This window comes from Saccharothrix tamanrassetensis (genome assembly GCF_014203665.1).
Classification (GTDB): domain Bacteria; phylum Actinomycetota; class Actinomycetes; order Mycobacteriales; family Pseudonocardiaceae; genus Actinosynnema; species Actinosynnema tamanrassetense.
Genome location: NZ_JACHJN010000001.1, coordinates 630,446 through 687,770 on the forward strand (window position 1 = coordinate 630,446; position 57,325 = coordinate 687,770).

51 protein-coding genes and 1 pseudogene (2 of these 52 cut by a window edge) are annotated in these 57,325 nt (G+C 72.7%); 36 read left to right on the forward strand and 16 right to left on the reverse strand.

Translation table 11 applies throughout. The features are described from left to right. On the forward strand, window positions 1-696 hold the end of the coding sequence (locus tag FHS29_RS02510; RefSeq protein ID WP_184687767.1) for a long-chain-fatty-acid--CoA ligase. The gene continues 1,032 nt to the left of window position 1, outside the view; only the last 696 of its 1,728 coding nucleotides appear in the window; its start codon lies beyond the left edge, outside the window; the stop codon is at window positions 694-696. Here FHS29_RS02510 and FHS29_RS38425 read toward each other — a convergent pair. Beyond that, entirely contained in the window at window positions 633-1,208 is a 576-nt protein-coding gene (locus tag FHS29_RS38425; RefSeq protein WP_184687769.1) for a transposase, read from the reverse strand. The genes FHS29_RS02510 and FHS29_RS38425 overlap by 64 nt on opposite strands. Before the next feature lie 107 nt (window positions 1,209-1,315). On the opposite strand from FHS29_RS38425, the gene FHS29_RS02520 reads away from it, so the two are divergent. Continuing rightward, a complete protein-coding gene (locus FHS29_RS02520; RefSeq protein ID WP_184687770.1) occupies window positions 1,316-3,055 on the forward strand; it encodes an alpha-keto acid decarboxylase family protein in 1,740 nt (579 codons plus the stop codon). Window positions 3,056-3,124: 69 nt separating this feature from the next. On the opposite strand, the gene FHS29_RS02525 is transcribed toward FHS29_RS02520, so the two are convergent. Then, the gene (locus tag FHS29_RS02525; RefSeq protein WP_221455268.1) at window positions 3,125-4,501 is read right to left on the reverse strand and encodes an NsdA family TPR-like regulatory protein; all 1,377 of its coding nucleotides are present in this window, start codon (window positions 4,499-4,501) and stop codon (window positions 3,125-3,127) included. A gap of 1,136 nt (window positions 4,502-5,637) precedes the next feature. Between FHS29_RS02525 and FHS29_RS02530 the strand changes: the two genes are divergently transcribed. Together FHS29_RS02530 and FHS29_RS02535 are read left to right on the forward strand one after the other, a co-directional pair. Beyond that, window positions 5,638-6,564: an alpha/beta hydrolase gene (locus FHS29_RS02530; protein ID WP_184687772.1), complete on the forward strand. Its 927-nt coding sequence runs from the start codon at window positions 5,638-5,640 to the stop codon at window positions 6,562-6,564. Next, entirely contained in the window at window positions 6,561-8,222 is a 1,662-nt protein-coding gene (locus tag FHS29_RS02535; protein ID WP_184687774.1) for an FAD-binding dehydrogenase, read from the forward strand. Before FHS29_RS02530 ends, FHS29_RS02535 begins: the two co-directional genes overlap by 4 nt. A gap of 127 nt (window positions 8,223-8,349) precedes the next feature. Here the strand turns inward: FHS29_RS02535 and FHS29_RS02540 are convergent, their stop codons facing one another. Next, window positions 8,350-9,090: a polysaccharide deacetylase family protein gene (locus FHS29_RS02540; RefSeq protein ID WP_184687776.1), complete on the reverse strand. Its 741-nt coding sequence runs from the start codon at window positions 9,088-9,090 to the stop codon at window positions 8,350-8,352. A 534-nt stretch (window positions 9,091-9,624) separates the two neighbouring features. Between FHS29_RS02540 and FHS29_RS02545 the strand changes: the two genes are divergently transcribed. Genes FHS29_RS02545 through FHS29_RS02560 form a run of 4 tightly spaced genes read left to right on the forward strand, consistent with a single transcriptional unit; the run spans window position 9,625 to window position 14,741 of the window. Continuing rightward, complete coding sequence (locus FHS29_RS02545; RefSeq protein ID WP_184687778.1) at window positions 9,625-11,169, forward strand: S8 family serine peptidase; 1,545 nt, start codon at window positions 9,625-9,627, stop codon at window positions 11,167-11,169. Then, window positions 11,150-11,761: an RNA polymerase sigma factor gene (locus FHS29_RS02550; RefSeq protein ID WP_184687780.1), complete on the forward strand. Its 612-nt coding sequence runs from the start codon at window positions 11,150-11,152 to the stop codon at window positions 11,759-11,761. The genes FHS29_RS02545 and FHS29_RS02550 overlap by 20 nt, the downstream gene beginning before the upstream one ends. Beyond that, on the forward strand, window positions 11,758-12,240 hold the full coding sequence (locus FHS29_RS02555) for a hypothetical protein (protein WP_184687782.1): 483 nt from the start codon (window positions 11,758-11,760) through the stop codon (window positions 12,238-12,240). Before FHS29_RS02550 ends, FHS29_RS02555 begins: the two co-directional genes overlap by 4 nt. Window positions 12,241-12,245: 5 nt before the next feature. Next, the gene (locus FHS29_RS02560; RefSeq protein ID WP_312864714.1) at window positions 12,246-14,741 is read left to right on the forward strand and encodes a CHAT domain-containing protein; all 2,496 of its coding nucleotides are present in this window, start codon (window positions 12,246-12,248) and stop codon (window positions 14,739-14,741) included. A gap of 248 nt (window positions 14,742-14,989) precedes the next feature. Here the strand turns inward: FHS29_RS02560 and FHS29_RS02565 are convergent, their stop codons facing one another. After that, window positions 14,990-15,406: a DUF3995 domain-containing protein gene (locus FHS29_RS02565; protein WP_184687784.1), complete on the reverse strand. Its 417-nt coding sequence runs from the start codon at window positions 15,404-15,406 to the stop codon at window positions 14,990-14,992. Between the two features lie 73 nt (window positions 15,407-15,479). After that, window positions 15,480-15,938, reverse strand: a complete 459-nt coding sequence (locus tag FHS29_RS02570; protein ID WP_312864715.1) for a MarR family winged helix-turn-helix transcriptional regulator — start codon at window positions 15,936-15,938, stop codon at window positions 15,480-15,482. Window positions 15,939-16,032: 94 nt separating this feature from the next. On the opposite strand from FHS29_RS02570, the gene FHS29_RS02575 reads away from it, so the two are divergent. Then, a complete protein-coding gene (locus tag FHS29_RS02575; RefSeq protein WP_184688606.1) occupies window positions 16,033-17,067 on the forward strand; it encodes an LLM class flavin-dependent oxidoreductase in 1,035 nt (344 codons plus the stop codon). A gap of 164 nt (window positions 17,068-17,231) precedes the next feature. Here the strand turns inward: FHS29_RS02575 and FHS29_RS02580 are convergent, their stop codons facing one another. Further along, window positions 17,232-18,077 (reverse strand): NAD(P)-dependent oxidoreductase, encoded by an 846-nt coding sequence (locus FHS29_RS02580; RefSeq protein ID WP_184687788.1) that lies wholly within the window; start codon window positions 18,075-18,077, stop codon window positions 17,232-17,234. 168 nt (window positions 18,078-18,245) lie between these two features. Between FHS29_RS02580 and FHS29_RS02585 the strand changes: the two genes are divergently transcribed. After that, window positions 18,246-19,196: a hypothetical protein gene (locus tag FHS29_RS02585; RefSeq protein WP_184687790.1), complete on the forward strand. Its 951-nt coding sequence runs from the start codon at window positions 18,246-18,248 to the stop codon at window positions 19,194-19,196. Here the strand turns inward: FHS29_RS02585 and FHS29_RS02590 are convergent. Together FHS29_RS02590 and FHS29_RS02595 are read right to left on the reverse strand one after the other, a co-directional pair. Next, a complete protein-coding gene (locus FHS29_RS02590; protein ID WP_184687792.1) occupies window positions 19,147-20,037 on the reverse strand; it encodes a bile acid:sodium symporter family protein in 891 nt (296 codons plus the stop codon). The genes FHS29_RS02585 and FHS29_RS02590 overlap by 50 nt on opposite strands. Window positions 20,038-20,191: 154 nt before the next feature. Beyond that, window positions 20,192-20,833: an NAD(P)-dependent oxidoreductase gene (locus tag FHS29_RS02595; protein ID WP_184687794.1), complete on the reverse strand. Its 642-nt coding sequence runs from the start codon at window positions 20,831-20,833 to the stop codon at window positions 20,192-20,194. A gap of 105 nt (window positions 20,834-20,938) precedes the next feature. Between FHS29_RS02595 and FHS29_RS36225 the strand changes: the two genes are divergently transcribed. After that, window positions 20,939-22,270: a helix-turn-helix domain-containing protein gene (locus FHS29_RS36225; RefSeq protein WP_221455270.1), complete on the forward strand. Its 1,332-nt coding sequence runs from the start codon at window positions 20,939-20,941 to the stop codon at window positions 22,268-22,270. A gap of 20 nt (window positions 22,271-22,290) precedes the next feature. Here FHS29_RS36225 and FHS29_RS36555 read toward each other — a convergent pair. The 4 genes and pseudogenes from FHS29_RS36555 to FHS29_RS02620 all read right to left on the reverse strand — a co-directional run. Then, window positions 22,291-22,392, reverse strand: a pseudogene (locus FHS29_RS36555) (TetR/AcrR family transcriptional regulator); the annotation flags it as partial. Between the two features lie 4 nt (window positions 22,393-22,396). Beyond that, entirely contained in the window at window positions 22,397-23,905 is a 1,509-nt protein-coding gene (locus FHS29_RS02610) for a serine/threonine-protein kinase (protein ID WP_184687798.1), read from the reverse strand. 26 nt (window positions 23,906-23,931) lie between these two features. Then, window positions 23,932-25,044, reverse strand: coding sequence for an FAD-dependent oxidoreductase (locus FHS29_RS02615; RefSeq protein WP_184687799.1), 1,113 nt, complete (start codon window positions 25,042-25,044; stop codon window positions 23,932-23,934). Between the two features lie 69 nt (window positions 25,045-25,113). Beyond that, window positions 25,114-26,220 (reverse strand): histone deacetylase-like amidohydrolase, encoded by a 1,107-nt coding sequence (locus FHS29_RS02620; RefSeq protein ID WP_184687801.1) that lies wholly within the window; start codon window positions 26,218-26,220, stop codon window positions 25,114-25,116. Between the two features lie 143 nt (window positions 26,221-26,363). Here FHS29_RS02620 and FHS29_RS02625 point away from each other — a divergent pair, with 143 nt between their 5' ends. The 16 genes from FHS29_RS02625 to FHS29_RS02700 all read left to right on the forward strand — a co-directional run bounded on the left by FHS29_RS02625 (window position 26,364) and on the right by FHS29_RS02700 (window position 43,744). Further along, entirely contained in the window at window positions 26,364-28,268 is a 1,905-nt protein-coding gene (locus FHS29_RS02625; protein WP_184687803.1) for a primary-amine oxidase, read from the forward strand. A gap of 375 nt (window positions 28,269-28,643) precedes the next feature. Then, window positions 28,644-29,372: an ABC transporter ATP-binding protein gene (locus FHS29_RS02630; protein ID WP_184687805.1), complete on the forward strand. Its 729-nt coding sequence runs from the start codon at window positions 28,644-28,646 to the stop codon at window positions 29,370-29,372. Then, on the forward strand, window positions 29,369-31,105 hold the full coding sequence (locus FHS29_RS02635) for a branched-chain amino acid ABC transporter ATP-binding protein/permease (protein WP_184687807.1): 1,737 nt from the start codon (window positions 29,369-29,371) through the stop codon (window positions 31,103-31,105). Before FHS29_RS02630 ends, FHS29_RS02635 begins: the two co-directional genes overlap by 4 nt. 31 nt (window positions 31,106-31,136) lie before the next feature. After that, window positions 31,137-32,303, forward strand: coding sequence for an ABC transporter substrate-binding protein (locus tag FHS29_RS02640; RefSeq protein WP_184687809.1), 1,167 nt, complete (start codon window positions 31,137-31,139; stop codon window positions 32,301-32,303). Between the two features lie 13 nt (window positions 32,304-32,316). Next, entirely contained in the window at window positions 32,317-33,183 is an 867-nt protein-coding gene (locus FHS29_RS02645; RefSeq protein WP_184687811.1) for a branched-chain amino acid ABC transporter permease, read from the forward strand. A 25-nt stretch (window positions 33,184-33,208) separates the two neighbouring features. Continuing rightward, a complete protein-coding gene (locus FHS29_RS02650) occupies window positions 33,209-33,517 on the forward strand; it encodes a hypothetical protein (RefSeq protein WP_184687813.1) in 309 nt (102 codons plus the stop codon). Further along, window positions 33,518-34,630, forward strand: a complete 1,113-nt coding sequence (locus FHS29_RS02655; RefSeq protein WP_184687815.1) for a zinc-binding dehydrogenase — start codon at window positions 33,518-33,520, stop codon at window positions 34,628-34,630. 8 nt (window positions 34,631-34,638) lie between these two features. After that, window positions 34,639-35,604, forward strand: coding sequence for a methyltransferase (locus tag FHS29_RS02660; RefSeq protein WP_184687817.1), 966 nt, complete (start codon window positions 34,639-34,641; stop codon window positions 35,602-35,604). Further along, a complete protein-coding gene (locus tag FHS29_RS02665) occupies window positions 35,604-36,332 on the forward strand; it encodes an SDR family NAD(P)-dependent oxidoreductase (RefSeq protein ID WP_184687819.1) in 729 nt (242 codons plus the stop codon). Before FHS29_RS02660 ends, FHS29_RS02665 begins: the two co-directional genes overlap by 1 nt. A gap of 1 nt (window position 36,333) precedes the next feature. Continuing rightward, complete coding sequence (locus tag FHS29_RS02670) at window positions 36,334-38,487, forward strand: N,N-dimethylformamidase beta subunit family domain-containing protein (RefSeq protein ID WP_184687820.1); 2,154 nt, start codon at window positions 36,334-36,336, stop codon at window positions 38,485-38,487. Beyond that, the gene (lipP1, locus tag FHS29_RS02675) at window positions 38,471-39,418 is read left to right on the forward strand and encodes a LipP1 family hormone-sensitive lipase (protein ID WP_184687822.1); all 948 of its coding nucleotides are present in this window, start codon (window positions 38,471-38,473) and stop codon (window positions 39,416-39,418) included. Before FHS29_RS02670 ends, lipP1 begins: the two co-directional genes overlap by 17 nt. A gap of 95 nt (window positions 39,419-39,513) precedes the next feature. Then, complete coding sequence (locus tag FHS29_RS02680) at window positions 39,514-39,711, forward strand: hypothetical protein (protein ID WP_184687823.1); 198 nt, start codon at window positions 39,514-39,516, stop codon at window positions 39,709-39,711. A 142-nt stretch (window positions 39,712-39,853) separates the two neighbouring features. Beyond that, entirely contained in the window at window positions 39,854-40,882 is a 1,029-nt protein-coding gene (locus FHS29_RS02685) for a LuxR C-terminal-related transcriptional regulator (protein ID WP_184687825.1), read from the forward strand. Window positions 40,883-41,059: 177 nt separating this feature from the next. Next, entirely contained in the window at window positions 41,060-42,196 is a 1,137-nt protein-coding gene (locus FHS29_RS02690; protein WP_184687827.1) for a sensor histidine kinase, read from the forward strand. Next, window positions 42,193-42,870, forward strand: coding sequence for a response regulator (locus tag FHS29_RS02695; RefSeq protein WP_184687829.1), 678 nt, complete (start codon window positions 42,193-42,195; stop codon window positions 42,868-42,870). Before FHS29_RS02690 ends, FHS29_RS02695 begins: the two co-directional genes overlap by 4 nt. Before the next feature lie 187 nt (window positions 42,871-43,057). Next, the gene (locus FHS29_RS02700; RefSeq protein WP_312864716.1) at window positions 43,058-43,744 is read left to right on the forward strand and encodes a DUF2306 domain-containing protein; all 687 of its coding nucleotides are present in this window, start codon (window positions 43,058-43,060) and stop codon (window positions 43,742-43,744) included. Window positions 43,745-43,900: 156 nt separating this feature from the next. On the opposite strand, the gene FHS29_RS02705 is transcribed toward FHS29_RS02700, so the two are convergent. Both FHS29_RS02705 and FHS29_RS02710 read right to left on the reverse strand, forming a co-directional pair. Next, entirely contained in the window at window positions 43,901-45,325 is a 1,425-nt protein-coding gene (locus FHS29_RS02705; RefSeq protein WP_184687832.1) for an aldehyde dehydrogenase family protein, read from the reverse strand. Window positions 45,326-45,412: 87 nt separating this feature from the next. Beyond that, the gene (locus FHS29_RS02710) at window positions 45,413-46,378 is read right to left on the reverse strand and encodes an AraC-like ligand-binding domain-containing protein (protein WP_184687834.1); all 966 of its coding nucleotides are present in this window, start codon (window positions 46,376-46,378) and stop codon (window positions 45,413-45,415) included. A gap of 261 nt (window positions 46,379-46,639) precedes the next feature. Here FHS29_RS02710 and hpaD point away from each other — a divergent pair, with 261 nt between their 5' ends. The 9 genes from hpaD (at window position 46,640) to FHS29_RS02755 (ending at window position 54,673) form a co-directional block, all read left to right on the forward strand. Then, a complete protein-coding gene (hpaD, locus tag FHS29_RS02715; protein ID WP_184687835.1) occupies window positions 46,640-47,503 on the forward strand; it encodes a 3,4-dihydroxyphenylacetate 2,3-dioxygenase in 864 nt (287 codons plus the stop codon). Beyond that, on the forward strand, window positions 47,500-48,897 hold the full coding sequence (locus FHS29_RS02720; RefSeq protein ID WP_184687837.1) for a fumarylacetoacetate hydrolase family protein: 1,398 nt from the start codon (window positions 47,500-47,502) through the stop codon (window positions 48,895-48,897). The genes hpaD and FHS29_RS02720 overlap by 4 nt, the downstream gene beginning before the upstream one ends. Beyond that, window positions 48,894-49,565: a GntR family transcriptional regulator gene (locus FHS29_RS02725; RefSeq protein ID WP_312864717.1), complete on the forward strand. Its 672-nt coding sequence runs from the start codon at window positions 48,894-48,896 to the stop codon at window positions 49,563-49,565. The genes FHS29_RS02720 and FHS29_RS02725 overlap by 4 nt, the downstream gene beginning before the upstream one ends. Further along, a complete protein-coding gene (gene dapA / locus FHS29_RS02730) occupies window positions 49,562-50,494 on the forward strand; it encodes a 4-hydroxy-tetrahydrodipicolinate synthase (RefSeq protein WP_184687840.1) in 933 nt (310 codons plus the stop codon). Before FHS29_RS02725 ends, dapA begins: the two co-directional genes overlap by 4 nt. Continuing rightward, window positions 50,491-51,993, forward strand: coding sequence for a 5-carboxymethyl-2-hydroxymuconate semialdehyde dehydrogenase (gene hpaE / locus FHS29_RS02735; RefSeq protein WP_184687842.1), 1,503 nt, complete (start codon window positions 50,491-50,493; stop codon window positions 51,991-51,993). The genes dapA and hpaE overlap by 4 nt, the downstream gene beginning before the upstream one ends. Window positions 51,994-52,068: 75 nt before the next feature. After that, window positions 52,069-52,731 (forward strand): SDR family NAD(P)-dependent oxidoreductase, encoded by a 663-nt coding sequence (locus FHS29_RS02740; protein ID WP_184687844.1) that lies wholly within the window; start codon window positions 52,069-52,071, stop codon window positions 52,729-52,731. Next, window positions 52,698-53,492: an SDR family NAD(P)-dependent oxidoreductase gene (locus FHS29_RS02745; protein ID WP_184687845.1), complete on the forward strand. Its 795-nt coding sequence runs from the start codon at window positions 52,698-52,700 to the stop codon at window positions 53,490-53,492. The genes FHS29_RS02740 and FHS29_RS02745 overlap by 34 nt, the downstream gene beginning before the upstream one ends. Before the next feature lie 11 nt (window positions 53,493-53,503). Continuing rightward, window positions 53,504-54,277, forward strand: a complete 774-nt coding sequence (locus FHS29_RS02750; RefSeq protein WP_184687847.1) for a molybdenum cofactor biosynthesis F family protein — start codon at window positions 53,504-53,506, stop codon at window positions 54,275-54,277. 9 nt (window positions 54,278-54,286) lie between these two features. Then, window positions 54,287-54,673: a nuclear transport factor 2 family protein gene (locus FHS29_RS02755; protein ID WP_184687849.1), complete on the forward strand. Its 387-nt coding sequence runs from the start codon at window positions 54,287-54,289 to the stop codon at window positions 54,671-54,673. Between the two features lie 90 nt (window positions 54,674-54,763). Here FHS29_RS02755 and FHS29_RS02760 read toward each other — a convergent pair whose 3' ends face one another. Both FHS29_RS02760 and FHS29_RS02765 read right to left on the reverse strand, forming a co-directional pair. Next, window positions 54,764-55,981: an SGNH/GDSL hydrolase family protein gene (locus FHS29_RS02760; protein ID WP_184687850.1), complete on the reverse strand. Its 1,218-nt coding sequence runs from the start codon at window positions 55,979-55,981 to the stop codon at window positions 54,764-54,766. A gap of 302 nt (window positions 55,982-56,283) precedes the next feature. Beyond that, a protein-coding gene (locus tag FHS29_RS02765) for a M20/M25/M40 family metallo-hydrolase (RefSeq protein ID WP_184687852.1) crosses the window boundary here: on the reverse strand, window positions 56,284-57,325 show its 3' portion. Its footprint extends 323 nt past the window's final position; 1,042 of the gene's 1,365 nt are visible here — the last part of the coding sequence; its start codon lies off the right edge, out of view — the gene reads right to left on this strand; it ends in the stop codon at window positions 56,284-56,286.

The window sequence follows — 57,325 nt, forward strand, 5'->3', positions numbered from 1 at the left end:
GTGACCACGGCGCTGCCTCCTCGGGGGGTGGACGCCGAGCAGGAGTGGGCCCACCGCGTCAGCCAGGGCCAGTTCCCGGTGTCGGTCAGGTTCCGCGTCGTGGGGCCGGACGGGGCCGTCGTGCCGAACGACGGGGTGAGCACCGGTGAGCTCCAGCTCCGGGGGCCCTGCGTGACCGCCGCCTACCACGGCGGTGTCGACGCTCCTCCGCACCGGCCGGCGGAGCACTTCACCGCCGACGGCTGGCTGAGGACCGGCGACATCGGCAACGTCTCCCCGGACGGCTTCCTGACGCTCACCGACCGGGCGAAGGACGTCATCAAGTCCGGCGGCGAGTTCATCTCCAGCGTGGCGCTGGAGAACGCCCTGACCGAGCACCCGGCCGTGGTCGAGGCGGCCGTGGTCGCCGTGTCCGACGACCACTGGGGCGAGCGGCCCCTGGCCGCGGTGTCGCTGCGGGCCGGCAGCCGGGTCGACTTCGAGGACCTGCGCGACTTCCTGCGCCTGCACCTCGCCTCGTGGATGGTGCCCGAGCGGTGGGCGGTCGTGGGCCGGGTGCCGAAGACGTCGGTGGGCAAGCACGACAAGCGGCGCATCCGGGACGAGTACGCGCGAGGTCTGCTCGACGTCGTTCACCTGGGCGGACGGCCAGGCGGCGGGGCCGCGGCCGGGCAGGCGGGGCCGGCCGGCGGGTGAGGTCGCGCAGGGCCCGCCGCGTCCGGGCCGTCGCGCCGGCTCGCGTTCCGGGAGCGGGCGGCATCGACGATCGCCACCGCCCACTCCCGGTCGTCGCCGAGGTCGGGGTTCTCCCGCAGCGCCCGCCGGAGCCGCTCCCACACCCCCGCCTCGGTCCAGGCCAGGAAGCGGCGGTGCGCCGTCGCCGGGGAGACGCCGAAGGCGGGCGGCAGGCGGCGCCAGGCGCAGCCGCCGGTCAGCACGAACACCACCGCGGTGAAGACGTCGCGGCCGTCGCGTGGGGCGGTGCCGCCGCCCTGTGGTCGTGGACCGAATCCGGGCAGCAGGGACGCAACGGTCCTCCACAGTGGATCGGGGACCAGGCGTCGGGACAGGTTGTCTCCCATGACGACCAGCGTGGCACCCGACGGGGTTTCGGCAAGGCGGTCCGGGATCGCGACCGTCCGGCTGCCGCCTCCGGCGAGCAGTCGCGCACCACCGGCGGTCCGCGCGCCCCCGATGCCGTCCGGCACGCCTGTCGGTGACCTGCGGTCCGCGGCCAGGGTGGGTCGACCCCGCGCCAAGTCCCCGGGAGCACCGCAGTGCCGCGGATTTCCACGCCGAGAGAGGAAGGCACGACATGACAGCCAGTCGATCGGACACGAACGCCACGGTGATGGACCACCTCCTGGACCGCCTGAACGCCTTGGGAGTGCGGCACCTGTTCGGTGTGCCGGGGGACTACAACCTCAAGGTGCTCGACCGCGTGGTCGCCCACCCGCGAGTGGAGTGGGTCGGGACGGCGAGCGAACTCGGTGCCGCGTACGCCGCCGACGGCTACGGGCGCACGAACGGTTTCGGCGCGTTGCTGACCACGTTCGGGGTGGGCGAGTTGAGCGCGATCAACGGCGTGGCGGGCAGCTACGCCGAACACGTCCCGCTGCTCCACATCGCCGTCGGGCCCACCAGCGCCACCGAGGAGGCCGGCAGCCTGGTCCACCACACGATGGGGGACGGGGACTTCGACCGGTTCGCCCGTGCGCACCGGCACGTGGTGTGCGCGGACGCCGTGCTGCGGCCCGACGACGCCCTGTCCGAGATCGACCGGGTGTTGACGACCTGCCTGCGGGAGAGCCGGCCCGGCTACCTGCGGGTGCCGCGCGACGTCGCCCTGGGACCCGCCGCGCCGCATCCGCCGCTGGACCTGCCGGACCGGCAGGCCGATGCGGACAGCGTGGAGGCGTTCCGCGGCGCGGCCAGGGAGCGGCTCGCCGCGGCGGGCAGCGTCGCGGTCCTGGCCGACTTCCTGGTGGACCGGTTCCACGCCCGCGCCGAACTGGCCGCCCTGGTGGCGGCGGGCTCCTTGCCGCACGCGACCCTGACCGCCGGCAAGACCGTGGTGGACGAGCGCGATCCGGCGTTCCTCGGGGTGTACGCGGGCGCCATGAGCGAGGCGGGCGTCCGCGCCGCCATCGACCAGGCCGATTTGCTGATCCTGGCGGGTGTGGTGCTCGCCGACATGGCCACCGGCAAGTTCACGCACGAGTTCGACCCCGACGAGGCCATCGACCTGGGACCGACGACCGCCAGGGTGGACGGCGTCGCCTTCCCCGACGTCCCGTTGGCCACCGCGTTGGCGGTGCTGACCGAACTGGTCGAAGAACGTCCCCCGGCCCCCACGCCCCCCGCCGGGTCCGCGCACCACCAACCGGCCTCGCCGGCGCGCCTCGCCAACGTGCTCAAGGAGTCCGCCACCGCCCTCGGCCGGAAGCTGTGCGGGTCGCAGCTCCCGCTGACCCAGTCCTACCTGTGGAAGGCGGTGGGTTCGGCCCTGCGGCCGGATCACACCGTGTACGCCGACAACGGCACCGCGATGCTCGGCATCGCGGACCGCCGCTTCCCCAGCGGCGCCCGGTTCGTCGCGCAGCCGATGTGGAGCTCCATCGGCTACTGCATCCCCGCGCTCCTCGGAGGACAGCTCGCCGACCCCTCCCGGCGGGGGCTGCTGCTCATCGGCGACGGTGCGGCCCAACTCACCGTGCAGGAGCTGGGCGTCATCGGTCACCACCGCCTCACGCCCATCGTCCTCCTGGTGAACAACGACGGCTACACCATCGAGCGGGTCACGCACGGCCTCCACGCCGTCTACAACGACATAGTGCAATGGCGCTGGGCCGACCTGCCGGCAGCCCTCGGCGTGCGGCGTCCACTCGTGCTGTCCGCCCGCAGGCCCGCCGAGCTGGACAGCGCGCTCGCCCGCGCCGTCGACACCACCGACCGGTTCGTCCTCATCGAGGTGTTCCTCCACAAGGAGGACGTGCCGCCGGCGCTCAAGCGCATGGTCGCGAACCGGCCCGACCGGGCGAAGTGGGTGGCGTGAGTCGAGCGTTCGCGTGAGGCGGGTCGGACCGCGGGCCGGCGCCCGACCCGGCTCACGCGCGTTGGCGGTTCAGTGCCGCTCCGGCCCGACGACGAGTTCGCGGGCTTCCTCCCGTCGGCCGAGCGCTTCCAGCCGAACGCGGAAGTCCTCCAGGTCGCTGGTGCACTGCGCGGAGTACAGCCCCCGGAGCACCTGCGTGGCCTGCACCGCGGTGCAATGGCTCTGGTCGACGTCCCCCGCCCGCAACTGCGCCGAGGCCAGGAGCAGCAGTCTGAGCCCACGGCGCCGCGACCGGCCCGGATGACAGCCCAGGAGGGCTTCCTCCGAGCACCGCACGGCGGTCGCGGGCTGGTCGAGGTCCCTGGCGCAACGGGCCAGTTCCTCCGCCAGGTAGGCCCGGTCGACGTGGGCGACCCAGTCCGGTTCCCGGTCCGGATCGCCGTGCTCCAACGCGTCGATCGCCTTGTCCGCGGCCCGCTCGCAGGCACGCGCGTCGCCCAGCATGGCATGGCCGCGCGCCTCGGCCGCGTGGCAGACGGCCTGCACCGCCGGGGTGCTCCGCCCCCGTGACCCTTCCTGTGCCACGCGGGCCAGCTGGACGGCTTCGCGCGGGGTGTCCAGTTTCAGGGCCACCCGGCTCATGCCGGACGCCAGCACGTACCCGCCCATCCCCCGGTCGCCCGCCGCCTGGGTCAGGCGCAGCGCCTGGATGTAGTAGCGCTGCGCGAGACCGGGCTGCCCGGTGTCGATCGCCATGTACCCGGCGAGTTCGGTCAGGCGCGCCGCCGCACCGAGCAGCTGCCGCCCGGTGGACTCGCCGTAGGAGTCCGCGAGCAGCCGGGAGACGACGCTGTCGAGGTAGTGGACGACCACGGGCCGGATGCGGGTGCTGCCGAAGCGGTGGTCGAGGTCGACGAACGCCGCGGTCGTCGCCCGCACCACCGCGATGTCGGCCCTGTCCACCGCGGCCGGTCCGTGACCGCCGACGACGGCGTCCGGGTCGGCGATCAGCCAGTCGCGGCTGGGCCCCACCAGCACGGAGGTCGGCAGCTTCTCCCCGGTCGGCGAGCCGGCGCGGTTGGCGTCGCTGTGCCACAGCGCCGACACCTGGCGCAGGGCACTCGTCAGGATCGGCTCGAACCGCAGCCCGACGGTGGGCGTGGCGCCCGGGCGCGGTGTCATGCCGATCTCGTCGATGGTCACCACGCGGCCCAGCTTGTGCCCCAGCGCCTGGGCGATGATCGCGGGCGCCCGGCCGCGCGGCTGCTGCCCCTTCAGCCAGCGGGCCACCGACGTCTTGTCGTAGCACAGGTCCAATCCCTGCTCGGCACCGCAGACGTTGACCCGACGGGCAAGTCCGGTGTTGGAGCACCCGGCTTCCTCCATGACCGCACGCAGCCGGTCGTTCGCCTTGCGACCGGCGGGCAGTCGTACGCCCATAGTCATCTCGTCTCCTTAGCATCCAGTGGGCGACCTGGCACTTGCCGCCGGCGGAGTCCTGGTGATGCGCCCTCCGGGCGTGTCCGGCACGGAGCCGTGGGCAACGCTCTTGCGCGGTACGTGCGCCACGCACCCGGAACAGGCACACGGAACCCACATCGCTGGAGCGGGAAGCACGGCCCCTTCGCCCGGTGGCGAGGCCTCGGCGCGGGGAACGGCTCGACGGGGTCGCCGCCCGACTGGCCCGGGGCGAATGCGGCGGCGGGTCGACGGTCGAGCGCACACCGCGCATGATCTCGATGCGTTCTGCTCGCACGCGGTCGCCCCATGAATGCGTCCGACCGCCCCGGTCATCAGTGCGCGGAGAGAATTCCACGTGGAGTCCGGATCCGCACCCGGGCATCGGTGCGCTTATCCGGGATTCTTTTCGGGCTGCCTCTCGACCAGGCCGCGGCGGGGTACGAAAGTACTATGGACCTTTTGATCCGGACGGTACCCGGGGCGACCGATCCGAGGTGCGGGTTACCTGCATCGGACGATCTCGGAGCCATCGGGGCCGGAATCGACACGGTTCTCGCCCATTGCGCAACAGACAGCCGTCCCACCTTGTGCCCGACCCTTTCCCAGACCATTTCTCGGCGCAGCTGCCGGAGATCATTCCGTCCTGACGAAAGTCATGCTAATCGCAGTTCGGAGGGTGCTGGATATCAGCCGATGGGGTGAAGATGAGCAGCTTCCGGCGATCTCCGCGAAAACAACCCGTTCGGGCTTACCGATGACAACAAGCCGGTTAGTCCGTCGGGATGACCGGTTCGATCGACCACTACGGACTGCTGTCGGGAGCGACGGCGCGGCACCTTTCAGTGTGTCCGACCGGCGCGGCCGGGTGTGACGGGTTCCACAGACCCGAATTCCACTCCCCCGATACCCGCACACCCGTGGACGACCCCGTGCGCAGGCGTGCACACCACACCACGAACGCGCTCCCGACAACACTCGGTACGCCTGCCGACAACACGGGGTCCGCACTTACCGTCTGACTCGGAATAAGCCCGTCGGCGCGGAACAGTCCGCAGTGGCACTCAGGCACCCCTACCTCGCGGCCCGCGGCTCCCCGCTCAGCCGGAAGACAGGAGAACCCGATGACCACTCCCGCCGCAGAGCGGACAACGGCAGTGGAAGAACACTGGACCCGCGTGGACGGCACGGAGACCCGCTACCTGGCCGCCGGCGACGGGCACCCCGTCCTGCTGATCCACGGTGAGGGCAGTGTCGCCGAGCAGTGGTACGACATCCTGCGAGGCCTCGCGGGCAGTTACCGGGTCATCGCCGTGGACCTGCCGGGCTACGGCTACACCAAGCCGATACCCGACGGCTCCGTCCCCGCGCTGGCCTCCTTCGTGGGGCGGTTCGTCCGCGCTCTCGGCCTCGAACGCCCCGTGCTCATCGGACACTCGCTGGGCGGCGCGGTGGCCGTGCACGCGGCTCTGGCGCGGCCCAACCGGGTGCCGGCCCTGGTACTCGTCAGCTCCGCGGGCATGGGCCGCGCGATCAGCCCGGCCTACATCATCCAAGCCGTAACCCCGTTGGGTGACTTGACGCGGTTCCTGGTGCCGGTGCTCCCCTTCGGCCCCCAACTGCTGGTCGCCTCGACGGCGTTGACGGGGTCCTGCCGGCCTTGGCGCATCTCCGCGCCGTGGTGGTCCAGCCAGGCGCACGCGGCCTCCACGCCGGTGGCGCTGGAGACCGCCCTGCGCTCGCAGCGCTCCTCGGTCGGGCTCCTGGGGCAGAAGAAGCCGATCCTCGGCCGGTTGCCGGAACTGCCGATGCCGACCCTGGTCGCGTGGGGGCTGCGGGACCGGCAGGTGCCCTTCTGGCAGGGCATCGCCGCCCGGCGCAGACTGCGCCGGGGACGACTGGCGCTGGTCCCGTGCAGCAGCCACCTGCTGCCGCTGGAGGCTCCCGAAGACCTCCTCAAGGCCGTCCGCCCCTTCCTCGCCGACCTGGACCTCGCGCACGACCCGAGCGACCAGGACCACGGCCCGACCGACCGGGGAGACCTGTCATGAGCGACGACGCGGACGTCATCGTCGTGGGCGCGGGGCTGGCGGGGCTCGTCGCGACCTTCGAACTGGCCAAGGCCGGGCGGCGGGTGGTCGTCGTCGAGCAGGAGAACGAAGCCAACCTCGGCGGCCAGGCCCACTGGTCGCAGGGCGGTCTGCTGCTGGTCGACAGTCCCGAGCAGCGGCGGCTGCGGATCAAGGACTCGCCCGAGTCGGCGCTGTCGGACTGGCTGGACTCGGCGCGGTTCGACCGCGACCGCGAAGACCGCTGGGCCCGCGCGTGGGCCGAGGCGTACGTGCACTTCGCCGCCGACGACAAGCGCGGCTACCTGCACCGGCTCGGGCTGCGCCTGATGCCCAACGTGGGCTGGCCCGAACGCGGCTTGGGCACCGCGACCGGACCCGGCAACTCGGTGCCCCGGTTCCACTACACCTGGGGCGCCGGACCCGAGGTCGTGCGGATCTTCCGGGAACCCGTGCTCGAAGCCGCGGACCGCGGGCTGGTGACCTTCAAGCACCGGCACCGGGTCGACGAGATCGTCGTCGAGGGCGGGGCGGCGGTCGGCGTGCGCGGCGCGGTGCTGGAACCGTCGGACGAACCACGCGGCGTGCCCTCCTCACGGACGGAGGTCGGCGCGTTCGACCTGCGGGCGCAGGCGGTCCTCGTCGCCGCGGGCGGCATGGGCGGCAACCACGACCTGGTGCGCGCCCACTGGCCGACCGACCGGCTCGGTCCTTATCCGGAGTCGATCCTCACCGGGGTGCCGGCGCACGTGGACGGGCGGATGCTGGGGATCACCGAGAACGCCGGCGGCTCGGTGGTCAACCTGGACCGCATGTGGCACTACTCCGAGGGCTTGCGGAACCACAGCCCGGTCTGGCCGCGCCACACGGTGCACTTCCTGCCCGGCCCGTCGGCGCTGTGGCTCGACGCCACGGGGCGGCGGCTGCCGCCACCGCTGTACCCCGGCCACTCCGCCCTCGAGTCGCTGCGGCACGTGGTGCTGAGCGGCCACTCCCACTCGTGGCTCATCATGTCCCAATCGGTGCTGGACAAGGAGTTCGACCTGGCGGGTTCCGACCAGAACCCCGACGTGACCGGCAAGAACTGCGCGCTGTTGGCGCTGCGGGTGAAGAAGAGCTTGACCAAGCCGGTGCGGGACTTCATCGAACACGGTGAGGACATCGTGGTCCGCCGAACCCTACCCGCTCTCGTGGACGCCATGAACGCGATCACCCCCGAAGCGCCGCTGGACTTCGCGCGCGTGGCGTACGAGACCGCGGCGCGTGACCGCCAGGTCCTCAACGCCTACTCCAAGGACTTCCAGTTGATGTCCCTGCACAACGCGCGCCAGTACACAGTGGAGCGGTTGATGCGCACCGCCCGTCCACATCGCCTGCTCGACCCGGTCCACGGACCCCTGTACGGAATTCGCATGAACCTGTTCACCCGCAAGACCTTGGGCGGGGTGCAGACCACTCTCGACTCGCAGGTGGTCCGACCGGACGGACGGGCCTTCGACGGCCTGTACGCGGCCGGCGAAGCGGCCGGGTTCGGTGGTGGCGGGGTGCACGGTTACCACGCGCTGGAAGGCAGCTTCCTCGGCGGCTGCATCTTCTCCGGCCGGTCCGCGGGCCGCGCGATCGACCAGGGCCTCGCGTGAACCCGACGCGCCGCTCGACCGCGCTCCGACACGGCTGCCGAGCGCTCGGCCGGGTTCTGCTCCCGCGTCCTGTTCACGCCGCCTGTTCACGCCGCCTGTTCCCGCTGTCCGTTCCCGCGTCCGGGTGTCAGGCCGGTGAGCGCTCGAGCAGTTCGGCGACCGTGACGAAGTGGTAGCCGTCCTGGCGTAGCCGGTCGATGACCGGGCCCACGGCCTCACGGGTCTGCGCCCGGCTCGGGTACATGCCGTGCAGGAGGATGATCGAGCCGGGGCGGACGTGGGTGACGGTTTCCCGGATCAGGGCCTCGGCACCCGCGTCGGTGTCCGAGTCTGGCTCGACGTCCCACATGACCGTCCTGCGGTGGTGCCGGTCGAGGTAGTGCGGGAGGGCGAACAGCTTCTTGCCGTTCGGCGGGCGGAAGGTGATCTCGCCGGTGTAGCCCGTCTCGCGGATCAGGGCGTCCGTCCGTTCGACTTCGCTCGCGACCCGGGCAGGCGTCACGAACACCATCCGCTCGTGCGAGTACGAGTGGTTGCCGAGCTCGTGGCCGGCGGCGGCGATGGCCCGGCCGAGGTCCGGGTGCGCGGCCAGTTCCCGACCGGTCAGGTAGAACGTGGCGGCAACCCCCTTCCGCGCCAGCACGTCCAGCAGCGGCCGGGTGCCCGCCGGGTCGGGGCCGTCGTCGAACGTCAGCGCGACGACCTTGTCCGTCGTCCCGACCCGGCTGGTGAGGCCGCCGAAGAGCTGGAACGTGCGGGCGTTGGCCAACACCGACAGCCCGAACGCGCTCGACGGCAGGACCACCAGGACCACGAGGGCGGCCACGGTCCACCGACGGGCCTTGGCATTGGTGGGCAGGAGGCGCATCGCACGATCCTGACCCATCACCGTCCGTGGTCGCGATCAAGTCCTCGTCCGGGGTCGGCGGCGAGCAGCCGCACCCGCCCTCCGCTCGACTGCCCCACGTCGGCGGCCCGGCCCCGCGACTGCGGGCGGTCACGCCGACACCACCGTGCGAAGGCCACCGACCTGCCCACTCGAACATGGGACCGGGCAAGTGGTACCGCAGCCGCGAGATGGCAGCCGCGGGACGCCCGCGCGCGGCTGTCGCGGAACGGCGATGGCCGGGAACGCCTGGCCAGGGCGATGTCGCACGGCGCATCCGCGCTGCTCACCTACCCGTTTGGGTGAACATGGCGGCAACCCTGTGTACTGCCACCTCCACCCCCGTTATCGTTTCGTTACCACTCAGGCGTATTCGCAGGGCCGAAACTCACACGTCATGGGTGGAGACGGGGGATCGTGTCCACTGCGACAACGGGAGGGGGCCTAGTGGCGATCCAGTTCATTCGGAGGAAGCAGGGACCGCAACAGCCGGAGGGAGCCGACGTTGTCAAGCCCGTGACGAGAGTGACGAGGCTGCGGGTTCCGTCGGACCTGCTCGACCGGCACCAGGGTCGGGTGCTGGGCCCCGACGCGGAGGTCGCGGACGGCTGGCCGTCGCCCGGGTGGACCGCGTACCGACCGAAGGTGCTGCTGATCCCGGACGACGTCCTGCGGGACGAGGTCGGGATCGGCGCGATCAGGGAAGTGCTCAACGGGGCGGGCCTGGACCTGTCGGTCCCGGAGGCGGGCAACGGCACCTCGCCGCGTCCCGTCGTGGTGCGGCCGCTGGACGGCCGGCCGGACGTCGACTCCTGGTACGCGCTGCAGAAGCTGCGCGTCGCCGCCGACGACGAGGACGAGCCGCGGCTCGACCGCGACCTGGTCGGGCGCATCTCGTTGGAACACCTGGTGTTCAGCGCCGTCACGATCACCGGCACGCCGTGGGACACCAACAGCGACCCGGCCCGCGAGTCCTACCGCCGCGGGCCCGCCGGGCTGTCCCGGACGCCGGTCCTGATCGCCGCGCAGCCGCCCGACCGCGGTGAGGTGGGCACCGAGCAGTTCGCCCGCCGGCCGGTGGTGGCCGTGCTGGACTCCGGCATCGGACCGCACCCGTGGTTCGGCATCCGCGACCGGACGGCCCCGCCGCCCGCGGACGGGTTCATCTCGGTGCTCGACGAGGCGCAGGAGGCGATCCGGCGCAACGCGACGGAAACCGGCGCGATCGCGACGGCCCAGCTGCTGCTGGACTACTGGGACGCCCCGGTGGAGACCGACAGGCTGATGTCCGACGTGGACAGCAACACCGGCCACGGCACGTTCATCGCCGGCATCATCCGGCAGGCCGCGCCGCGCGCGGACGTCCTCGCGATCCGGGTCATGCACAGCGACGGCATCGCCTACGGGTCGGACGTGATCGCCGCGCTGGAGGAGATCGCGCGGCGGGTCGAGCGCGCGCAGCGGGAGAACCGGCCGCAGGACATGGTCGACGTCGTGTCGCTGTCCCTCGGCTACCTGGACGAGTCGCCGGCCGACGCCGTCTACACCACGCACCTCGCCACCGTGGTCAACCGGCTGGTCGGGCAGGGCGTGCTGGTGCTCGCCGCGTCCGGCAACAACTCCACCAGCAGGCGGTTCTACCCGGCGGCGCTGTCCGAACTGCCGGACGCGCCGGGCGCCGGACCGGGCGTGATCAGCGTCGGCGCGCTGAACCCGGACTCGACCCGGGCCGAGTTCTCCAACGACGGCGACTGGGTCACCTGCTGGGCGGCCGGCGCGGGCGTGGTGAGCACGTTCCCGACCGACGTCAAGGGGCCCCGTCAGCCGCTGGTCAAGGACGAGTTCCGCAGCGGGCTCGACCCGGACGACTTCAGCGGCGGCTTCGCGGTGTGGGACGGCACCTCGTTCTCCACCCCGCTGGCAGCCGCGGCGGTGGCGAACGCGCTGATCGAGGTAGCGGCGGCGGACACCGGGCTGAGCCTGGCGAACGTCAACCAGGAGACCGTGGTGAAGCGGGCCTGGGCGGCGTTGGAACGCTGCTATGAGCAGTACGCGGTCTGACCGCCACCGGGCGGGCGGCAAGCCCCTCGACGACTACGAGGGGCTTGCCGTGCTCTTCGAGTCGGCACAGCGCGGCGACCGGGCGGCGCTGGGTCTGATCGCCGAGACCCTCACGCCGATGCTGTGGCAGGTCGCGCGCGCCCAGGGACTGGACCGGGAGCGCAGCGCGGACGCCGTGCAGACGGCCTGGCTGCGACTGCTCGGTTCGCTGTCGGACATCCACTCCCCGCTGGCGCTGACCGGGTGGCTGGTCACCGTGACCAAGCGGGTGGCGTGGAGCATGCGCAACGAGCTGCGGGCCGGTGAACTGGTCGGCCTGCTGGCGGACGAGCAGGTGGTCGACCCGACGCCGCCGCCCGAGGAGCAGGCCGTGTTCGCCGACCGGCGGGCCCGGCTGTGGGACGCGGTGAGCAGGCTGTCGCACCGCTGCCGCGAGCTGCTGCGGGTGGTCGCGTTCGTCAACCGGCCGGAGTACGCCGAGATCAGCGCCGCGCTGGACATGCCCAAGGGCAGCATCGGGCCGACCAGGGGGCGCTGCCTGGCCCAGCTGCGCAAGCAGCTGCTGGCCGACCAGGAGGGGAGCTGGCGGTGAACCCCATCGATCCGGACAGCCCCCGGGGGGAGTTGGACGAACTCGACGTCGAGATCCTGCACGAGGTCCGCTGGCTGTGGGAGTCGGTCGACCCGGTGCCGGACGACCTGGTGGACCGGGTCAAGTTCGCGGTCGAGCTGGAGGACGCGGACGTGGAGGTGGTGCGGATCGCCGAGCACTGCGAGGTGGCCGGGGTGCGGGGCGACGTCCGCTCGCGACTGATCACCTTCGCCGGCGACACGCTGGACTTCATGGTCAACGTGCAGGCCATGGGCGACGGAACGCTCCGCGTGGACGGGTGGATCTCACCGCCGGCCGCGCATCCGGTGGAGGTGCGGGCCCGCGGCGGGCCGCTCCGGACCAGTGCCAACGAGGACGGCAGGTTCGCGCTCGACCGGGTTCCGGCCGGTCTGGTCCAGTTCGTGATCCGACCAAAGGGCCGCGGCAGTGCCGTAAGTACACCGACGATGACACTATAGGCCCGGTGAGCGACCGTGTGCGGAACCTGCATGAGCGCGCGATCGAGGAGATCAACAGTGGCCGGCCCGCCGTCGGCGCACGCCTGCTCCGGGACGCGTTGCGCCTCGGCGACCGCAAGGGGCCGCTGACCGCGCGGTTGCTGGGCACGCTGGCCGCGGCCGAGGTCGCGCAGGGCAACACCGGTCGGGCCTTGGAGCTGCTGGACGAGGCCGAGGAGGTCGTCGCGCCCGAGGACCGGCACCTGTTGCTGTCGCAGCGGGCGCTGGTCTTCGTGCTCGTCGGTCGGATGGACGACGCGCTGAGCTTGTTCGACGATGCGATTCTGCGGTTGCGGCGCACTGATCAGAGGGCGGCGTTGGCGCGGGTGCTGCTCAACCGGGGCATGTTGCACCAGATCGCGGGTCGGGTGCGGTTGGCGTTGGCGGACCTGGACCAGTGCGCGCAGCTGGGTGCGTCGCTGGGGCCGGACGAGGGCATGCCGCGCACGGTGGCCAAGGCCGTGCACGGCCGCGGTCAGTGCCGGGTGCTCACCGGCGACATCCCCGGCGCGCTGCGCGACTTCGACATCGCCGCCGAGGTCTACGCCGACCAGGGCAGGGGCATGCTCGCCGTGCTGGCCGGCGACCGGGCGCGGGCGCTGCTGGCGGCCGGGCTGCCCAGCGAGGCGGCGACCGAGCTGGACACGTTCCTCGGACGCGTGCCCGAACTGCGCATGGGCCACGAGCACGCCGAAGCCGAACTCACCATGGCCCGCGCCCGGCTCGCCGCCGGCGACCCGGCCGAGGCGCGCCGGTGGGCGGCACTGGCCCGCCGGCGGTTCCACCGGCGCCGCAACGACACCTGGACCGCGGTCGCCGAACTGGCCATGCTCCGCGCCGACTTCGCCGCCGGCAACGTCACCGTCCGCGGCGCGCGGTCGGCCGCCCGGCTGGCCGACCGGCTGCGCCTGCTGGGTCTGCGCAACGACGCCGACGAGGCCGACCTGCTCGCCGCCCGCACCTACCTCGCCCGGGGCCGGCTGGCCGAGGCCCGCGCCCACCTGTCCGGCCGGGACCGCCCCGGCGCACCGCTGGCCACCAGGCTGCTGCGCAGGCTGGTGCTGGCCGAACTCGGCGCGGCCGAGGGCGACCAGCGCCGCACGTTCGCCGAAGCCCGCGCCGGCCTGGCGCTGCTGCGCGAGCACCGCAGCCGGTTCGGCAGCCTGGACCTGCAGACGGGCACCACCTCGCTGGGCGGCGAACTGGCCCGCGCCGGCCTGGCGGCGGCCCTGGACAACGGCAAGCCGGAGGTGGTCTACCGGTGGCTGGAACGCTCCCGCGCGCAGGCCTTCCGCTTCCCCCCGGTCCGCACCCCCGCCGACGAGCACACCGTCGACGCCGTGGCCGCGCTGCGCCAGTTGGCGCGCGAGGCCCGCGCCGCCGAGCTGAAGGGCAACCAGGACTCCGACGCCCTGCGCCGGGCCCGGCAGCTCGAACGCGAGATCCGGGCCAAGGGCTGGCGCACCGACGGAGCGGGCGAGCGGCACGTGGAGGTCGGCTTCGCCGAGGTCAAGGCCGAACTCGCCGACGCCGACAGCGTGCTGGTCAGCTTCCTGACCGACGAGGGGCGGCTGCTGGCCCAGGTGGTCGGCGACCGCCGGGCCGAACTGCTCGGGCTCGGCGGCACGCACACCGTGTTCGAGGCCATCGCCCGGCTGCGCAGCGACCTGGACGCGGCCTGCGGCCGGCGGCTGCCCGAAGCGCTGCAACAGGTCATCCACACCTCGATCCGCCGCCAGCTGGCCGTGCTGGCCGAACACCTGCTCGACCCGCTGCTGCGGGTGATCGGCGACCACAACGTCGTGCTGGTGCCCACCGGGGCCCTGTCCGCGATGCCGTGGAGCCTGCTCGACGCGCTGCGCGGCCGACCGGTCACCGTCACCCCGTCACCGTCGGCCTGGGTCTCGGCGAAACGCACCGTCCGCCCGCCCGGCCCCGTGCTGCTGGTCGGCGGCCCCAACCTCAAGCACTCCTCCGACGAGGTCCGCCGGATCGCCCGGATCTACGAGCACAGCACCGTCCTGGACGGCGAGGACGCGACCGTCGAGAAGACCCTCGACGCGGTCAAGCGCAGCAGCCTGGCGCACTTCGCCTCACACGGCCACCACGAACAGGAGAACGTGCTGTTCTCCCGACTCGACCTGGTCGACGGCCCGCTCATGGCACACGACGTGCACCAACTCGCGGCCGTGCCCGACCACGTCGTGCTCTCCTCCTGCGACATCGGCCAGGCCGTGGTCCGCACCGGCGACGAAATCCTCGGCTTCACCGCCGCCCTGCTCTACAGCGGCAGCCGCACCGTGGTCTCCAGCGTCGCCCGCGTCGACGACCAGGCGGCCGTCGACGTCATGACCGCCTACCACCAGGCACTGACCCGCGGCGTCCCACCCGGCAAAGCACTGGCCGACGCCACCCAGACCCAACAGCTCATGCCCTTCGTCTGCCACGGATGGGGCGGCTGAACCGGTCGACCCCGACCCTTTCCCCACCCCCGGCGATTCCGATCCAACGGCGACGACCTCGCCTCCGACGGGTTCGGATGGGCATTTCGCTCGCGGGACCGGAATGTCCGAATGGGACAGTCCTGGTTGTGCGGGTCCTGTCGCCGCGTGGAATCGCGGTGGACCCCTGGACTGACATCCACCCGGCAACGGATCATTGCGCCGGCACCTGGGCTGCCCGAGCGCGACCCGCGACCGCGGGCGACGACTCAGCCCAGTGCGGCGACCGCTCCGGTGGCGGCGGCCAGCGCGAGGCACAGCGGCGAGTAGATCCGCCGGTCGAGCCGGGCGAACTCGGTGTCCTTGCGAGCCGACGACACCAGGCCGCCCGCGCCCCGCATCAGGAACACCACGGCGACCCCGGCCGTGCCGACGACGGCCGGCCACTCCGGGCCGGGCGCGCCGACCACACCGCCCCGCGCCGCGACGAGGTAGGCGGCCAACGCCAGCAGCACCGCCACCCCGGCCGTCAGCCCGCGGGAAGGCAACCGGTCGGGGGTCACGCCGACCACCCGGCGCGCGAACTCCTCGGGCGAGCGCAGCGGCCACGGCGAGAACACCCACACCACGTGCAGCACGCCGACGGCGACCAACACCAGGGCTGTGAGCAGTGCCAACACCGTCATGGGGCCACCTCTCGGACTGTCCATACGCCACCGTACGGAGCCTGGCCGTACGCTAGCGTACGGAACCTGAGAGTCAGTCCTCGGCGATCCGGTCCAGCACGCGGCCGAAAGCCCGGCCCAGCACGTCCAGCTCCTCGTCGGTCAGCACGTCGAACAGGTACCGCCGGACCGCCGCCACGTGCGACGGCGCGGCGGCCTCGATCGCCGCCCGGCCCGCCGGCGTCAGCCGGACCATCGAGCCGCGCGCGTCCTCGGCGCACTCCTCCCGCACCACGAGGCCGCGCTTCTCCATCCGCCCGACCTGGTGGGACAGCCGACTGCGCTCCCACCCCACCATCGCGCCCAGCTCGCGCGACCGCACCAGCCCGTCCGGCGCCTCGGACAACGGCACCAGCAGCGAGTAGTCCGCGTTGGACAGGCCCGAGTCGCGGACCAGCCGGCGCTCCAGGACTGCGGGCAGCTCACGGTTCAGGTCGAGGTACGCGCGCCACACGCGCGCCTCCCGTTCGTCCAGCCATCGGGGTTCGTCCACCCGCGCCACGCTAGCAAGATGTTGACGCATCATCAATTGGTTGTTGACGCGTCATCAATCTCGCGCTAACTTCGCTGACGTGTCCTCGAACAGCATGGAACTCGGCCTCCTCAGCTTCGCCGACCGCCACCCGGACCCGATGACCGGCGAGCAGGTGTCGGTGGCGGACGCGCTGGCGAACCAACTGGAGCGGATCAGGCTCGCCGACGAACTGGGCTTCGGCTTCTACGGCCTGGGCGAGCACCACCTGGAGAACTACGCCAGTTCCAACCCCGGCACCGTCCTGGCCGCAGCCGCGAGCACGACGGAGCGCATCACCCTCGGCAGCGCCGTCACCGTGCTCAGCACGGAAGACCCGGTCCGCGTCTACCAGCAGTTCACCACGCTGGACCAGCTCAGCCGTGGCCGGGCCGAACTTCTGGCGGGCCGTGGCTCGTTCACCGAGTCGTTCCCGCTGTTCGGCGCGGCGCTGGAGGACTACGACGAGCTGTTCGAGGAGAAGCTCGCCCTGCTGCTCCGGCTGGACCGGGAGAACCCGATCACCTGGTCGGGCAAGTTCCGGCCCCCGCTGGAGAACGCGGAGGTCTACCCGCGCCCGTACGGCGAGCGGCTGCGCATCTCCGTCGGCACGGGCGGGAACCCGGAGTCGTCGGTGCGCGCGGGCCTGCTCGGCCTGCCGGTCGTGTACGCCGTCATCGGCGGCATGCCGGAACGCTTCGCCCCGCTGGTCGACCTGTACCGGCGCGCGGGCGAGGCCGGCGGACACGCGCCGGATGACCTGCACGTGACGATGAGCGCCATCGGCCTGGTCGCTCGCAGGTCGCAGGACGCCAAGGACGCGTACTACCCGTACTGGCTGGAGACCATGAAGTACGGCGCCCGCGCCCGCGGCTGGAGCGTGCCGTCCCGCGCCGAGTACGACGAGTGGACGCGGGGCGCGCAGTCGATCTTCGCGGGCAGCCCGGAGGAGGTGGCGGAACGGCTGGTCACGGTCGGCCGGCTGACCGGCGCGAACCGGTACGCGATGCACATGGACTGGTCCGGCGTGCCGCACCGGCTCGTGATGGACGCGATCGAACTGCTCGGCACCGAGGTCATGCCCTTGGTGCACAAGGAACTCGGCAGCTGAGCACCCCCAGGGCGGACCGTCCTGGTGCACGAGGCGCACGGCGGTGTCGGCGCCGGTGATACCGAAGCACACCACCGACTGGGTCGGCCACCGGCGCGCCCGGCCCGGTCAGCCGGATCGCGGCGTACCCGCCGGTGCCGCCGTGCCCGTTCCGCCGCCGGTGATCAGGTCCCGAACGCGCGCACCACGGCCGCCATGTCATCGGTGCCGCCGTGGTCGGCGGCGACCCGGTACTGCTCGTGCAGCGCGCGCATCAACCGGTCGTCGGTGCCCGCCTCGCGCATCGCGGTCAGGATCAGGTCGGCGTCCTTCACCGCGCCGTCGATCCCGAACGACGGGGTGTAGTCCTCCGCGATCATGGCCCGCCCCTTCAACTGGGCGTAGGAGCTGTCCACCGCGCCGCCGGAGATCACGTCCAGGAACGCCTCCGGCGCCAGGCCCAGGCCACGGGTCAGCGCGACCGCCTGCGCGGTGGCGGCGGTGATCGACAGCACCCACGAGTTGGCCGCCAGCTTGAGCCGCTGACCGTCGCCGGGCCGCTCCCCCGCCCACACCGTGCGCGCGCCGATGGCGTCGAACACCGGGCCGACCCGCTCCCGCAGCGCGAGCGGACCTGCCGCCAGCACGGTGAGCTTGCCCTCCTCGGCGGGTTTGCGGGTGCCCAGCACGGGCGCGTCGACGAACGGGGTGGCGCCGGCCAGTTCGGCGAGCCGTCCGGTGCCGGCCAGACCGACCGTGCCGCTCTGCACCCACACCGCGCCGTCCGGGAGGCTCAGGCCGCTCATCACCTCGGCCGTCGAGTCGGCGTCGAACAGGACGGTCAGCACGACGTCCGCGTTCGCCACCGCCTCCGCCGGGTCCTCGACCACCACCGCACCGTTCTCCGCCAACGGCCGGGCCTTCTCCGCACTGCGGTTCCACACCGTCACGGCGAGGCCCGCCCGCAGCAGGCTCCGCGCCATCCCCGCGCCCATCATCCCGGTGCCCAACACCGCAACCGACTCGGTCACTTGGAATCCTTTCCCTCTGCTGACCGCAAATCTGCCACCACGGCAGCCGACCCGCATCTTTCGGTGTCACTGGGACGGACCAATTCCGCTTGCGCCCGAGCGGATTCCGGTCACTACGCCGGGCGTCGGCCCTACCGTGGTCCGGACGGAGGCGTTCGGGGGGACGGTATGGACGGGAAGCACCAAGGGCGTGGTCCGGTTCGGGTCTCGTCGAGACCTCACGGCACCGCACCGGTCGGCGGGTGGCGGCACCTCGCTCGCGAGGTCGTGGTCCCGGCGCACGACGAGTTGTTCGTGCTCCACCTCGCCGGGGCTGCCGACGAGCAGCGGTTGACCACCGGTCTCGGCGTCCTCGGTCGGGTGATCGTGGTCGGGCGGCCGGAAGAAACGCTGCCGTCAGCCCGGACCTGCCCGGGGTGGGGAGACCGGCGGCAGCCCGTGCTGGACCTGATGGCGCGGGCCCGGCTGGTGGTGATCAGCCTGGACACCGGTCCCGGTGCGGTGCGGGAGTTCGTCGAAGCGGCGCGGACCGTGCGACCCGAACGGCTGGTGCTGGCGGTTGCGTTGCGGCGGAGGGGGTACGACGGGTTCCGCGCCGAGGCGGAGGCGGCACTGCGGGTCAGAGCCGTCCGGGTGCGACGGGAGACCGGTCGGGTGTGGACACCGCCGAGCCTGCCCGACCACCGTGAGGGCGGGAAGTCCCGCGATGGGATTCGGGGGCTGATCTCGTTCGCGGGCAACTGGGAGCCCACGTTCCACGCGGTGTTCCCGACGGTTTTCCGTGACCCGCTCAAGCGGGCCCTGGTACCGGTGTACGACCGGCTGACCGCCTACGAGGACGACCTGCCGGTCAGTCGAGCGGTCGCGTTGCGGCAACGGCGTGGTGAGGTCATCCACGCGTTGGGTCTCTGCCTGGTCGCGTTCGCGGTGATCCGACTGGGTTTCGCGGTGTGGCGGTTGATCGGCTACGACGGGGATCTCGAATCCTGCGGCCACCGGCTCTACGTGATCGTGCCGGCGGTGGTCGTGTTGCTGTGCGGGTGGAGTGCGGCCCGGTTGGGGCGGCGGATCACGCTGCGGGCTGCTCCGGTGCCACGGCGGGCGCGGGCGAGCGGCTGAGCGCGTAGCCGACGGCCGCCGCGATGGGGAACATGACGATCCCGTACACGGCGGCCGGGACGGCGAGGCGTTCACTGCCGATCACGGTCACCGCGATGGTGATCGCGAGGGTGCTGTTGTGGATGCCCACCTCGAACGCCGACGCGATCGCCTGCCGGCGCCCGACCTCGAGCAACCGCGGCAGGAGGTAGCCGGCGGCCAGGCTGCACGCGCAGAACAGCGCGGCGATCAGCCCGGTGTCGGCCAGGTAGCCGCCGAGGTTCTCCCGTTCGGCGAGCAGCGTGCCCGCGATGACGGCCACCAGCACCACCGCCGACACGATCCGCACCGGCCGGTCGGCGCGGTCGGCGAACGTCCCCGACCACCGCCGCACCAGCATGCCCAGCACCACCGGCACCAGGACGATCGCGAACACCTGCACGACCTTGCCGAACTCCAGGCCGACCGCGCTGTTGCCGATCGCGGGCCGGAAGTGGCCGAGGGCGAAGTTCACCACCAGCGGGAGCGTGAGCACGGCGAGCACCGAGTTGACCGCGGTGAGCGTGATGTTCAGCGCGACGTCCCCGCGGAACAGGTGGCTGAACAGGTTCGCGGTGGTGCCGCCGGGCGAGGCGGCGAGCAGCATCATGCCCACCGCCAGGACGGGATCGAGGCCGAACCACACGACCAGCCCGAAGCAGACCACCGGCAGCAGCACGAGTTGCGTGGCGAGGGCGACGGCCACGGCCCGGGGCTCCCGCGCCACCCGCGCGAAGTCCGCGACGGTCAGCGAGAGCCCGAGGCCGAACATCACCACCGCGAGCGCGACGGGAAGGCCGACACTCGTCAACACCGTGCCCATGGGCGATCACCCTCCCGGCGCGCCGCGACGGTGCGGCACAACGCGCGCATCCTCCCCCATGCCGGGATCGCCGGGGAGAGGTCGTTACCGAACAGCCGTCAACGGGCAGCCGTCAGCGCGCAGCGGGCAGTCGTCGAGGGGCAGCGGGCAGCCGTCAGCGGGCCACGGTGAAGCGGCGGCGCGCGTTCGCCGGGCGCTCGATCTCGTCCACCAGCGCCACCGCGTAGTCCTCGGCACTGATCCAGCTCGCGCCCTCGGCGTCGGTGACGAGTTCGTCCACCCCGGTCCGGTACCGCCCGGTGCGCTCGCCGGGTTCGATGGTGCCGGCGGGGCTCAGCGCGGTCCAGTTCACGTCGTCCACGCCCCTCAGGTAGTCGAGCGCGTCGCCGTGGGCGTGCATGATCTGGAGCAGCCAGTCGGGCAGGCCGGGCTGGTCCCACACCCGCGTGCCTTCGGCGGTGCGCAGGCTGCCCGCCCCGTTCACCACGATCAGGCGGGGTGCGCCTCCGGTCTTGCGCAGCGCGCCGACCAGGGCTTTCGCCGCGGGTGCGATGGTCGCCTGGTGACCGGGGCCGTCACCGCCGCCGACCGCGCTGACCACCACGTCGTGACCGGCCAGCACGTCGGGCAGGCCGGCCTCGTCGAGCACGTCGGCGGTCTGCACGGCGACGTCCGTGCGGTCCAGTTTCGCCGGGTCGCGGACGATCGCCGTGACGGTGTGCCCGCGGCGCAGCGCCTCGTCCAGGATCCGTGAGCCGATGGTGCCGGTGGCGCCGATGAGTGCGATGTGAGCCATGGCTGAACAGCTTCTCCAATGTGGACGGTGGGCGCCATTCGAACGCCCGTGGTGCATATTCAAGCCACCGGACGCCGACCCGGCGAGGTCGGGGGGAGACAGGTGATGGTGAGAATGCGACACATCCCGGAGGTGTCCTACCGGAACCCGGCGGTCGCCGAGCTGGGCATCGAGGTGCTGTCGCTGGGTGCGCTGCGGCAGCGGGCCGGCGACGGGCACGACCTGACCCGTCCCCAACGGCCGGGTTTCCACCTGCTGATGCTGGTCACCGCGGGCACCGGGGTGCACACCGTCGACTTCACGCCGTACCGGCTGCGGCCGGGCAGCGCGGTGTGGGTGCGCCCCGGCCAGGTGCAGCAGTTCCAGCCGGGTTCCCGGTTCGACGGTCCGCTGCTGCTGTTCCAGCCCGACTTCCCGCCACCGGACACGGCGAGCCCGTTCGGTCCGACGCACTGGCAGCTCACCGCCCAGGACCGGCTGCTCGCCGCGACCGCCGCCGAGCACCTGGCGCACGAGTACGCCGTGCTCACCCACGCGCCGGTCGTCGCGGCGGGCAGGCTGCTGGCGCACCTGCTGGCCGCCCTGCTGCACCGGCTGTCGCTGGCCTCGGGGACGCAGGGCCCCGCCTACAACGAGACGTTCCTGAGGTTCCGCGAGGCCGTCGAACGCGACTTCGCCACCACCCACCGGGTCGCCGACTACGCCCACGCCCTCGGCTACTCGCCGCGCACCCTCACCCGCGCCACGCAGGACGCCGTGGGCATGGGGCCGAAGGAGTTCCTGGACCGCCGGATCGTGCTGGAGGCCCGGCGGCTGCTCGCCCACACCGACCTGCCCGCCGCCGTCGTGGGCGCACGGCTCGGCTTCCCCGACCCGACGAACTTCTTCAAGTCCGCACCGGGGTCGCGCCCGGCGAGTTCCGGGCGAGCGTGTCACGCGGTTGACCGGCGGAGCTTGGCCCGCAGCGCGCGCCGGGCGATCGGGCCCAGGTCGTCCACCACCTCCACCAGCACGGCCAGCCGGTCGAGCGAGTCCAGCGCGGCCCGCGCGCCGGCCGGGTCCACTCCCTCGAACAGCTCCAGCCCGACGAACCCGGCGCTCACCGCGCGGGCCAGGCCGGCGACGTCCACCAGGTCGGCCACCGGGGAGCCGGCCAGCAGCCGTCGCAGCGCCTGTTCGACGGGCTCGATCCACAGGTGCAGCGCGGCGGACGTGGCGCGGGCCAGTTTCGGGTCGGACTGCGCGCCCGCCAGGAGTTGGGCCAGCACCATCACGTTGCCCAGGTCGCGTTCCTCGGCGTGCAGGCGGCGACCGAGGTCGAGCAGTTCGCGCAGGGACGTGAGCTCGGCCAGGCGGGACCGGAACGGCGCGACCCGCGACTCGGTGTTGGCCACGCAGGCGGCTTCCAGCAGGTCGTGCACGCTGCCGAAGTGGTAGAAGACCAGCGCCTGGTTGACCCCGGCGGCGGTGGCGATCGCACGGGCGGACGCACCCGCGATGCCGTGTCGCCGGATGGTCTCGATCGCACCGTCGATCAGTCGCTGCCGGGTGTCCGCCATGGCCCTACCGTAGGCGTGCGCACAGGTACGGCCGGGCGAGGGCCAGCGCCGTCACGGTCGTCGCCATGCCCACGAACACCGGCGCGAGGTGGCCGAAGTCGATGTAGTGGATCACGCCGTGCACGACGACCGCGGGCAGGAAGCCGGTCACCGCCGCCAGCGCCAGCGACCACCACACCCACGCCTCGCCACGCCGCCAGCCCCACGCGCCGAGCAACGTGATCGCCGCCGCGGCGGACATCAGCGCCCCGCCGAAACCCGCGCGGTCGTGCGCGATGAACGCCAGGAGCTTCGGGTTGGCATCGGCGAGCCCGGCCGGTTCGGCACCGAGGAACTCCAGGTCGCTCGGGACGAACACCTCGGTCAGACCGACCACGGACACCACCACCCCACCGACGAACAGGCCCGCTCCGGTGATCACCACCAGCAACTGCCCGACCAACGCCCGGCGCCGGACCCGTTCGTCGCCCTCGGGTGCCGAGGTCCACTGTGGAGTGAGGTCACGGCGGCGGGCCGACAGCAGGAACGCCGGGAACAGCGCCGCGGCGGCAGCCACGTGGAGGGGCTCCAGGAACCCGGAGCCGACGAAGTACAGCAGGGTGGGGAACCCGATCCAACCCGACACCAGGTAGGCCTCCCGCGCCCACGGCCACCCCCGCCGCAGCCCTCCGACGGACAGTCCGGTGTAGAGCACGCCGATCGACACCATCGTGCCCGCCAGCGTGATCCGGTCGTGCTGGAGGAAGCCGACCAGCCGGTGGTTGATGTGGTGCAGGTGGTCCACGCTCGCGCCGAGGAACGCCCGGTCGTACCAGAGCAGCACCGGCCCGAGCGTGATCGCCGCCGCGACGAGCCCGCCGGCGACCATGCCGAGGCCGACCAGCGCGCCCCACCACCACGTGGGCCACCAACGCGGATTCCACCCGGTGGTGCGGGCCGGCGGTGTGGTGGGGGTGGCCGCCTCCAGCACGCGGCCGAACCAGCCGGGGCCGGCGTCGATCAGCACGGAGGGCGTGGCCAGCACGATGGCGTCCGGGTCGGCGAGCGCTTCGACCGCCGCCGGGATGTCCGGCGAAGTCAGGTGGACGACGTCGGTACGACCCGGCACCACCGCGCCGGCGTCGCGCACGATCGCCTCTTCTTCGGCGGGGTCCGCCTCACGCACCAGGACCGGGACCGGTGCGCCCGCGACGGCCTGCCGCACCACGTCGGCTTCCGTCGCGGGAGCCACCTCGATGACGCCCGCTCCCAGCAGCGGCAACGCGCGCACCGCGTCCCGTGCCACCTCCGGCGGCACCACCGCGCCCAGTCGGCTGCGCACCGGCACGCCGTCCACCGTGCCGGCCAGGTGCGCGGGCGGATGCCGGTGCCCCAACGCCCGTGCGACCGCCCAGCCGCCGCCGGGCAGGCGGCCCACCGTGGCCAGTGCGCGCAGCGCGAGCACCTGCGACCGCCGAACACCCAGCAGGGCCGCCGCCACGCCCCGCAGCGGCTGGTAGGTCCAGTCAGGCACGTCCCACCGCCCACGGCGTCGAGAGGTCAGGCACGGGGCGGCTGCCACGACAGGATCGGGCTCATCGAGCGCAGCGTCGCGGAGGCGGGCACCGCCCAGGCCGCGAGGTCCCGCAGCGCCGTCGCCGGAAGCGACCGCCAACGGGCCACCGCGCCCAACCGGGCCGCGCGGCGGGCGATCGCCTGGGTCCTGGGACGGCGCTCGCGGTCGTAGCGGGCCAGCGCGGTGGCGAGGTCGGCGGTCGCGTCCAGGCAGACCGCGAGGGTGACCGCGTCCTCCAACGCCTGGCACGCACCCTGTCCCAGTATCGGGTCCATGCCGTGGGCCGCGTCGCCCAGCAGCACCACGTTCCCGCGCACGTAGGAAGCCAACGGCGGCAGGTCGTGCACGTCGTGGCACAGCACTTCCGAGTCGTCCACAGCCGCCAAGAGCCGGGGAACCGGGTCGGGCCACCCGGCGAACCGGCGACGCAGGTCGGCGGCGCGCGAACTGCCCGACCGGGCCGCGGTGGCCGCCGCGAACACGTAGAACCGGCGGTCGGGCATCGCCGTGAACCCGATGCGCTCACCCCGGCCCCACAGCACCGCGCCCGGCGTGTCCGGCTCCAGCGGCGACGTGATCGTCCGCCACGTCGTGCAGCCGGTGTACCGGGGCGGTGTCCCGCGCACCGCGCTGCGGACGCCGTCCGCGCCGACGACCAGGTCCGCCGCGAAGAACCGGCCGTTGCTGTCGACCACCCCGTCCGGCCGGATGCCGACCACCTCGTGACCGCCCCGCAACGCCGACGGGGGCAGCGCGTCGGCCAGCGTCCGCACCAGGTCGGCCCGGTGCACGACGGTCAGCGGTCGGCCGAACCGGAGGGTGAGTTCCGCGTTGCGCGTCCGGGTCAGCCACCGGCCGCCGCGCGAGCGGACCCCTCCCCCGACCTCCACGGCGCCGCGCGCCGCCACCGCCCCGGCCAGCCCCAGGGCGTCCAGGGCGTGCATGGCGTTGGGCCACAGCGACAGCCCCGCGCCCACGTCGGTGAACTCCGGGGCGCGTTCGAGCACGGTCACCCGCCGGCCGCTCCGGTCCAACGCGACCGCCGCCGCCAGTCCGGCGATCCCGCCCCCGACCACCACCACCGTGCGCACAGCCATGCCGGACCCCCTCTTGAGCAACTGCTCAAAAGAGAGCCTAGCCCGGTGTTGAGCGATCGCTCAACAGCGTCAGCCGATCTCGGCCACCAGCTTCTCGGCCGCCTCGATCGCGGTCTCCTGGTGCGGCTGGAGCTCCTGCTGGCCCTGGTTGTCGAAGTTCACCCCGAACGGGTCCTCGAACGGCTGCTCCACGCCCGCGAGCACCTCGATCACGGCGTGCGCGCAGAACGGCACGTACACCGGGTCGTAGCCGCCCTCGTGCGCGAACGCGATCCGGCCGTCGCACAGCTCGGCCGCCGCGTCCAGCAGCATCCGGCCGATCTGCCGGTAGCCACCGGCGGTGACCATCATGCGCGCCAGCGGGTCCACCGGGTTCGCGTCGAAACCGGCGGCCACCACGATCAGGTCCGGGCGGAAGCGGTGCAGCGCGGGCAGCACGACCCGGCGCATCGCCTCCAGGTAGCCGCCGTTGCCGGTGCCCGGCGGCAGCGGCAGGTTCAGCGCGTAGCCGTGGCCCGCGCCCGTGCCCCGCTCGGTGACGAACCCGGAGTCCGGCGGGAACACCCGGTCCTGGTGCACGGACACGGTCAGCACGTTCGGGTCGTCCTCGAACGCCGCCTGCGTGCCGTTGCCGTGGTGCACGTCGATGTCCACCACCGCGATCCGCTCGACACCCCGGCTCGCACGCACCGCCGACACGGCGATGGCGATGTTGGCCAACATGCAAAAGCCCATGCCGACGTCGCTGAGCGCGTGGTGACCCGGCGGGCGGACCAGTGCGTAGGAGTTGTCCACCTCGCCGTCCACCACGGCCTCCGCCGCGCGGATGACGCCACCGGTCGCGAGCCGCGCGATGTCCAGGGCGCCCGGCCCGAACGGGCTGCCGCCGTCGCCCGCGTCGCCGCCGGTGTCGTTGGCGGCCACCAGCCGGGCCAGGTGGCCGGGCGTGTGGACGAGCAGGATCTCCTCGTCGGTGGCCGGGCGCGGCGCGAGCCGGGTCAGCCGGTCGACCAGGCCGGTGGCCACGACCAGTTCGTGCACCCGGCGCTTCGCCTCGGCGTTCTCGAAGTGGCGGAACGGCTGGAGCCCCCGGCGCGGGTCGGCGGGCAGCAGACCGGCGTGCGTGCCGGTGTCGTGCCAGCCGTACAGCTCGTGGTACACGTAACCCGTCGACATGGCCCGGGATCCTCGCCCCGCGACGGCCCGCCGTCTTGTCGGCCAGTGCTCGGCGGTTGACTGCCGGCGAACGTGCGCCGGGAGCCAACTCCGGTACACCGCACGCCAAGACCGATCCGCCGGGTGCGCCGAATACTCGTGGTATGACCCACAGCCCACACCCGCTCGACCCGCTCACCGCGGAGGAGATCGCCCAGGTCAGGGACGTTCTCGTGGCCGCCGGGAAGGTCGGCGGGACCACCCGGTTCCCCAGCGTGCTGCCCGTCGAGCCGCCCAAGGAGGTCGTCCGCGCGCACCGGCCGGGCGACCAGGTCACCCGGCGGGCGCGGGTCGTGCTGCTGGACACCGCGACCGGCGTGGCGGCGGAGGCCGTGGTGAACGCGACCGAGGGTGCGCTGGAGTCCTACCGCGAGCTGGAGCCGGCCAAGGACGGCCGGCCCGCGATCCTGTTCGAGGAGTACGACCGCAGCGCCGACCTGGTGCGGGCGGACCCGCGCTGGCAGGCGGCGATGCGCAGGCGCGGCATCGAGGACTGGTCGCTGGCGTTCGTCGCCCCGCTGTCCCCCGGCTTCTTCGACGAGCCGCTGCTGCGCGACCGGCGGGTGCTGCGGGCACTGACCTTCCTGCGCGACCACGTGGACGACAGCCCGTGGGCGCACCCGGTCGAAGGTCTGCTCTGCGAGGTGGACCTGATCGCGAACGAAGTGATCGCGGTGACCGACGAGGGTGACGTGCCGACGCCTACCGAGCACGGCAACTACTCCGGCGAGACGCCCCGCACCACGCTGAAGCCGATCTCCATCACCCAGCCCGAGGGCGTCAGCTTCACCGTCGACGGCAGCGAGGTCACCTGGGAGGGCTGGCAGTTCCGGATCGGCTTCAACGCCCGCGAAGGCCTGACGCTGCACCGGATCGGGTTCGGCGGCGACCCGGTGCTGTACCGGGCGTCGATGGCCGAGATGGTGGTGCCCTACGGCGACCCCGCGCCGTGGCGGAACTGGATCAGCTACTTCGACGCGGGCGAGTACCTGCTGGGCAAGAACGCCAACTCGCTGCGGCTGGGCTGCGACTGCCTGGGCGTCATCCACTACTTCGACGCCGTGCTCGCCGACGACCACGGCAACCCGGTCGCCCTCCCCCAGGCGATCTGCATGCACGAAGAGGACTACGGGGTGCAGTGGAAGCACACCAACGTCCTCACCGGGGCGTCGGACGTGCGGCGGTCGCGGCGGCTGGTGGTGTCGTCGTTCAGCACCATCGGCAACTACGACTACGGTTTCTTCTGGTACTTCTACCTCGACGGCACGATCGAGCTGGAGGCCAAGGCGACCGGCGTGGTGTTCTGCGGCGCGGGCGGCGACAACCCGTACGGCGCGGAGATCGCACCCGGCCTGATGGCCCCCGTGCACCAGCACCTGTTCTGCGCGCGGCTGGACACCGAGATCGCGGGCGCGGCGAACACCGTCGAGGAGATCGACTTCGTCGGCGTCCCGACCGGGCCGGACAACCCGCGCGGCAACGCGTTCACCACCACCACGACCGTGCTGGACCGCGAGTCGACCGCCGCCCGGCTGGCCGATCCGCTGCGCGGCCGCACGTGGGTGGTGAGCAGTTCGGACAACGTGAACCGGCTGGGCAAGCCGCGCGCGTACCAACTGGTGCCCAAGCCCGGCCCCACGCTGCTCGCCCAGCCGGACGCGTCGATCGCCGCACGGGCCGCGTTCGCCACGAAACACCTGTGGGTGACCCGGTTCCACGAGGACGAGCGGTACCCGGCGGGCGAGTACCCCGACCAGCACCCCGGCGGCGCCGGCCTGCCGCAGTGGACCGCGCAGGACCGCCCGCTGATCGACTCCGACGTGGTGCTCTGGCACGTGTTCGGGCCCACCCACCTGCCCCGTCCCGAGGACTGGCCGGTGATGCCGGTGGACTACAGCGGATTCATGTTCAAACCGCTCGGATTCCACGACCGCAATCCCACGCTCGACCTGCCGGACTTTTCCGCGTGCCGGCACTGCCCGCCCGGCGAATGCCACTGCGCGCACTGATCGCCCGATGACCGACCGGTGAACCGGTCCGGAAAGCGCCCGATGCCCCGCGCCGGCATCGGGCGCTTCCGCATGCTCCCCGACCGGCCGCGACGGTGCATATGCACGCGCACAACCGGAAGGTGACGCGGACGTTACCGAATCGTTTACAACGCGGGAGCCGGCCGATTGCGCGGCGGATTCCCGCGAATTGGCTTCATGATCGCCTCTGACCGGCCGAAAAGCGCCCGGCGGGCCGTCCCCGGCATCGGTGCGACAACCCGGTGCGGAACGGTCCTCACCTTTCTGAGCAGGCATTTCAGTATTTCTACGGACCGGCCGGTCACCACCGCGGGACCAGTCTTGCCCGACCACCCCGGAAGTATCGACAGGACGGTGGATTCGGTGAGTGTGCTGTCCCTTGAGGACATAACGGTCGACAGGTCCGGCCTGACCATCGTGCGCGGCGTCTCGCTGCTGGTCGACGAAGGCTCGGTGACCGTGCTGCTCGGTGCCAACGGCGCGGGCAAGACGACCCTGCTGGAAGGCGTCTCCGGGGCCATCCCCGTCGCCTCCGGTGAGATCCGGCTCGCCGGCGAGCGGATCGAGAAGCTGCGCGCCTGGCGCCGGGCGCGGGCCGGGCTCGCGCACGTCGAGCAGAACCGCACGGTGTTCCGGGAGATGTCCACACTGGACAACCTGCGCGCCGCCTGCCGGCACGACGACACCCCGGACCGGGTGTTCGAGCTGTTCCCCGAGCTGCGCAAGCAGATCGACGCGCCCGCCGGGCTGCTCTCCGGCGGCGAGCAGCAGATGCTGGTGGTCGGCCGGGCGCTGCTGGGCAGGCCGAAGGTGCTGCTCATCGACGAGATGTCGCTGGGCTTGGCGCCCATCGTGGTGGAACGGCTGGCCGCCGCCGTGCGCGCACTCGCCGACCGCGGCGTGGGCGTGCTGCTGGTCGAGCAGTTCGCCGCCCTGGCCCTCGGCATCGCCGACCGGGCCTACGTCATGGCCCGGGGCCGGATCGTGTTCGCCGGCGACGGCCGCGAGCTGCGCGCCGACGAGGGCCTGCTCCGGGCGCTCTACCTGGGTGACACGCCCTCCGGAAGTGGGGTCTGGAAGTGAACGCGCCGCGCCGCAAGCCGCACCCGGTGGTGCTCGGCCTGATCCTCGCCGCCGTGGTGGCCGCGTCGGTGGCCGGGTTCGCCAACAACAACTTCACCTTCATGCTCACCGGCGCGGCCGTCAGCACGGTGTTCATGCAGAGCTACGGCCTGATCACCGGCCGGGCGGGCGTCATCTCGCTGTGCCAGCTCAGCTTCGCCGCGATCGGCGCGTGGGTCGTCGGCTGGGCCAACGTCTCCGACCTGCCCGGCGGGTTCTACGCGTGGCTGGTGCTGGGCGGCCTGGCCGCCACCGTGGCCGGCGTGCTGATCGGCCTGCCCGCGCTGCGGCTGCGCGGGGTGAACCTGGCGGTCGCCACGTTCGCCTTCGCCACCGCGCTCGACGTGGTGTTCACCGGCATCCCCTACCCCGGCCAGGGCAACTACGACTTCGTCCAGCGGCCGGCGGGCTTCACCACCGACAGCGAGTACTTCGTGTTCACGGTCATCGTGGTCACCGTGATCTTCATCGGCCTGCGTTACCTGGACCGCACGCGGACCGGTGGCGCGCTGGTCGAGATCCGCCACTCCGAGCGGGCCGCCGCCGCGCACGGCATCAGCGTCGCCAAGGGCAAGCTGACCGCGTTCGCGCTCAGCGCGTTCGTGGCCGGTGTCGGCGGTGGGCTGATGGCGGGACAGCTGGGCATCGTCACCCCGGGCAACTTCGCGGCCTTCGCGTCCGTGTCGTTCTTCGCGATCGCCCTGTTCGTGGGCACCAACAACATCGAGGGCGCGATAGCGGGCGGCGTGATGGGCGCGGTCTTCCCGTCGCTGCTGGACGCCCTCGGCGTCCCGCAGGACCTGGCCGCCCTGTTCTTCGGCATCGGCGCGGTGCAGGTGCTGCGCCTGGGCGGCAGCCAGACCGACCTGATGCGGGCGAAGCGCCGCCGGAAGAAGGCGGCGAAGATGGGCTCGCTGCCCATACCGCACGCCAACCCCAAGCCGCTGGTGCCGATCAGGCTGCGTGCCCCGCGCGAGCCCGCCGACGCCACGCCCGCGCTGGAGGTCCGCAACCTGAGCGTGCGGTTCGGGGCGCTGACCGCCAACGACGACGTCTCGCTGGCCGTGCCCAAGGGCTGCGTGGTCGGCCTGGTCGGGCCGAACGGCGCGGGCAAGTCGACGCTGATCAACACGGTCACCGGGTTCACCGGCAGCTACTCCGGCCAGGTGCTGCTCAACGGCGAGCCGGTGGACGGCGTCCCGGCGCACCGCCGCGCCCGGATGGGCCTGCGCCGCAGCTTCCAGCAGCTGCGGGTGCCCGAACAGCTCACCGTCGGCATGTTCCTCCGGATCGCGGCCGGCAAATCGCTGTCCGCCGAGGAGGTCGACGAGCAGCTGGCGCTGTTCGAGTGCCCGGCCGCCGACGTGCCCATCGAGACCGTGGACGTGGCCACCCGCCGGCTGCTGGAGGTCGCCGGCCTGGCCGCCGGCCGTCCCGCGGTGCTGCTGCTCGACGAGCCCGCCGCGGGCCACTCCAGCGCGGAGACCGAGCTGCTGCAACGCCGGCTGTCGGAGATCCCCGAGCGCTTCGACACCGCCGTCCTGCTGGTCGAGCACGACATCGAGCTGGTCCGGTCCACCTGCGACTCCGTCGTGGTCATGGACTTCGGCCGGGTCATCGCCTTCGGGCCTCCTGACGAGGTGCTGGCCGATCCCGCGGTCATCGCCGCCTACCTGGGTTCCGCAGCCCACTGAAACACCCATCCCCCGAAGGGAAACACCACAGATGAGAAAGCACCTCAAGGCGGGAGCCGTGTTCGCCACGGCCGCGCTCACGGCATCCGTGCTCGCGGGCTGTGGCAGCGGAGGTGGCGGCGACACCATCAAGATCGGTGCCGTCGCCGGCCTCACCGGCCAGTTCATCACCGCCGAGGTGGCCAAGACCGCCCAGCGCGTCTTCGACGACGCCAACGACAAGGGTGGGATCAACGGCAAGAAGATCGAGTACATCGTCAAGGACGACGCGGGCAACCCGCAGCGCACCGCCCAGGTCGCCCGCGAACTGGCGGACACGGGCGTGGTCGCGATGGCCGGTTCCGCCAGCTTCACCGACTGCGACGTCAACGACGGCTTCTACCGCCAGCAGAAGCTCAACTCGGTGATGGCGGTCGCCGCCACCCCGAAGTGCTTCCAGAGCCCGAACATCGCCCCGGTCAACGTCGGTCCGTTCACGCTGATGACCGCCGTGCTGCTGCACGCGTCGCAGAAGCTGGGCGACAAGAACATCTGCAACTTCACCTCGCTGCTGCCGGGCAACGAGGAGGCCGTCAAGGAAGCCTTGACGCGCTGGGAGAAGATCAGCGGCCAGACGCTGAAGGTCAACGACCTGACCGTGCCGCAGAGCGGCGACCTCACGCCGTACCTGCTCAAGGCCAAGCAGGCGGACTGCGACGCCATCCTGTTCAACCCGGCCGAGTCGCTGGTCGTGCCGTGGCTCCAGGCGGCGAAGACGCAGGGCATGGACGACGTCGACTACCTGCTGCTGGCCCCGGCCTACACCGACAGCGTGGCCAAGGCCGTCGGCGGGCTCGGCCTGAACGTGTACGCGGGCAGCGAGTTCGAGCCGTTCACCTCCGCCAGCCTGGCCAACAAGGGCTGGCGGGACACGGTGACCCGGGCCGACGCGCAGGCCACCGCGTTCTCCCAGGGCGGCTACCTGGCCGCCAAGTTCATGGTCGACGTGCTCAAGACCATCAAGGGCGACGTCACCCGCGAGACGGTCGGCGCCGCGCTCCGGGAGATGACCCCCATCGAGGACCCGATGCTGGGCACCCCGTGGGAGTTCGGCCCCGGCGAGTCGCACTCCCCGAACCAGGGCTCCAAGATCGTCCGCCTGACCGGCCTGCGGTGGGTCGTGGTGGACGACACCTTCATCACCGTGCCCAACGCCTGACCCGGAGGCTGCTGTGCTGCAACTGTCCGCGGCCATCGCGGGACTGGTCACCGGCGGGGCGTACGCCCTGATGGGGCTGTCCACGCTGCTCACCTACCGGCTCGTCGCGGTGGTCAACTTCGCCCAGGCCGCCGTGGGCGCCTTCGGCGCGTTCGCCATGGTCGTGCTGCACGAGGCGGGCCTGCCGCTGTTCCCGGCCATCGTGTGCGGCCTGGTCGTGGCCGCCGTGGTGCACATGGGACTCGGCGTGGTGATGGTGCGCTGGTTCTCCGAGGCGAGCGAAGGGGTGAAGGCCGCGGTCACCATCGCGACCTTCACCGCGCTCGTCGCGGTGGGGTTGCGGCTGTTCGGCGCGCAGCACCCGCACCGGTTCCCCAGCCCGTTCGACAGCCCGGCGGTCACGGTGGGCGGCGTCGTGGTGACCTGGACCGCGGTGGTCACCATGGTCCTCGCGGTGCTGTTCGCCGTGCTGCCCACCGTGCTGCTCAAGCGCACCCGGATCGGCCTGCTGCTGCGGGCGCTGTCCGAGCGGCCGACCACCGCCGAGCTGATCGGCATCCGGGTGCCCCGGCTGTCCATGGTGGTCTGGGGCGCGGCGGGCGCGGCCAGCGCCCTGGCGATCATGATCGTGGCGCCCCAGCTGGCCAGCGACTTCAGCTCGCAGGCCCTGCTGATCACGCCGGCGCTGGCCGCCGCCCTGGTGGGCGGGTTCCGGAGCTTCACCTGGACGTTCGTCGGCGGCGTGGCCCTGGGCGTGCTCCAGGGCCTCGCCAGCACCGTCGTCGCCTTCCAGCAGTACCGCGGTGTCCTGCCGTTCCTGGTGATCCTCGTCGTCCTGCTGTGGACGCGCCGCCGGGACCGCTGGGACTCCATGGCCTGATCGATTCCGCGAAGGGGATTTCCACATGTGCCACGTCCACGGGGCGCCCCCGCCGGACCGGTGCCGCGACGCGACGGGCGCCGCGCCGGTCCCGGACCACGGCGGCCGGACCGGCGCCCGCGACGCGGGCCTCGGCGGGTTCGGCCACGTGCTGGGCGAGGCCCGGGAAGACGTCGCGGCGGTCGCCCGCCCGGCACCCGCCGCGGCCGGCTGGCTCGCCGGTGGACCACCCGGAATCGTTGTGCCGCAACGGTTCCACCGCCGACCGGAGGTGCGCCGCGCCGAGCTGGACGCCGACCGGAACAACGCCGATCAGAACAGCCGGGAGGCGTAGATGCACCCCACCTCGACCCGCGCGGCGGTGCTGCGCGAGTTCGACGCCCCACTGGAACTCACCGAAGTGCCGCTGCCGAAGGAACTCCCGCCGGGCTCAGCGGTCGTGCGGATCACCAGCACCACGCTGTGCGGCACGGACGCCCACCTGTGGCAGGGCGTGATGCCGTTCATCGCGCTGCCGATCATCCTCGGCCACGAGATGGCGGGCGAGGTGGTGGCGCTCGGCGCGAACTCCGGCCGGGACGCGTACGGCAAGCCGGTGGAGATCGGCAGCCGCCTGGTGTGGTCGGAGTCCGTGTGCGGGCACTGCCAGGGCTGCAACGTACTTCGCGAGCCGGTGCTGTGCGAGCACCGCGGCTACGGGTTCGGCCAGCGCGCCGACCGCTGGCCGTACGCCATCGGCGGGCTCTCGCAGTACGTGTACCTGCCGCCGGGCGCGCATCGGATCGTGATCCCGGGGGACGTGCCGGACACCTGGGCGGCGGCGGCCGGCTGCGCGGTGAAGACCGTGGTGCGGGCGTTCGCCAACGCGGGCGGCGTGCAGCCGGGTTCGACCGTCGCCGTGCAGGGCGCGGGTCCGCTGGGCCTGGTCGCCACCGCGATGGCGCGGGCGGCGGGGGCGGGGCAGGTGATCACCCTGGGCGGTCCGGCGAATCGGCTCGCGCTGGCCGCGAAGTACGGCGCGGACACCACGATCGACGTGACCGAGGTGACCGACCCGGACGAGCGGGTCGCCCAGGTGGAGGAGCTGACCGGCGCGCACGGCGCGGACCTGGTGCTGGACTTCGCGGGCGCGCCGACCGCCAACCGCGAGGGCGTGCTGATGTGCGGCAAGCGCGGCACGCACGTGGTGGTCGGGCTGGCCGGTCCGCGGGCCGCGCCGGTGCCGATGGACGTGGTGATGAGCCGGGAGATCCGCGTGGTCGGCTCGCTCAACGGCGACGTGGGCGACCTGGCCCGCGCGCTGCGCTTCCTGTCGGCGTTCGCCAACCGCTTCGAGTGGGACGCCATGTTCTCGCCGCCCGTCGGGCTGTCGGGCGCGGAACAGGCGATTCGTGACATGGCGTCGATGGCCGCCGTCAAGGCCGTCGTCGACCCCGGACTGGACTAGGAGACCCGATGACCGACCCCACTCCGCTGGTGGCCGTCGCAACCGGATTCATGGCCGCCAAGCAGCTGTTCGCCGCGAGCGAGCTCGGTGTGTTCTCGGCGCTGGGCCTGGGCCCGGCCACCTCGCTGGAACTGGCCGAGCGCGCCGAGCTGCCGGAGCGCTCCGCGCGCATCCTGGCCGACGCGATGGTGGGCCTCGGCCTGCTGGAGCACCGGGACGGCCGCTACGCCAACACCCCGGTGACCGAGGCGTACCTGGCCGGGCGCGGCGGGCTGGACCTGCGGCCGCACCTGGCCTTCTGGGACGCGCTGAGCTACCCGCACTGGCTGCACTACACCTCGTCCATGCGCTCCGCGCAGCCCGGCCCGTTCGAGCTGGACGAGGCCCGCATGGGCGTGTTCATGAACGGCGTGCAGACCTACAACTCGCTGCACGCGGTGATGCTGGCCGAGCACTACGACTTCGGGCCGCACAAGCACGTGCTGGACCTGGGCGGGCTGTCCACCGCGTTCCTCGGCGAGGCCGCCAAGCGCAACCCGGGGCTGACCGGCACGTTCGTCAGCACGCCGGACTTCCTCCGGATGGTCCGGGGCGCGCTCGACCCCGCGCTGGCCGACCGGATCACCTTCCACGAGGCCGACCCGCTGACCGACGAGGTGCCCGGCCAGTACGACGCCGTGCTGCTGGAGCACGTCATCCACCGGTTCGACGCCGAGCAGAACCGGACCATCCTGCGCGCCGCGCGCGGCGTGGTCGAGGCCGGCGCGCGGCTGCTGGTGCTGGACTTCCTGCTGGACGCGGGCGACGGCCGCCGGCTCGACCCGGTGATGGCCGGTGAGTACCTGGTCATCGACGGCACCGTGGTCTACCCCGAGGACGAGGTGCACCGCTGGCTGGCCGACACCGGCTGGAAGGTCCTGGAGACCCGCCCGCTGCCCGGCAGCCCGCGCGTCGTGATCGCGGAGGCCGTGTGATGGTGGCGTTGGTTACCGGCGGGGCGGGCGGTATCGGCGGGGCGATCGCGACGGCGCTGGCCGGGCGCGGCCACCGGGTCGCGGTCGCGGACGTGGACCTGGTGGGGCTCGCCCGCAAGGCCGAGGAGTTCGGCGGGCTGGCCGTGGAGATGGACGTGCGCGACCCCGAGTCGGTGCGCACGGGCGTGGCGAAGACGATCGCCGAACTGGGCCCGCTCGACGTGCTGGTGCACGCGGCGGGCGTGGTCGGCGGCGCGGGCCCGCTGCTGTCGCTGCCGGTGGAGTCGATGGACGCGGTGCTCGCGGTGAACGTGCGCGGCACGTTCCTGATCACCCAGGCGGTCGGCGAGGCGATGGTGGCGGCCAGGCGCGGCGGCTCGATCGTGCACATCAGCTCGGCCGGGTCGTTCCAGCCGACGGTCGGCCTCGGGCACTACGAGGCGACCAAGGCGGCGATGAACGCGCTGACCCGCTCGGCGGCGCTGGAGCTGGCGCCGCACGGCATCCGGGTCAACGCGGTCGCGCCCGGCCCGGTGGAGACACCGCTGACGGCGGCGGCGATGGCCGACCCGGCGGCCCGCGCGCCGTGGGTGGAGCGGATCCCGCTGGGTCGCCTCGCCAACACCGACGACCTCGTGCCGACCGTGCTGCTGCTGGCCTCCCTGGAAGCCCGGCACATCACGGGAACCGTGCTGCCGATCGACGGCGGCCAACTGCTGAGGGGTTGACATGTCACCCGTCGACCACACCTGCGCCCCCGTCGTGGGCTACACCGACCGGCTGAACGCACGCCCCGGGGAGCGGATCGCGGTACACGCCAGCGCGTCCACACCGGACGCACGGGTGCGGGTGCTGCACATCGACCACGACGGCACGGCACCCGTGCGCACACCCGTGGACATCGACCTGCCGGACCGGGTTCCCGTGCCGCACCAGGACTTCGACCACGGCTCGTACGGGCTGGTACCGCGCCCGCCCGCGCTCGGCGAGGCGGTGTCGTTCGCGGTGTGGGTCTGGCCGACGGCGTTCCACGACTCCCGCGCCGGGCTGGTCAGCCAGGGCGACGCGGCCGACGGGCCGTACGCGGAACTGGTGCTGCGGGCGGACGGCACGCCGGAGTTCGCGGTGCGCACGCACCGGGGCATCGTCCGGGTCACCGGTCCGGTGCTGCGGCTGCGCCGCTGGTACCTGGTGGTCGGCGGGTACGACGCGGACGGCGCGCGACTGGAGGTCCGGCCGCGCGACCCGCTCGCCGACGAGAGCCGGTCGGTGACCACCACCGCCTCGGCGGGCCCGATGGTGACCGGCGGAGCACCGATGCTGTTCGCCGCCCGCCGGGTCAACGGGCGGCTCGGCGGGCACTTCGACGGCAAGCTCGACGGTCCGACGGTGTTCACCGAGGTGCGCACCGACCTGGACTGGCTGGCCGCCGACACGCGGTCCGCGTGGCACCTGGGCGCGCGGGCGCACTGGGACCTGTCCGAGGACATCGGCGGCGACACGCTGCTGGAGCTGGTGGACGGCCGGCACGGGACGCTGCACAACCACCCGCAGCGCGGCGTCACCGGGCACGACTGGACCGGCGACGTGCTGGACTGGCGGTACGCGGACCGGGGCTACTCGGCGGTGCACTTCCACTCCGACGACCTGGCCGACTGCGGCTGGGATCCGGTGCTGGAGATCGCCCTGCCGGAGGACCTGCCGAGCGGCTGCTACGCGGTGGAGCTGGAGACGTCCGAGGGCGTGGACCGGCTGCCGTTCTTCGTCCGGCCCCGCGAGCCGCGGGCGAAGCTGGCGTTCCTGGTGCCGACGCTGAGCTACCTCACCTACGCGCTGGAGCACGTGCACCAGCCGTTCCTGCCGGAGGACCCGGCGGAGGTGGCCGCGCCGTTCGCCCGGGACAACCTGCTGCACAGCCCGTACGACCGGCACACCGACGGCAGCGGCGTGGCCACCGCGTCGCTGCGCCGGCCGCTGCTGGGCGTGCGCGACGACCACGTGTTCCGGCACGCCCGCGCGCCGCACCAGTACAGCGAGGACCTGCACCTGGTGGGCTGGCTGCGGCGGCAGGGCTTCGCGTTCGACGTGGTCACCGACCACGACCTGCACGCCGAGGGCCTGGCCGCGCTGGCGGGCTACCGGGGCGTGGTCACCGGCAGCCACCCGGAGTACTGGACCGGGTCGATGCTCGACGCGGTGACCTCGTACCTGTACGGCGGCGGGAAGCTGGGCTACCTCGGCGGCAACGGCGCGTACTGGGTCACCGCGATCCACCCGGCCAAGCCGTACCTGGTCGAGGTGCGGCGCGGCTACGCGGGCGTGCGGATGTGGGAGTCGGAGCCGGGCGAGCTGCACCTCGCCGCGACCGGCGAGCCGGGTGGCCTGTGGCAGGAACGCGGTCGCGCGCCGCACCGGCTGTTCGGCATCGGCACCACGGCGGCGGGTCTGCAGACCGGCGGCTCCTACGACCTGGTCGGCCCGCACCCGCTGCTCGACGGGATCACCCAGCCGCTGGGCGACTTCGGCGTGGTGCTCGGCGGCGCGGCGGCGTTCGAGACCGACGGCATCGACCCGCTGCTGGGCAGCCCGCCGAACACCGTGCTGCTGGGCCGGGCGATGCTCGGCGACACCTACGTGTCCGCCGACACCGGCCCGACCACGCCGCACCCGTTCGGCGACCCGGTGGACCGCCGGCGGGCCGACCTGACGCTGCTGCACACACCCGGCGGGGGCGCGGTGTTCGCGACCGGGTCCATCGGCTGGTGCGGCGCGTTGTCCCACGACAAGGACGACAACGACGTCTCCCGCCTCACCGCCGCCGCCCTGCGGTGGTTCGGCGTGGGACCGGACACGGAGGACGAGCCCGATGCCGCTGCACCCTGAAGCCAGAGCGGTGATCGACGCCACCGACGCCCTGGGCGGCCTGGTGCCGGCCGGCGAGGTCTCGCCCGCGCGGCTGCGCGCCGCGTTCGCCGAGGTCTGGCGGCCGTCGCCGAACCCGGAGCAGGTCGACTCGGTGGTCGACCGCGCCATCCCCGGCCCGGCGGGCGCGATCCCGGTGCGGGTGTACGCGCCGCACGGCGACGGGCCGTTCCCCACGCTGGTCTGGTACCACGGCGGCGGCTGGGTGATCGGGTCGCTGGACGAGAACGACGCCACCTGCCGGGTGCTGTGCAACGCGGTGGGCATGAACGTGGTGTCGGTGGACTACCGGCTCGCGCCCGAGCACCGCTACCCGGCCGCCGCCGAGGACGCGTACGCCGCGCTGAACTGGGTCGCGGCGCACGGGGCGGAGATCGGCGCGGACGGCCGGATCGCGGTCGGCGGGGAGAGCGCGGGCGGCAACCTGGCCGCCGTGGTGTCGCTGATGGCCCGCGACCACGACGGCCCGCCGATCTCGTTGCAGCTGCTGGCCGCTCCGGTGATGGCCCCGCCCAGCGACCGCGCGTCCTATGTGGACTACGGGCGCGGGCACTTCCTCGACCGCGAGAGCATGGAGTGGTTCTTCCAGCAGTACCCGCGCGACCCCGACGACCTCAACGACCCGTACCTCTCGCCGCTGGCGGCCTCCCACCTCCGCGGGCTGCCCGCCGCGCTGGTGATGACGGCCGAGTTCGACCCGCTGCGCGACGAGGGCGAGGAGTACGCGCACCGGTTGCTGGACGCGGGCGTGCCGGTGACGCTGGTCCGCTACGAGGGACAGATCCACGGTTTCTTCGCCCTGCTCGTCGACCAGCTCAGCATCTCGGCCGAAGCCCACGCCCGCGCCGCCGCCGCGTTGCGGGCCGCGTTCGCCCAGGAAGCCGTGCGATGACCATCCCGCGAGCGCCGGATCGACGCCGCCGAGCTCGAGGTGGGCGCACCGGCACTCGGCAGCGCTGTGGTTCCACGCTTCCCTGGTCGGTCCGCGTGCAGTTGGACCGACTGCCGTTCCGGATCGGCGCGGTGGCGGTACCGGGGTGGGGTAGGCAGAACACGACGGTGCTGTTCGGTGCCAACGGGTTGAGCCGATCGGAGCAGGTCGCGACCGCCGTCCGGCGGGCCGGGCAGCGGGGTGCGGAACCGCGTGCGGCGGTGGTGATCTTCGGTCGGACCGGGATGTGGTAGACCCTTCAGGTAACTGACGGTCATTCCGGTCCGCAGCCGGGAACCCCGTTGCCCCGCAGCGCATCTTGACGTGCGCGGCGGATTCGGCTATTGCCGGGGTCACGTCACACACCGTAGGTTGTGCGCCTACGTAGGAGGCGCGATGGACACCACGAAAGTGGCCTCGGCGGTGCGCATCGGCTCCGCCCTGGGCAGTGGTGCCGCCGTGGAGTGGGGCGAGGTGTTCGCCGCCCTGCGCATGGCGCTGCCGGAGATGTGCGCCGTGCAGATCACCGGCTGGGATCCGGTGTCGCGAGGCTTCGTGGTGATGGCCGAGGACGGCTACAACCGTTCGACCAGCCGGGAACTGGCGCACGAGCTGCCGCGCACCCGCTGGGGCGGCCAGCTGTTCGACTCGGCCGTGCCGCTGCTCATGGACGACATGCCGCACAACTTCCGCGACTCTCCGCACTACCAGGAGCGGCTGCGCCCGGCCGGGTTCGAGGACGGGCTCTCGGCGGTGCTGCGACTGGGCGGCAACCCCCAGGTGGTGGGCGTGCTGCACGCCAACGCGCCGGTCCGCGCGGCGTTCGACGAGGAGGCCCGCCGCTTCGTGGCGCAGGTCGGCTCGGCCCTCGCGCGCCGGGTGGACCCGTTGCACTGCCCCACGTTCGACGCGTGGTTCGGTCCGGAGTGGACGGCCAGCTGGCTGGTGCCCGCCTCCGGCCCGGTGACCGGCCGCTCCCCCGTCCCCATCGCCGGCGACCCGGCCCTGCGCGCGCTGGCCGAGTCGTTCGCCGTCCTGGGCGTGCGCACCGTGCCGTTCCTGTGGCCCGCGAAGGACGGCTGGTACCGGGTGCGCCTGCTCAGGATCGTCGACGGCCCGCGCAACGGCGTCGTGGCGGCCTGCACCCCGTTCGAGAACCCGTCCGGCCTGACCGCCCGCGAACTGGACATCGCGACCGGCCTGGTGGCCGGCCTGTCCAACCAGGCGATCGCGGAGAGCCTGGTGGTCAGCCGCCGCACCGTGGAGACCTACGTCGAGCGCCTGCTGACCAAGCTCGACTGCCAGTCGCGCGGCGAGGCCGCCGGCATCGCCGCCAGGGCGGGCTTCGTGCGGCCGTCCCCGGACCCCAGCGGCGTCGGTTCCCTGACCCGCCTGACCCGCGGCGCCGACCCGTACTGGATCTGAGACGTACCGGATCTGAGGCGTACCGGATCGAGGGCGTTCCGGGGCCGAAGCGTGCCGGGTCCGAGGTGCACCGAGGCCTACGGATCCTCGGGCGTCAGGATGCAGCCGGTTCCGCCCCGCCGTCGTCAGGCTCTGCTCACGGGGTCGTCGACAGCCGCGCCTACGTACCATCACCGGGTGCAGGATCTTCTCCGCTCCACGTGGGATGAGCCCCGTCCCCACCACGCGCCGCCACGGGTGTGGCGGGACTGGGCGCTCGTCGGCGTGCTCGTGCCGGCGGCGATCCTCGAAGGCGCTCTCCGACCGGAACTCCCGTGGCGGACCCTTTCGGTGATCGTCGTCGTCGGGCTGGTTCCGACGTTGCTGTGGCGCCGGACCCGACCGCTGCCGATGCTCGCCGTCGCCTTCGGCACGACGAGCCTGGTCTCGCTGATCACGGGCGGGAACCGCGAAGAGCCGTACACGACGGCCTTCCTGCTGGTCCTGGTGTACTCGGTGATCAGGTGGGGGTCCGGACGCGAGGCCGTGACCGGCCTGGTGGTCGTGCTCGGCGGCGCCTGCCTGTCCATGGCCGTGCGCGACCCCGGCCTCGCCGACGCGACCGGTGGGCTGGCCGTGGTGGTCTCGGCCGTCGCCCTCGGCGCGGCGGTGCGGTACCGGGCCCGGTCGCGGATGCGCGAACTCGACCAGGCCAAGCTGCTGGAACGGGAACGGCTGGCCCGGGACCTGCACGACACGGTCGCCCATCACGTGTCGGCGATCGCGATCCGCGCCCAGGCGGGCCTGGCGACCTCGGTGTCGCAGCCGGGCGCCGCGGCCGACGCGCTGCGCGTGATCGAGGCCGAGGCCTCGCGCGCGCTCGCCGAGATGCGCGCGATGGTGCGGGTCCTGCGGCGGGACCAGCCCGTGGACCTGGCGCCCGACCCGCGCATCGCCGACCTCGGGCGGCTCGCGACCCGGACCCGCACCGGCCCGACGGTCGAGGTGGGCGTCTCCGGCGACCTCGACGACGTCCACCCGTCGGTCGGCGCCGCGGTCTACCGCCTCGCCCAGGAATCGGTCACCAACGCGCGACGACATGCCCGTCACGCCACCCGCATCGAGGTCCGGGTCACCGCCGACGACACGTCGGTGCACCTGCGGGTGAGCGACGACGGTGACGGGCCCGCGCGATCGACCGCGTCGCCCGGGTACGGGCTCGTCGGCATGTTCGAACGCGTCGACCTGCTCGGCGGCACGTGCACCGCGGGCCCCGACGCCGATCGGGGCTGGACCGTGACCGCCACCGTGCCCCGGACCGGGTCGGCCGCATGAGCATCCGGGTGGTCGTCGCCGACGACCAGGAGATCGTCCGCACCGGGCTCACCATGATCCTGGACGCGCAACCGGACATCGAGGTCGTCGGCGCGGCCGCCGACGGCCGGCGCGCCGTGGAACTCGCGCGCCGGCTGCGCCCCGACGTGTGCCTGTTCGACATCCGCATGCCCGGTGTGGACGGCATCGAGGCCACCCGCCTGCTGGCCGGGCCCGGGGTCGACGACCCCCTCGCCGTCGTCGTCATCACCACCTTCGACCTGGACGAGTACGTCTACGCCGCGCTCCGGGCCGGCGCTCTGGGCTTCCTGCTCAAGGACGCCGGACCCGCCCTGCTCGCCCAAGCGGTCCACGCCGCCGCCGACGGCGACGCGCTCATCGCCCCCAGCATCACCGCACGGCTGCTCAAGACGTTCGCCGCCGCCGGGCCCGTCTCACCGCCCGCGCACCCCGTCGATCCGCTCACGGACCGCGAGGAGCAGGTCCTCACCACCGTGGCGCGGGGGCGGACCAACAGCGAGATCGCGGACGAGCTGCACATCTCCCTGAGCACGGTCAAGACGCACATCGCGAGCCTGATGGCCAAGCTCGGCGTCCGCAACCGCGTGGAGATCGCCATGTGGGCCTACGAGACCGACCGCGTCCGCAGCGGGTTCGGCCGCCCGGAGCGGTGACCCGCGATGGCGCCTCACGGCCGAAAGTACTACTCCGCCCTGCCCGATGAGACGGCTCGACCCGAGCCCTTCTCCCGATGGGTCGGCACCACGTAGGTCGTCAGACTCGGGTCACGACGACGGCAGCACGCCGACGTGGCGCCGGTCGCCCGCCGACGGGCGACCGGAACGAAGAAGGGCCTTCGCCGTGACCTCCTCCACCAGGGCCGAGTGGCCCGTACCCGCCGCGCTGATCCTGCTCACCGCAGTCCCGGTGGTCGCCGGCGCGGTCCGCCTGACCGAGCTGGCCGGCGGCGCGGAGGTCACGTCGGAGAACGCGCGGTTCCTCGCCGCGCCCCTGCCGGTGGTGGTGCACATCGTGTGCGCCGTCCTGTACTGCGTCGCGGGGGCCTTCCAGTTCGCGCCCGGGTTCCGCCGGCGAAGGCCGGGCAGGCACCGCGCCCTCGGCCGGCTCCTGGTCCCCGCCGGCCTCGCCGCGGCGCTCACCGGCCTGTGGATGACGCTGTACTACGCCCGTGCCGACGGCGACGGCGATCTCCTGGCGGCCTTCCGGCTGGTGTTCGGCTCCGCCATGGCCGTGTCCGTCGTCCTCGGCTTCGCCGCGATACGGCGGCGGGACGTCGCCCGGCACCGGGCGTGGATGATCCGCGGCTACGCGATCGGCCAGGGCGCGGGCACGCAGGTGCTGACCACCTTGCCGTGGGTGCTGGTGGTCGGCGCTCCCGGCGAGTTCGCCAGGGCGATGCTCCTGGGCGCGGGCTGGGTGGTCAACCTCGCCGTGGCGGAATGGCTCATCCGCAGGCGGCCGGCCAGGTCGGCGCGTGTCCCCGCGGCCCACGTCAACGCTTCCGGCGCGCCGACGGCAACCGGTTGACAGTGGTACCGGAGTCGATCACCGCGAACTCCGGCCGGCCCGGCCGACGATCGGGTCGGGGAGGGCAACGGTCCGACCGGTGCACCGGTCGGACCGGAATGCGAACGGCCCGACGCGGGGAGAGCGCGTCGGGCCGTTCGGGTTCACCGGGAGAGCTCAGCCGTGGTGCATCCAGATGCCCTTGATCTCGGTGTACGCGTCGATCGCGTACGGCCCCATCTCACGTCCCCACCCGCTGGACCGGAAGCCGCCCCACGGCGCCGCCGCGTCCGGGATGCACGGCATGTTGACGAAGACCGCCCCGGCGCGGATGCCGTCGGCCAGGCGGTGGGCGGTGCGGAGGTCGTTGCTCCACACCGAGGCCGCCAGGCCGTACGGCGAGTCGTTGACGCGGGCCAGCAGTTCGTCCTCGTCGTCGTAGTCCAGCACTGCCAGCACCGGTCCGAAGACCTCTTCGCGGGCGATGGCCATGCTGTCCCGGACCGAGCCGAAGACCGTCGGCCGGTAGAAGTGGCCGGGGCCCTCGGCGGGCGACCCGCCGGCCACCAGCTCCGCTCCCTCGGCCACCGCGCCCCGCACGAAGCCGTCCACGCGGTTCCGGTGCTCGGAGCTGACCAGCGGGCCCAGGTCGGTGTCGGGGTGCAGACCGGCGCCCAGCCGCAGGCCGGAGACCGCGGAGGCGAGCTTGGAGGTGAACTCGTCCTGCCGTGCGTGGTCGACGTACATCCGCGCGTAGGCCGCGCACACCTGGCCGCTGTTGAGCAGCCCGCCCGCCACCGTGCCGGCCACCGCCGCGTCGATGTCGGCGTCCCGGCCGATGATGGTCGGCGTCTTGCCGCCCAGTTCCAGCGTCACGCGCTTGAGGTCGGCCGCCGACGCCGCCACGATGTCCTGGCCGACCGACGTCGAGCCGGTGAACGACACCTTGTCCACGCCGGGGTGGCGGACCAGGGCCTTGCCGGTCTCCGGACCGCCGGTCACCAGGTTCACCACGCCGGCCGGGAAGCCCGCCTCGGCGCACAGCTCGACCAGCCGCACGGTGGTCAGCGGCGTCTGCTCGGCGGGCTTCAGCACGGTGGTGTTGCCGCAGGCCAGTGCCGGTGCGAGCTTCCACGCCATGATCATCAGCGGGAAGTTCCACGGTGCGATCAGGGCGCACACGCCGACCGGCACGCGGCGGTCGAACTGGAGGGTGTCCGGGAACGACACCGAGCGCACCGCGCCGTCCAGCTTGGTCGCCCAGCCGGCGAAGTAGCGGAAGTGCTCGGCCGCGCCGGTGACGCTGACCGCCCGCGCCACGCCCAGCGGCTGACCCTGGTCGCGGGTCTCCAGCTCGGCCAGCTTCTCCGCGTCGGCCTCGATCAGCTCGGCCAGCCGCCACAGCATCGCCGCCCGCTCGGTCGCCGGCGTCGCCGCCCAACGGGGCAGCGCTTCCCGCGCGGCGGCCACGGCGTTGTCCACGTCCGCCGCACTCGCGTCGGCGCAGACCGCCAACTGCTCGTCGGTGGCGGGGTCGGTGGTGGTGAACTCCCCTGCCCCGGCGGTCCACTGGCCGCCGATGTAAAGACCTGTCGCGCGCATGTCGACTCCCCTCCACTGGCTGATCGTGGCCAGTGTCGGGTGCCGTGCGACCCGAAAGCTTGGCTGCGGGCGCACGGCGTTTGACCGTCAGCGCGCCCGGTGTTCGACGCTGCGGCGCCGGTATTCCGAGGGGGACAAACCGTATTCCGTCTTGAACGCCCGGCTCAGGTACGACGCGTCCACCAGGCCCCAGCGGGCCCCGATGACGCCGATCGCCAGCTGGTGCTTGCCGGGGTCGGCGAGGTCCTGGCCGCAGCGCTCCAGCCGGCGGTGCCGGATCCAGCCGGACACCGTGGTGCCCGCCTCGCTGAACAGCTTGTGCAGGTACCGGGTGGAGATGTGGTGCGCGGCCGCGATGTCGCCGGGCGAGAGCTCCGGGTCCTCCAGGTGCGCCTCCACGTAGGACTTGATCTTCACCAGCATGGCCGCGCGGGAGGTCTCGGCGGGCACGTCGGTGTAGTCCACCTGGTCGGCCAGCGCGGTGCCCAGGAGGTCCACCACGTTGCGCGCCAACCGGACGCTGCCGTGCACCTGCGGGTCGTCGATGTTGCGCGCCAGTTGCACGAGGGTGGTGCTGACGATCCCGCTGACGCCCTGCCCGCCCGCGAACCGGATGGCGGTGAGCTGCTCCATCTGCCCCGTGGGCAGGCACAGCATGGAACGGGGGAACATCAGCACCAAAGTGGACGACACGTCGTCGAACGCCAGCGAGTACGGCCGGGTCGTGTCGTAGATGGCGAAGTCGCCGGGGCGCAGTGCGGCCTGCCGCCCGTCCTGGCTGAGCTTCGCGCTTCCGTGCAGTTGCAGCGACAGCTTGTAGTAGTCCGGCGCGGCACGGGAGATCGTGCGCGCGGTGCGTCGCACGGTGTGAGCGTCCGCCGACGCTTCGTAGACCGCGACGCTGCCGAGGTTCTGGCCGCGCAGACGGCCGCGGAACGTCGAATGCTCGCCGGCGGTGGCTTCCAGGGGCACGAACGTCTGCGACACGGCCGACTGCCAGAGCTCGAACTGCTGTGTCGCAGGCACGCCGGCTGTAGTCAGCACGTAGGACATTCTTGCCCTCCAGGACCTGCGCTCGAGTGGTTTGGGTAACACTGCGTGACAGGCACAGTCGTCCGCCATCGCCCGTTCGTCAAGTGTTCGTTGCCGAGTCGTGAACGTCCGACACCCGGTGCGCGTGGAGTCAAAGGCCGTGCGTCCCGGGTCAACGGCGATGCCGGACCGTCCTGTTAAACCTGGATAGCGGCCACGACACCGTGTGCCGCGAACGGATCGTATTCGATCCGCTACACGATCCCCGATGCGGAGGTGACCATGGGTGAGGTCGTGCTCGCAGCGAAAATCACACATGTGCCGTCGATCTGGTTGTCCATCCAAACCGGCAAGCACCACGGCATCCGCAGGCACGCCGAGGTCGGTCTGGCCGAGGTGGGACGGCGGGCGCGCGAACGCGGCGCGGACACGTTCGTGGTGGCCGATTCGCACTGGATGAACAGCATGAGCTTCCACATCAACGGGAAGGCTCGGCACCAGGGCAGCTACGCGTCCCACGAACTGCCGCACTTCATCGCCGACCTGGAGTACGACTACCCCGGCTGCCAGGAGCTGGCGCAGCTGATCGGCGAGGAGATCAACGCCGGCGGCCAGAAGTCCATGGTGCACGACGTGAAGGACCTCGGCCTGGAGTACGCGACGCTGGTGCCGATGCACTTCATGAACCGCGACGGCAACCCGCTCGCGGTGGTCCCGGTGGGTTGCAACATCTACTCCTCCATCGACGAGAACCGCCGGGTCGGCGAGGCGATCGCACGCGCGGTGCTGCGCAGTGACCGGAAGGTGGCGTTCCTGGCCAGCGGCTCGCTGTCGCACCAGTTCCCGCCGAACGAGATCTCCTCGCAGTACCTGGACAAGATCAGCAACCCGATCAACGAGCAGGCCGACCGGCTGGTCCTCGACCAGTGGCGCACCGGCCGCATCGCGGAGTTCCTGTCCGCGCTGCCCGCCTACAACGAGCGGTTCACCGGCGAGGCCGCGATGGCCGACACCGCGATGCTGTTCGGCATCCTCGGCTGGGACGGCTACTCCGGTCACGGAGAGCAGCTGTGCGACTACTTCCCGAGCAGCGGCACGGGTCAGGTGATCGTGGACTTCCCCATCCCGGACGGGCTGAAGGCATGACGCACCCGCTGGGCCTGGCACCGTCCAAGATCATCGCGGTGCACCTGAACTTCCGCAGCCGCGCCGCCGAACGCGGCCGGTTCCCGGAGGAGCCGTCGTACTTCCTCAAGCCGCCGTCGTCGCTGTCCTGGTCGGGCCGCGACCTGGTGCGGCCGGAGGGCACCGAGCTGTCCGCGTTCGAGGGCGAGATCGCCGTCGTCATCGGCAAGCGGGCGACCCGGGTCGACCGCGGCGATGCCGCCGAGTACATCGGCGGCATCGCCGCGGCCAACGACTTCGGCGTGCACGACCTGCGCTACGCGGACCGGGGCTCCAACCTGCGCTCCAAGGGCGCGGACGGCTTCACGCCGGTCGGTCCGGTGCTGCTGGACCCGCGCGAGGTGGACCTGGCCGACCTCCGGCTGCGGACCTGGGTCAACGGCGAGCTGGTGCAGGACGACAACACGGGCGACCTGTTGTTCGACTTCGCCTACCTGATCGCCGACCTGAGCCGGAACGTGACGCTGGAGCCGGGCGACATCATCCTCACCGGCACGCCGACCGGCGCGACCGTCGTCTCCCCCGGCGACGTGGTGGAGGTGGCGGTCAACGACACCGAGCGGCTGCGCAACCGGGTCGGCGAGGCGGAGCCGCTGGCGTCCCCCGGCGCACGCCCGAAGGTCACCCGCGAGGACCGCGCGGCGGCCGTCGGCGGCACGGTCCCGGCGATCAAGCCGGAGACCGAGGCGGCGCTGCGCTCGGTGTCCACCGCGACGCTGTCCAGCCAGCTGCGCAAGCGCGGGCTGCACCACACGTTCCTCACCGGCCTGCGTCCCGCCCGGCCGGACCTGCGGATGGTCGGCACCGCCCACACGCTGCGGTTCCTGCCGCTGCGGGAGGACCAGTTCGCCGAGCGCGGCGGCGGCATGAACGCCCAGAAGCGCGCGGTCGAGTCGATCGGACCCGGCCAGGTGCTGGTCATCGACGCCCGCGAGGACCACGGCGCGGGCACCCTCGGCGACATCCTGGCGCTGCGCGCGCTCAAGCGGGGCGCGGCGGGCGTGGTGACCGACGGGTGCCTGCGGGACAGCCCGGCGTTCGACGACCTGGACCTGCCCGCCTACAGCGCGGGCGCGCACGCGGCGGTCCTGGGCCGCAGGCACGTGCCGTGGGAGGTCGGCGTGGACGTGGCCTGCGCGGGCGTGCTGGTGCGGCCCGGCGACGTGCTGGTCGGCGACGCCGAGGGCGTCATCCTGATCCCGCCCGCGCTGGTGGACGAGGTCGCGGCGGACGCCGTGGCGATGGAGCGCGAGGAGCGCTTCATCCTGGAGCGCGTCGCGGACGGCGAGCACATCGACGGCCTGTACCCGCTCGGCAAGGCGAAGCGCGCCGAGTACGAGCGGTGGTCGGAGTGACCGCCCCCACCAGGTCCAAGACCCAGTACGCGTACGAGACGCTGCGCGACCGGATCGTGGAGGGGCAGTACGGCCCCGGCGCCCGGCTGGTGTTCGACCGCGTCGCCCGGGAGCTGGGCATCAGCCCGGTCCCGGTGCGGGAGGCGGTGCGCCGGCTGCAGGCCGAGGGCTGGGTGGTCTTCGAGCCGAACGTCGGCGCGCAGGTCGCCCACATCGACCCGGACGGCTACCGGCACACCATGGAGACGCTCGCGCTCCTGGAGGGCCACGCCGTCGCGCACGCCCGGATCACCAAGCCGATCCTGGACCGCGCCGCGCACCTGAACGACCTGATGGCCGCGTCCCTGGTGGAGTTCGACCCGCTCGGCTTCACCCGGCTCAACCGCGAGTTCCACCTCCTGCTGTGCGGCGCCTCGCCCAACCCCCGGCTGCGCGAGCTGATCGACAAGGAGTGGGCGCGGCTGGACATGAGCAGGCGCACCACGTTCAGCCTGGTGCCCGGTCGGGCCCACGAGTCCGTCGCCGAGCACGCCGAACTGCTGCGACTCCTGCGCGCCAAGGCCCCGGCCGAAGCCGTGGAGCGCTTCGCCCGCGAGCACAAGCTCAACACCCTCCGGGCCGTGGACACGAGGTCCCCGGCCCCGCTTTCAGGGGAGTTCCCGACATGAGGTTCCGTTCCGACCCGGCGTCGATCCGCGGCTCCATCGCGCCCGTCGTCACGCCGTTCACCGCCACCGGCGAGCTGGACACGGACAGCCTGCGCGCGCTGGTGCGCTGGCAGAAGGAGTCCGGTTCGCACGGCGTGTCCATCGGCGGCTCGACCGGCGAGCCCAGCGCGCAGTCGCTGGAGGAGCGCGTCACGGCGATGCGGGTGGTGGCCGAGGAGCTCGGCGACGCGATCCCGTTCCTGCCCGGCACGGGTTCGGCGACGCTCCAGCACACCCTGGAGCTGACCGACGAGGCGCGCAAGCTCGGTGCGGACCTCGCGCTGGTCATCACCCCGTACTACAGCAGGCCCACCCAGGAGGGGCTGTTCGCGTGGTACGACGCGGTGGCGCGGGAGTTCCCCGACCTGCCGATCGTGATCTACAACGTGCCGTCGCGCACGGCCGTGGACATCGCGCCGGACACCGTGGCGAAGCTGCGGCACGCCCACGACAACATCGTGGGCATCAAGGAGACCACCAAGGACTTCGAGCACTTCTCGCACGTGCTGCACAAGTGCGGGCGCGACTTCCTGATGTGGTCGGGCATCGAGCTGCTGTGCCTGCCGCTGCTGGCCATCGGCGGTCGCGGGTTCGTCAGCGCGCTGGCCAACCTCGCGCCCGCCGCCGTGGCCCGGATGTACGAGCTGTACGTCGAAGGCGACCACGAGGGCGCGATCGACCTGCACTACCGCCTGCACCCGCTGGTGGAGCTGCTGTTCGTGGAGACGAACCCGGCCCCGGCCAAGCACGTCCTCGCCGACCTGGGCCGCATCTCCAGCGCCCACGTCCGCCCGCCCCTGGTCCAACCCACCCCGGCCGGCCTGGACCGGATCAACGCGCTGCGCGCCCAGGCCGAAGACCTCCTCGTCCCCTCGGGAGTGAACGCATGAGCACCGTGAACAAGCCCGTCGACCTGCCCACCGAGCTGCTGCACCACATCGACGGCAAGGACGTCCCGTCCGTCGACGGCGCCACGTTCGGCGTCGCGGACCCCGTCACCGACACCGAGTACGGCCGGGTCGCCGCCGGTGGTCCCGCCGACGTCGACGCCGCCGTGGCCGCCGCGCGCCGGGCGTTCAACGAGGGCCCGTGGCCGCGCCTGTCCGACCGCGAGCGGGCGAAGGTGCTCAACCGCATCGCCGACGCCATCGAGTCGCGCGCGGACCGGCTGGCCGAGCTGGAGACCTTCGACACCGGTCTGCCGGTCACCCAGGCCAAGGGCCAGGCGCACCGGGCAGCGGAGAACTTCCGGTACTTCGCCGACGTGATCGTGGCGCAGCACGAGGACGCGTACCTGGTCGGCGAGAAGCAGGTGAACTACGCGATCCGGCAGCCCGCCGGCGTCGCGGGCCTGATCACCCCGTGGAACACGCCGTTCATGCTGGAGACCTGGAAGCTCGCGCCGTCGCTGGCGTCCGGCTGCACGGTGGTGCTCAAGCCCGCCGAGTGGTCGCCGCTGTCGGCGAGCCTGCTGCCGGGCATCATGGCCGAGGCGGGCGTGCCGGACGGCGTGTTCAACCTGGTGCACGGCATCGGCGAGTCGGCGGGCGCGGCCCTGGTGGCGCACCCGGACGTGCCGCGCCTGTCGTTCACCGGTGAGAGCGGCACCGGGCAGATCATCATGCGCACGGCTGCCGAGCACCTCAAGGAGGTGTCGATGGAGCTGGGCGGCAAGTCGCCGTGCGTGGTGTTCGCCGACGCCGACTTCGACCGGGCCGTGGACGCCGCCGTGTTCGGTGTGTTCTCGCTGAACGGCGAGCGCTGCACGGCCTCCTCGCGGGTGCTGGTGCAGCGGGAGATCTACGACCGGTTCGTGGAGGCGCTGGCCGCCCGTGCGTCCGCCGTGCGGGTCGGGCTGCCCTCGGACCCGTCGACCGAGGTGGGCGCGCTGATCCACCCCGAGCACTACGCGCGGGTCATGGAGTACGTGGAGATCGGCAAGCAGGAGGCCCGGCTGGTGGCCGGCGGCTCGCGCCCCGAGCACCTGCCGTCGGGCAACTTCCTGTCCCCCACGGTGTTCGCCGACGTGGCGCCGGACGCGCGGGTGTTCCAGGAGGAGATCTTCGGCCCGGTCGTCTGCGTGACGCCGTTCGACACCGAGGAGGAGGCGGTGGCGCTGGCCAACGCCACCAAGTACGGCCTCGCGGGCTACGTGTGGACCTCCGACCTCCAGCGCGGGCACCGCGTGGCGCGGGCCGTGCAGTCCGGGATGGTGTGGGTCAACTCGCACAACGTCCGCGACCTGCGCACGCCGTTCGGCGGGATCAAGGCCAGCGGCGTCGGCCGGGAGGGCGGTGCGCACAGCATCGACTTCTACAGCGACCTGCGCGCCGTGCACGTGGCGGTGGGCGACCTGACCGGGCCGCGCTTCGGAGTTGCCCGACCGTGAACACCCGTTGACCTCGGGCGCACCCGCATCCGCCGGCTATGGGGAAGGCGAGTGCCCCGGGGATAACGTCCGATCATGGGCATGGAGGACAAGGTCGCGCTGGTGACCGGAGCGGGCTCCGGGATCGGTGCGGCGGTGGCGCGCAGGCTCGACGCCGCCGGGGCACGGGTGGCGGCGCTGGACTCGGACTCCACCGCGGTGGAGATCGTGGGCGGCGACCTGTGGTGCGGGATGGCGGTGCGCGCCGAGGCCGCCGACCCGGCCCAGGCGGAGTCGGCGGTGGCGGCGGTGGTCCAGCACTACGGCCGGCTCGACCTGCTGGTCACCACCGGCCCCGCGCTCCCCTGCCCCGGCTCCGACGGCGCGGCGGGTGAGGACGGCGCGCCGTCGTCCCTCGCGCTCGACGACGAGGCCTGGCACCTCGTCCTCGGCACCCAGCTCGACGCCGCCTTCTACACCACCCGCGCGGCGCTGCGGGCGATGCGCGACAGTGGCGGTGTGATCGTCGCCGTCGCGGTCGCCTGCCCGCACCTGCCGCACCAGTCGGCGGCGGCGGGCGGCATCCGCGGCCTGGTCCGCTCCGTCGCCCGCGACGCCGAGCCGCTGGGCGTGCTGGTCCGCTCCGTCACCGCCCGCTGCACCCCCGATCCCGCCGAGGTCGCCGACACCGTCGCCGGCCTCGCCGTCACCACTGGAGGACCTACATGGGCTCTCGATTCACCGGCCGGGTCGCCCTGATCACCGGCGCGGGCACCGGCATCGGCGCGGCCGCCGCCCGGCAGGTCGTCGCCGAGGGCGGCAAGGTCGTGCTGACCGGTCGCCGCCCGGCGCCGCTCAAGGAGGTCGCCGAGCCGCTCGGCGACGCCGCCCTCGCGCTGCCCGCCGACGCCGCCGACAGCGCGGCCATGGCCGACGTCGTCAAGACCGCGACCGAACGCCTCGGCCGGATCGACGTGGTGGTGGCCAACGCGGGCGGCCACGGCCTCGGCACGGCGGGCGAGACCACCGACGAGGGCTGGAAGCTGGCCCTGGACGCCAACCTGACCAGCGCGTTCGTCACCATCCGGGCCGCGCTGCCGGGCTTGGTGGACGGCGGTGGCTCGGTCGTGCTGGTGTCCTCGCTCGCGGGCCTGTTCGCCGGGCCGGCTGTCGCGGGCTACACCGCCACCAAGCACGCCCTGATCGGTCTGAGCAGGTCCATCGCCCGCGACTACGGCAAGTTCGGCGTGCGGGCGAACGTGGTGTGCCCCGGCTGGGTGCGCACCGCGATGGCCGACGAGCAGATGGACCGGTTCGGCGAGACCCGCGGCCTGAGCCGGGACGACGCCTACGCGCTGCTGACCGAGAACACCCCGCTGGGCCGGCCCGCCGAGGCGGAGGAGGTGGCGTCCGTGATCGCGTTCCTGGCGTCCTCGGAGGCCTCGATCGTCAGCGGCGCGGTGGTCACCGCGGACGCGGGCGCCAGCGCCGTCGACCTGCCCACCATCGAACTAGCCTGAGAGGACACCCGATGTCGGACTGGAAGACCGTCGACGACTTCGCCAAGGGCATCGACGGGAACCGGCTGCCCCGCAGCAGCGCACTCGTCGGCCGCACCTGGACGGTGCGGCACGACGACGGCGGCGAGGTGACGCTGTCCTTCACCGACGAGTCCACTGTGGACTGGTCGGCCGGCGACGTGAAGGCCACCGACCGGTACGAGGCGGTGGAGGGCGCGCCGGGGACCTTCTTCGTCTCGTTCGTCTTCGCCGGCACGCCGCGCGAGTCCGCGGTGCTGGTCGCCGACCTGGACAGCCGGCGGACGCTCAGCGTCGAGTCGACCATCGCGGAGACGAAGACCGACGGCGTCCCCCAGGTGTCCCAGGTGTTCCGCCCCGGCGTGCTGGACACCGGCGACGGTGTCGGCCCCAAGGGCGAGGCCCCGGCGCCGACCCGCGACCTCATCGGCTGGCGCGCGCTCTACCGGTACAGCCCGAACCACCTGTACGAGCACGTGTACCTGAGCTCCGAGCGCTACGCCTGGCAGTGCCTGGTCGGCGAGCAGCACGGCCACGGCGACGTCGACCTCGCCACGGCGTACAAGATCGCGGAGAACCGGTACGTGTTCACGTTCCGCGAGTTCCGCATCCCGGTCGCCACCACGTGGCTCTACGACCTGGACGCCATGCGCACCACGGGTGTCTTCTTCGGCCTCAACGGCCAGGGCGAGATCCGCAACGCGCCCGGCGGCGCGCACATCATCCCACTCGGCCGGGTCTCGTACCCCGAAGACCAGCCCGTCTGAAGGAAGACCATGACCGCACTGGAAGTCGTCCGCGCCCACTACGCCGCCTCCGACCGGGGCGACCTGGAGGGGATGCTGGCCCCGCTGGCCCCCGACGCCAGCTGGACCGAGGTCGCCGGTTCCACCTACGGCGGCACGTACATCGGTGTGGAGGCCATCCGCGCCAACGTGTTCCACCGCATCGGCGCGGAGTGGGCGTCGTTCACCGTCACCGTCGCCGACCTGTTCGACGCGGGCGACACGGTGATCGCGCTGGGCAACTACACCGGCGTGCACCGCGCCACCGGCAAGGGCATGACCGCCCGCTTCACGCACATCTGGCGGGTCGCGGACGGTCGCGTCACGAGCTTCGAGCAGGTGGCCGACACCGCGCTGATCCTGGCCGCGGAGTCCTGAGACCGGAGCGGGCCGCCCTCGGCGGGGCGGTCCGCTCCTTCCACCCGCTCGCCGGTGTGCCGGCGGTCGCGGGTGCCGTCCGCGATCGCCCTACAGGGCCGAGAGGTCGACGGCCTCGGCCATCGCGCGGTAGCCCGCGTCGCTCGGGTGCAGGTGGTCGCCGCTGTCGTAGAGCGGCAGCAGCGCGTCCCGGTCGGCCGGGTCCGCCGTGGCGCGGTCGAAGTCGACCACCGCGTCGAACTCGCCGGACGTGCGGATCCAGGTGTTCACCTCGTCCCGCACCGCCTCGCCGCGCTCGGTGTAGTACGCCGCGCCCTTGAACGGCAGCAGGGTCGCCCCGACGATCCGGACGCCCTTCGCGTGCGCCTGCCGGATCAGGTCCCGGTAGCCCTCGACCAGCTCGGCGGCCGTCACCTCCGGGTTGGGCAGCGCGCAGTCGATCGGGAAGTTGCTGAACCCGATGTCGTTGATGCCCTCCAGCAGGATCACCGTGCGCACGTCCGGCTGGGCGAGCGCGTCCCGCGCGAACCGCTCGGTGGCCTTCTCCCCGAAGCACGACGAGTCGTTGAGCACCCGGTTGCCGCCGATGCCGGCGTTCACCACGCTCTTCCGACCGCGCAGCCGTTCCGCGAGCTCGTCCGGGTACCGGTTGTCGCCGTCCACAGTGGACGCGGCACCGTCGGTGATCGAGTCGCCGAACGCCACCACGACGTCGCGGCGCGGTGTCCGGTCCACCGCTTCCACCGCGTTGACGTAGTACCAGGACGTGGAAGTCTCGCCGAACGCGTCACCCGACGCGTCCGCCCGGTGGTCGCCGGACGCCCGGTAGCTGGTGGCGCCGGCGAACGTGTGCCCGGTCGCCGGACCGGTCCTGCCCGCGAGGTACAGCGTGACGGTCAGCCGCTCCAGCGGCTGGACCGGCAGGAACGCCACATCGCTGACCGACTGGCCGCCCGCCCGCACGGTGACCGACCGGCTGCCGCCGAACGTCAGGTGCCGCAACGATTCCGGCCGCACGGCCGCACCGGTCCCGGCCCGCCCGACGGTCGCCCCGGTCACCTTCAGCGGCGCGGCGCTGTAGGCGTTGGACAGCCTGATCCGAATGGCCGGTCCGCCCGAGCTGATCCGCACCACCTGCCGCACGGTGTGGTTGTCGAACCCCTCGGTGCCCCACGACGGCCCGAAGACGTCGGTCGGCGCGTGCGGCGAGGCCGCCCAGGTCGCCGCCCAGCCCGGGTGCGCCGACGCGGCGGGCGCGAGCGCCACCCCCAGCACGGCGGCGAACAGCAGTACCGCGAATCTCTTCATCCTCGATTGACCCCCAAAGTCGATCTGTGAACCGGGTCAACCCGAGCCGTGGCCGCGTTGTTCCCCGGCTCACCGGGATCAGCGGCCGGTCCGACCCGCGCCGGGTGGCGGTGGGCCGGCGGACGGCATCGCCCGCCACCTCGATCCGGCCGGCTGGGACAGCGCTTCCGCCGGCCTGAGCAGCGGTTGCCTGCCGGGATCACCGACCGGGCACGAGTGCGCGCCGCGTCCCTGCCTTGTGCCCGTTCGGGCTGCGCGTGAACTGCGCCACATCGAAACGCGGGACACCTCAGGCCCGTCCGTCACCTCCGGACGTCGTCGTCGACGGCGAAACGTCCCACCGCCCACGCCATTCCCCTCATCGCCTCGCCCAACGCGCCGACGTGCACGTTCGACACGTCGTCGCAGGGCTGGTGGTAGCACGGGTCGTAGGGCTGCCCGGCGGTCCCGCCGAACACCGCGGCCTCCTCGGCGGTCTTGACGCCGCGCACCCCGCCGAACGCGCCGCCGATCGGGATCCCCGCGCGGGCGAACGGTTCCTGGTCGGACCGGATGTCGTTCAGGTCGGCGGTGCGGAACGGCAGCCGCTGCACCCGGTACCCCTCGGACAGCACGGCCTCGATCTCGCCGGAGCCGGGCGGCCCGGCCGGTGCCCCGGTGTCCGGGTGGTCGCTGTCGTCCCCGTCCACCACGAACCGCACGAAGTTCGGCGACGCGATGAGTTCCCAGTTCAGGTAGAGGCTGATCGCCGCGAGCTGCTCCGGTGTGCGCGTGTCGACGTAGTGCGTGGAACCGACGTTGACCAGTTCTTCCGCGCCCCAGAACGCGAACCGGACCTTGTTGGGCGCCTTCCGCTGGTACGGCGCGAGCCGCACCGCCGTCTCCAGCACCGCCGCGACGCTGGTCGCGTTGTCGTTGATGCCCGGCCCGTCCGCGCCGCCGTCCAGGTGCGCGCCCGCCATGACGATGCTGTCCTCGCGCCCGCCGGAGGTCTCGGCGAACAGGTTGACGGTGGTGGACTCGACCGCCCGGCCGCTCAACTCCAGTGTCGCGATTCCCGCCGGCAGCGATTCGGCGCTGCGTTGGCTGATGAAACCCACCGGCAGCGGCGTCCCGACCGCCCGTCGGCGGATGATGGTGTCCGGCACCGGGGACACGTCGTAGACCAGCACCGCCCGCACGCCCGCGTCCCGTGCGGCCACTGCCTTGTCACCGATCGGGCACACCCCGGACGGCACCACGGCGATCGCGGTGCCGGGCCGGTAGTCGGCGACCTGGCACCCGGCCTGCGCGGCGCGCGCCAGTTGCCCGGTCACCTTGCCGGACGGGACGAACTGGGCCATC

Coding starts and splice junctions, on each gene's coding strand:
- FHS29_RS02565 (WP_184687784.1), bottom strand. CDS start 15,406: ATGACGGTGTTGGCACTGCTCACAGCCCTGGTGTTGGTCGCCGTCGGC.
- FHS29_RS02625 (WP_184687803.1), top strand. CDS start 26,364: ATGACCCACAGCCCACACCCGCTCGACCCGCTCACCGCGGAGGAGATC.
- FHS29_RS02660 (WP_184687817.1), top strand. CDS start 34,639: ATGACCGACCCCACTCCGCTGGTGGCCGTCGCAACCGGATTCATGGCC.
- FHS29_RS02640 (WP_184687809.1), top strand. CDS start 31,137: ATGAGAAAGCACCTCAAGGCGGGAGCCGTGTTCGCCACGGCCGCGCTC.
- FHS29_RS02530 (WP_184687772.1), top strand. CDS start 5,638: ATGACCACTCCCGCCGCAGAGCGGACAACGGCAGTGGAAGAACACTGG.
- FHS29_RS02615 (WP_184687799.1), bottom strand. CDS start 25,044: ATGGCTGTGCGCACGGTGGTGGTGGTCGGGGGCGGGATCGCCGGACTG.
- FHS29_RS02550 (WP_184687780.1), top strand. CDS start 11,150: ATGAGCAGTACGCGGTCTGACCGCCACCGGGCGGGCGGCAAGCCCCTC.
- FHS29_RS02520 (WP_184687770.1), top strand. CDS start 1,316: ATGACAGCCAGTCGATCGGACACGAACGCCACGGTGATGGACCACCTC.
- FHS29_RS02750 (WP_184687847.1), top strand. CDS start 53,504: ATGTCGGACTGGAAGACCGTCGACGACTTCGCCAAGGGCATCGACGGG.
- FHS29_RS02695 (WP_184687829.1), top strand. CDS start 42,193: ATGAGCATCCGGGTGGTCGTCGCCGACGACCAGGAGATCGTCCGCACC.
- FHS29_RS02585 (WP_184687790.1), top strand. CDS start 18,246: ATGGACGGGAAGCACCAAGGGCGTGGTCCGGTTCGGGTCTCGTCGAGA.
- FHS29_RS02595 (WP_184687794.1), bottom strand. CDS start 20,833: ATGGCTCACATCGCACTCATCGGCGCCACCGGCACCATCGGCTCACGG.
- FHS29_RS02590 (WP_184687792.1), bottom strand. CDS start 20,037: ATGGGCACGGTGTTGACGAGTGTCGGCCTTCCCGTCGCGCTCGCGGTG.
- FHS29_RS02650 (WP_184687813.1), top strand. CDS start 33,209: ATGTGCCACGTCCACGGGGCGCCCCCGCCGGACCGGTGCCGCGACGCG.
- lipP1 (WP_184687822.1), top strand. CDS start 38,471: ATGCCGCTGCACCCTGAAGCCAGAGCGGTGATCGACGCCACCGACGCC.
- FHS29_RS02525 (WP_221455268.1), bottom strand. CDS start 4,501: ATGACTATGGGCGTACGACTGCCCGCCGGTCGCAAGGCGAACGACCGG.
- FHS29_RS02575 (WP_184688606.1), top strand. CDS start 16,033: ATGGAACTCGGCCTCCTCAGCTTCGCCGACCGCCACCCGGACCCGATG.
- FHS29_RS02685 (WP_184687825.1), top strand. CDS start 39,854: ATGGACACCACGAAAGTGGCCTCGGCGGTGCGCATCGGCTCCGCCCTG.
- FHS29_RS02710 (WP_184687834.1), bottom strand. CDS start 46,378: ATGTCCTACGTGCTGACTACAGCCGGCGTGCCTGCGACACAGCAGTTC.
- FHS29_RS02740 (WP_184687844.1), top strand. CDS start 52,069: ATGGGCATGGAGGACAAGGTCGCGCTGGTGACCGGAGCGGGCTCCGGG.
- FHS29_RS02540 (WP_184687776.1), bottom strand. CDS start 9,090: ATGCGCCTCCTGCCCACCAATGCCAAGGCCCGTCGGTGGACCGTGGCC.
- dapA (WP_184687840.1), top strand. CDS start 49,562: ATGAGGTTCCGTTCCGACCCGGCGTCGATCCGCGGCTCCATCGCGCCC.
- FHS29_RS02620 (WP_184687801.1), bottom strand. CDS start 26,220: ATGTCGACGGGTTACGTGTACCACGAGCTGTACGGCTGGCACGACACC.
- FHS29_RS02745 (WP_184687845.1), top strand. CDS start 52,698: ATGGGCTCTCGATTCACCGGCCGGGTCGCCCTGATCACCGGCGCGGGC.
- FHS29_RS02665 (WP_184687819.1), top strand. CDS start 35,604: ATGGTGGCGTTGGTTACCGGCGGGGCGGGCGGTATCGGCGGGGCGATC.
- FHS29_RS02720 (WP_184687837.1), top strand. CDS start 47,500: ATGACGCACCCGCTGGGCCTGGCACCGTCCAAGATCATCGCGGTGCAC.
- hpaE (WP_184687842.1), top strand. CDS start 50,491: ATGAGCACCGTGAACAAGCCCGTCGACCTGCCCACCGAGCTGCTGCAC.
- FHS29_RS02655 (WP_184687815.1), top strand. CDS start 33,518: ATGCACCCCACCTCGACCCGCGCGGCGGTGCTGCGCGAGTTCGACGCC.
- FHS29_RS02670 (WP_184687820.1), top strand. CDS start 36,334: ATGTCACCCGTCGACCACACCTGCGCCCCCGTCGTGGGCTACACCGAC.
- FHS29_RS02755 (WP_184687849.1), top strand. CDS start 54,287: ATGACCGCACTGGAAGTCGTCCGCGCCCACTACGCCGCCTCCGACCGG.
- FHS29_RS02535 (WP_184687774.1), top strand. CDS start 6,561: ATGAGCGACGACGCGGACGTCATCGTCGTGGGCGCGGGGCTGGCGGGG.
- FHS29_RS02760 (WP_184687850.1), bottom strand. CDS start 55,981: ATGAAGAGATTCGCGGTACTGCTGTTCGCCGCCGTGCTGGGGGTGGCG.
- hpaD (WP_184687835.1), top strand. CDS start 46,640: ATGGGTGAGGTCGTGCTCGCAGCGAAAATCACACATGTGCCGTCGATC.
- FHS29_RS36225 (WP_221455270.1), top strand. CDS start 20,939: ATGGTGAGAATGCGACACATCCCGGAGGTGTCCTACCGGAACCCGGCG.
- FHS29_RS02705 (WP_184687832.1), bottom strand. CDS start 45,325: ATGCGCGCGACAGGTCTTTACATCGGCGGCCAGTGGACCGCCGGGGCA.